General features: G+C 62.4%; 51 protein-coding genes. 28 read left to right on the top strand and 23 right to left on the bottom strand.

What is annotated here, in order from left to right; genetic code table 11:
- The first annotated feature begins 163 nt into the window (after positions 1 to 163).
- Entirely contained in the window at positions 164 to 361 is a 198-nt protein-coding gene (locus tag R2855_14330) for a hypothetical protein (protein MEZ4532181.1), read from the top strand.
- A gap of 118 nt (positions 362 to 479) precedes the next feature.
- Here R2855_14330 and R2855_14325 read toward each other — a convergent pair whose 3' ends face one another.
- On the bottom strand, positions 480 to 1319 hold the full coding sequence (locus R2855_14325; GenBank protein ID MEZ4532180.1) for a hypothetical protein: 840 nt from the start codon (positions 1317 to 1319) through the stop codon (positions 480 to 482).
- 198 nt (positions 1320 to 1517) lie between these two features.
- Here R2855_14325 and R2855_14320 point away from each other — a divergent pair, with 198 nt between their 5' ends.
- Complete coding sequence (locus R2855_14320; protein MEZ4532179.1) at positions 1518 to 2456, top strand: EamA family transporter; 939 nt, start codon at positions 1518 to 1520, stop codon at positions 2454 to 2456.
- 8 nt (positions 2457 to 2464) lie between these two features.
- Here R2855_14320 and R2855_14315 read toward each other — a convergent pair whose 3' ends face one another.
- The gene (locus R2855_14315) at positions 2465 to 3073 is read right to left on the bottom strand and encodes a GrpB family protein (protein ID MEZ4532178.1); all 609 of its coding nucleotides are present in this window, start codon (positions 3071 to 3073) and stop codon (positions 2465 to 2467) included.
- 176 nt (positions 3074 to 3249) lie between these two features.
- Here R2855_14315 and R2855_14310 point away from each other — a divergent pair, with 176 nt between their 5' ends.
- Positions 3250 to 3525 carry an AbrB/MazE/SpoVT family DNA-binding domain-containing protein gene (locus tag R2855_14310; GenBank protein ID MEZ4532177.1) on the top strand — a complete coding sequence of 92 codons (276 nt, stop codon included), beginning with the start codon at positions 3250 to 3252 and terminating at the stop codon, positions 3523 to 3525.
- A gap of 6 nt (positions 3526 to 3531) precedes the next feature.
- Complete coding sequence (locus tag R2855_14305) at positions 3532 to 3954, top strand: PIN domain-containing protein (GenBank protein MEZ4532176.1); 423 nt, start codon at positions 3532 to 3534, stop codon at positions 3952 to 3954.
- A gap of 4 nt (positions 3955 to 3958) precedes the next feature.
- Here R2855_14305 and R2855_14300 read toward each other — a convergent pair whose 3' ends face one another.
- Positions 3959 to 4681 (bottom strand): helix-turn-helix domain-containing protein, encoded by a 723-nt coding sequence (locus R2855_14300; protein ID MEZ4532175.1) that lies wholly within the window; start codon positions 4679 to 4681, stop codon positions 3959 to 3961.
- A gap of 259 nt (positions 4682 to 4940) precedes the next feature.
- On the opposite strand from R2855_14300, the gene R2855_14295 reads away from it, so the two are divergent.
- The 3 genes from R2855_14295 (at position 4941) to R2855_14285 (ending at position 7653) form a co-directional block, all read left to right on the top strand.
- Complete coding sequence (locus R2855_14295; protein MEZ4532174.1) at positions 4941 to 6353, top strand: FAD-binding oxidoreductase; 1413 nt, start codon at positions 4941 to 4943, stop codon at positions 6351 to 6353.
- Between the two features lie 106 nt (positions 6354 to 6459).
- Complete coding sequence (locus tag R2855_14290) at positions 6460 to 7050, top strand: helix-turn-helix transcriptional regulator (GenBank protein ID MEZ4532173.1); 591 nt, start codon at positions 6460 to 6462, stop codon at positions 7048 to 7050.
- Between the two features lie 75 nt (positions 7051 to 7125).
- Positions 7126 to 7653, top strand: a complete 528-nt coding sequence (locus R2855_14285; GenBank protein MEZ4532172.1) for a DinB family protein — start codon at positions 7126 to 7128, stop codon at positions 7651 to 7653.
- Between the two features lie 104 nt (positions 7654 to 7757).
- On the opposite strand, the gene R2855_14280 is transcribed toward R2855_14285, so the two are convergent.
- Entirely contained in the window at positions 7758 to 9698 is a 1941-nt protein-coding gene (locus tag R2855_14280) for a beta-galactosidase (protein ID MEZ4532171.1), read from the bottom strand.
- Positions 9699 to 9980: 282 nt separating this feature from the next.
- Here R2855_14280 and R2855_14275 point away from each other — a divergent pair, with 282 nt between their 5' ends.
- From R2855_14275 to R2855_14265, 3 genes are all read left to right on the top strand, one after another.
- On the top strand, positions 9981 to 11312 hold the full coding sequence (locus R2855_14275; GenBank protein MEZ4532170.1) for an ABC transporter substrate-binding protein: 1332 nt from the start codon (positions 9981 to 9983) through the stop codon (positions 11310 to 11312).
- Between the two features lie 74 nt (positions 11313 to 11386).
- Positions 11387 to 12403, top strand: coding sequence for a sugar ABC transporter permease (locus R2855_14270; protein MEZ4532169.1), 1017 nt, complete (start codon positions 11387 to 11389; stop codon positions 12401 to 12403).
- A complete protein-coding gene (locus R2855_14265; protein ID MEZ4532168.1) occupies positions 12400 to 13296 on the top strand; it encodes a carbohydrate ABC transporter permease in 897 nt (298 codons plus the stop codon). The genes R2855_14270 and R2855_14265 overlap by 4 nt, the downstream gene beginning before the upstream one ends.
- A 51-nt stretch (positions 13297 to 13347) precedes the next feature.
- On the opposite strand, the gene R2855_14260 is transcribed toward R2855_14265, so the two are convergent.
- A complete protein-coding gene (locus R2855_14260) occupies positions 13348 to 13905 on the bottom strand; it encodes a hypothetical protein (GenBank protein MEZ4532167.1) in 558 nt (185 codons plus the stop codon).
- Between the two features lie 442 nt (positions 13906 to 14347).
- Between R2855_14260 and R2855_14255 the strand changes: the two genes are divergently transcribed.
- Positions 14348 to 15982 (top strand): MFS transporter, encoded by a 1635-nt coding sequence (locus R2855_14255; GenBank protein ID MEZ4532166.1) that lies wholly within the window; start codon positions 14348 to 14350, stop codon positions 15980 to 15982.
- 107 nt (positions 15983 to 16089) lie between these two features.
- Here the strand turns inward: R2855_14255 and R2855_14250 are convergent, their stop codons facing one another.
- Positions 16090 to 16743: a pyridoxamine 5'-phosphate oxidase family protein gene (locus R2855_14250; protein ID MEZ4532165.1), complete on the bottom strand. Its 654-nt coding sequence runs from the start codon at positions 16741 to 16743 to the stop codon at positions 16090 to 16092.
- Positions 16744 to 17070: 327 nt separating this feature from the next.
- On the opposite strand from R2855_14250, the gene R2855_14245 reads away from it, so the two are divergent.
- The 5 genes from R2855_14245 to R2855_14225 all read left to right on the top strand — a co-directional run bounded on the left by R2855_14245 (position 17071) and on the right by R2855_14225 (position 21861).
- Positions 17071 to 18360 (top strand): extracellular solute-binding protein, encoded by a 1290-nt coding sequence (locus R2855_14245; protein ID MEZ4532164.1) that lies wholly within the window; start codon positions 17071 to 17073, stop codon positions 18358 to 18360.
- A 225-nt stretch (positions 18361 to 18585) separates the two neighbouring features.
- A complete protein-coding gene (locus R2855_14240) occupies positions 18586 to 19521 on the top strand; it encodes a sugar ABC transporter permease (GenBank protein ID MEZ4532163.1) in 936 nt (311 codons plus the stop codon).
- Positions 19521 to 20402, top strand: a complete 882-nt coding sequence (locus R2855_14235) for a carbohydrate ABC transporter permease (GenBank protein ID MEZ4532162.1) — start codon at positions 19521 to 19523, stop codon at positions 20400 to 20402. Before R2855_14240 ends, R2855_14235 begins: the two co-directional genes overlap by 1 nt.
- 5 nt (positions 20403 to 20407) lie before the next feature.
- On the top strand, positions 20408 to 21499 hold the full coding sequence (locus R2855_14230; GenBank protein ID MEZ4532161.1) for an ABC transporter ATP-binding protein: 1092 nt from the start codon (positions 20408 to 20410) through the stop codon (positions 21497 to 21499).
- Between the two features lie 104 nt (positions 21500 to 21603).
- Positions 21604 to 21861 (top strand): hypothetical protein, encoded by a 258-nt coding sequence (locus R2855_14225; GenBank protein ID MEZ4532160.1) that lies wholly within the window; start codon positions 21604 to 21606, stop codon positions 21859 to 21861.
- A 507-nt stretch (positions 21862 to 22368) separates the two neighbouring features.
- On the opposite strand, the gene R2855_14220 is transcribed toward R2855_14225, so the two are convergent.
- The 9 genes from R2855_14220 to R2855_14180 all read right to left on the bottom strand — a co-directional run bounded on the left by R2855_14220 (position 22369) and on the right by R2855_14180 (position 34042).
- Positions 22369 to 22647 carry a DUF1778 domain-containing protein gene (locus R2855_14220; protein ID MEZ4532159.1) on the bottom strand — a complete coding sequence of 93 codons (279 nt, stop codon included), beginning with the start codon at positions 22645 to 22647 and terminating at the stop codon, positions 22369 to 22371.
- 61 nt (positions 22648 to 22708) lie between these two features.
- Positions 22709 to 23803 (bottom strand): alanine racemase, encoded by a 1095-nt coding sequence (locus tag R2855_14215; protein ID MEZ4532158.1) that lies wholly within the window; start codon positions 23801 to 23803, stop codon positions 22709 to 22711.
- A gap of 118 nt (positions 23804 to 23921) precedes the next feature.
- Entirely contained in the window at positions 23922 to 25565 is a 1644-nt protein-coding gene (locus R2855_14210) for an FAD-dependent oxidoreductase (protein ID MEZ4532157.1), read from the bottom strand.
- A gap of 27 nt (positions 25566 to 25592) precedes the next feature.
- Complete coding sequence (locus R2855_14205; protein MEZ4532156.1) at positions 25593 to 27011, bottom strand: amidase; 1419 nt, start codon at positions 27009 to 27011, stop codon at positions 25593 to 25595.
- Between the two features lie 102 nt (positions 27012 to 27113).
- Positions 27114 to 28262 carry a radical SAM family heme chaperone HemW gene (gene hemW, locus R2855_14200; protein ID MEZ4532155.1) on the bottom strand — a complete coding sequence of 383 codons (1149 nt, stop codon included), beginning with the start codon at positions 28260 to 28262 and terminating at the stop codon, positions 27114 to 27116.
- A gap of 229 nt (positions 28263 to 28491) precedes the next feature.
- Positions 28492 to 29928, bottom strand: coding sequence for a DUF4129 domain-containing protein (locus R2855_14195; protein ID MEZ4532154.1), 1437 nt, complete (start codon positions 29926 to 29928; stop codon positions 28492 to 28494).
- On the bottom strand, positions 29925 to 31196 hold the full coding sequence (locus R2855_14190) for a DUF58 domain-containing protein (protein ID MEZ4532153.1): 1272 nt from the start codon (positions 31194 to 31196) through the stop codon (positions 29925 to 29927). The genes R2855_14195 and R2855_14190 overlap by 4 nt, the downstream gene beginning before the upstream one ends.
- Positions 31193 to 32185: an AAA family ATPase gene (locus R2855_14185; GenBank protein MEZ4532152.1), complete on the bottom strand. Its 993-nt coding sequence runs from the start codon at positions 32183 to 32185 to the stop codon at positions 31193 to 31195. The genes R2855_14190 and R2855_14185 overlap by 4 nt, the downstream gene beginning before the upstream one ends.
- A 177-nt stretch (positions 32186 to 32362) precedes the next feature.
- Complete coding sequence (locus R2855_14180) at positions 32363 to 34042, bottom strand: SH3 domain-containing protein (GenBank protein MEZ4532151.1); 1680 nt, start codon at positions 34040 to 34042, stop codon at positions 32363 to 32365.
- Positions 34043 to 34387: 345 nt separating this feature from the next.
- Here R2855_14180 and R2855_14175 point away from each other — a divergent pair, with 345 nt between their 5' ends.
- Positions 34388 to 34954 (top strand): hypothetical protein, encoded by a 567-nt coding sequence (locus R2855_14175; protein MEZ4532150.1) that lies wholly within the window; start codon positions 34388 to 34390, stop codon positions 34952 to 34954.
- 75 nt (positions 34955 to 35029) lie between these two features.
- Here R2855_14175 and R2855_14170 read toward each other — a convergent pair whose 3' ends face one another.
- From R2855_14170 to R2855_14160, 3 genes are read right to left on the bottom strand one after another with little or no spacing between them, the layout of a single operon-like run.
- Positions 35030 to 35848, bottom strand: coding sequence for an ATP-binding cassette domain-containing protein (locus tag R2855_14170; GenBank protein MEZ4532149.1), 819 nt, complete (start codon positions 35846 to 35848; stop codon positions 35030 to 35032).
- Positions 35849 to 35866: 18 nt separating this feature from the next.
- Entirely contained in the window at positions 35867 to 36532 is a 666-nt protein-coding gene (locus tag R2855_14165; GenBank protein ID MEZ4532148.1) for a hypothetical protein, read from the bottom strand.
- On the bottom strand, positions 36532 to 37662 hold the full coding sequence (locus tag R2855_14160) for a glycosyltransferase (GenBank protein MEZ4532147.1): 1131 nt from the start codon (positions 37660 to 37662) through the stop codon (positions 36532 to 36534). Before R2855_14160 ends, R2855_14165 begins: the two co-directional genes overlap by 1 nt.
- A gap of 332 nt (positions 37663 to 37994) precedes the next feature.
- Here R2855_14160 and R2855_14155 point away from each other — a divergent pair, with 332 nt between their 5' ends.
- The gene (locus R2855_14155; GenBank protein MEZ4532146.1) at positions 37995 to 39647 is read left to right on the top strand and encodes a polysaccharide biosynthesis tyrosine autokinase; all 1653 of its coding nucleotides are present in this window, start codon (positions 37995 to 37997) and stop codon (positions 39645 to 39647) included.
- Positions 39648 to 39710: 63 nt separating this feature from the next.
- On the opposite strand, the gene R2855_14150 is transcribed toward R2855_14155, so the two are convergent.
- Together R2855_14150 and R2855_14145 are read right to left on the bottom strand one after the other, a co-directional pair.
- Entirely contained in the window at positions 39711 to 40562 is an 852-nt protein-coding gene (locus R2855_14150) for a hypothetical protein (GenBank protein MEZ4532145.1), read from the bottom strand.
- Positions 40555 to 41559, bottom strand: coding sequence for a nucleotidyltransferase family protein (locus R2855_14145; protein MEZ4532144.1), 1005 nt, complete (start codon positions 41557 to 41559; stop codon positions 40555 to 40557). The genes R2855_14150 and R2855_14145 overlap by 8 nt, the downstream gene beginning before the upstream one ends.
- Positions 41560 to 41978: 419 nt before the next feature.
- On the opposite strand from R2855_14145, the gene R2855_14140 reads away from it, so the two are divergent.
- Both R2855_14140 and asd read left to right on the top strand, forming a co-directional pair.
- Positions 41979 to 43430, top strand: coding sequence for an aspartate kinase (locus R2855_14140; GenBank protein MEZ4532143.1), 1452 nt, complete (start codon positions 41979 to 41981; stop codon positions 43428 to 43430).
- Positions 43431 to 43491: 61 nt separating this feature from the next.
- Positions 43492 to 44547, top strand: coding sequence for an aspartate-semialdehyde dehydrogenase (gene asd / locus R2855_14135; GenBank protein ID MEZ4532142.1), 1056 nt, complete (start codon positions 43492 to 43494; stop codon positions 44545 to 44547).
- A 250-nt stretch (positions 44548 to 44797) separates the two neighbouring features.
- On the opposite strand, the gene R2855_14130 is transcribed toward asd, so the two are convergent.
- Entirely contained in the window at positions 44798 to 46681 is a 1884-nt protein-coding gene (locus R2855_14130) for an alpha/beta hydrolase (protein MEZ4532141.1), read from the bottom strand.
- Between the two features lie 24 nt (positions 46682 to 46705).
- Positions 46706 to 48037: an alpha/beta fold hydrolase gene (locus tag R2855_14125; protein ID MEZ4532140.1), complete on the bottom strand. Its 1332-nt coding sequence runs from the start codon at positions 48035 to 48037 to the stop codon at positions 46706 to 46708.
- Positions 48038 to 49064: 1027 nt separating this feature from the next.
- Here R2855_14125 and R2855_14120 point away from each other — a divergent pair.
- The 7 genes from R2855_14120 to R2855_14090 all read left to right on the top strand — a co-directional run bounded on the left by R2855_14120 (position 49065) and on the right by R2855_14090 (position 56195).
- Positions 49065 to 49706, top strand: coding sequence for an orotidine 5'-phosphate decarboxylase / HUMPS family protein (locus tag R2855_14120; GenBank protein MEZ4532139.1), 642 nt, complete (start codon positions 49065 to 49067; stop codon positions 49704 to 49706).
- Positions 49699 to 50262, top strand: a complete 564-nt coding sequence (gene hxlB / locus R2855_14115; GenBank protein ID MEZ4532138.1) for a 6-phospho-3-hexuloisomerase — start codon at positions 49699 to 49701, stop codon at positions 50260 to 50262. Before R2855_14120 ends, hxlB begins: the two co-directional genes overlap by 8 nt.
- Positions 50259 to 51062, top strand: coding sequence for a glucose-6-phosphate isomerase family protein (locus R2855_14110; GenBank protein MEZ4532137.1), 804 nt, complete (start codon positions 50259 to 50261; stop codon positions 51060 to 51062). Before hxlB ends, R2855_14110 begins: the two co-directional genes overlap by 4 nt.
- A gap of 122 nt (positions 51063 to 51184) precedes the next feature.
- Entirely contained in the window at positions 51185 to 51646 is a 462-nt protein-coding gene (locus tag R2855_14105) for a MarR family transcriptional regulator (protein MEZ4532136.1), read from the top strand.
- Between the two features lie 69 nt (positions 51647 to 51715).
- A complete protein-coding gene (locus R2855_14100; protein MEZ4532135.1) occupies positions 51716 to 53371 on the top strand; it encodes a DHA2 family efflux MFS transporter permease subunit in 1656 nt (551 codons plus the stop codon).
- A 42-nt stretch (positions 53372 to 53413) separates the two neighbouring features.
- Positions 53414 to 54265, top strand: a complete 852-nt coding sequence (locus R2855_14095) for a TIM barrel protein (GenBank protein ID MEZ4532134.1) — start codon at positions 53414 to 53416, stop codon at positions 54263 to 54265.
- 181 nt (positions 54266 to 54446) lie between these two features.
- Positions 54447 to 56195: an FAD-dependent thymidylate synthase gene (locus tag R2855_14090; protein ID MEZ4532133.1), complete on the top strand. Its 1749-nt coding sequence runs from the start codon at positions 54447 to 54449 to the stop codon at positions 56193 to 56195.
- A gap of 19 nt (positions 56196 to 56214) precedes the next feature.
- Here R2855_14090 and R2855_14085 read toward each other — a convergent pair whose 3' ends face one another.
- The gene (locus R2855_14085; GenBank protein MEZ4532132.1) at positions 56215 to 56952 is read right to left on the bottom strand and encodes a hypothetical protein; all 738 of its coding nucleotides are present in this window, start codon (positions 56950 to 56952) and stop codon (positions 56215 to 56217) included.
- A 245-nt stretch (positions 56953 to 57197) separates the two neighbouring features.
- Between R2855_14085 and R2855_14080 the strand changes: the two genes are divergently transcribed.
- A partial coding sequence (locus R2855_14080; GenBank protein MEZ4532131.1) for an AAA family ATPase occupies positions 57198 to 57671 on the top strand: 474 nt, incomplete at its 3' end.

Genomic DNA, 57671 nt, shown 5'->3' with positions numbered 1-57671 from the left:
TCGTTGGAGGCGCAGATTATTTCGTTCCTGCGCCCAAGCACCGTCGCTCCGCACTACGGGCATTGCGACGTTCGAGGGATACCCCAAACTCGCGCCGGGCGGGAAGATCGCCTCAGGACCAGTCGGCTGATTGACGGTCGTAGACAAACCTGGAGGGCGGACCATGGAGGGATGGAAACTGATCGTGGCCTGGATCGTGGCGGTGCTGCTCGGCGCGGCTGCGGGGTTCGCGATCGGGTGGATCATTTGGAAGCTCGGCTTCGAGCTGATCGGCAGCGCGATCGCGATGGTCGGAGCTGGAGTCGGCGGTATCGTGCTCTTCTTCTGGTTCATGAACTGGTCGGAAGACCGGAGACGGTAGGCGCCCGCGTACCCGATCGATCGAACGCGCATGTTGGAGCAAGCCTTCGCTGAAGCGCATGCAAACGGCTTGGGAAATGACCCAAGCCGTTTTTTCGTCGTGACAGCGGGACCGCCAGCTAGATGACCGTGATGTTCAGTGCCATGCCCTGCTCGTAGTCGGTGTTGGCATGGGAGGCGAGTTGGTAGTTGCCGGTGTCGGTAAAGGTCACGACCAGGGTGGCGGTCTCGCCTGGGGCAATGGTGACCACCTCGGCGGCGCCGGCATCGGATGAGATCGGCTCACCTTGCGAGCCGGCTGGCTCGATGACGAACTGGTGCTCGGCCGAGCCGAGATTGGTGATGTTGAAGGTGTATTCCGCGTCGGTGGAGAAGGTGACCGCGGCGGACTGGATATAGAACTCACGCATCGAGACCGTCACCGGGCCAGCAGCGCGCGGAGTGCCCATGTCGATTGCGGTCGGGGCCACCGGGGTGGCCGGGACACCGAGTTGATCGCCAGGAGCCGCAAGCCACCACGTTCCTCCAACGCCGTCGCCCAGCGTGTCGCCCGGGCCGGCATCGGCGTTGTAGGTGTAGAGCGGCATACCGTTGTAGGCGAGTTGCAGCTCGCCGTCCGCTCGCTCGAAGAGGGTGAGCTCGCCGGTTACGTCGGCAGGCAGCGCAAGCGGTTCGGTGGCGGAGAACGGTATCCAGGCGATTGCGCAGTCGTCCAGGCAACTGCTCTCATTCGCGACGGTATCCCCATCGGTGACGTAGAGCGAGCGGCCATCGGGCGTAGAGAAGTAGCGCCCCAGGGTGCCGCTTTCGCGCACGAAGATGGTGGCCTGGGCGCCACCGACAGCTTCAGGTGAGCCAACGGCTTCCGGACTGGCAACCGGGGTAGCGTCCTGGGCGGCGATGCCGATAGGAACCACGGCGAACAGGACGGTGAGCAGGAGCATAGCGAGGCGGTTCATGACGGGCCTTTCCTCGAAATTGGGCATTGCAATGCGGACTGTGCCAGCATCGTGACGAGCGGGCACATTGCCGTGCTGCAACTTTCCACCGACGACGGGGCTTTGTCAATTTCCCCTGCAGCATTGCCATGCTCGTCGACACGATCGCCAGGTATAGAATCACGCGCTTGCGTGAGAAGCCGCTGAGGAAGGGAACGGGTGGAATCGAGGAGCCGAACCAGCGGAGTGCCGTCCGGGATGTTGTTGCTGATCGGCACCGGCATTCTTTGGGGAACGATCGGCGTGGCGTCGAAAGGGGTCTTCGAGCATAGCGCGCTCGATGCCGTATCGGTGACCTGGATTCGCACGCTGCTGGCAAGTCCCATCTGCATTGTGGCGGTCTGGCTCGCTGGTGGGCGCACGTTGCTGAGCTTCACCCGGTCCGACTTGTTGCGCATGATCGGGCTTGGGATCGCGCTCATCCTCTACCAATGGCTCTACCTGGCGGCGATAGAACAGATCGGCGTGACGGCCACGACGCTCATTTCGCTCTGTGGCGCGCCGGTCATCGTGGCGGTTCTCTCGGTCCTGGTGCTGCACGAACCATTGAGCCAACCGCAGCTCATCGCGCTCGTCGGGGCGCTGATCGGAACCGGGATGCTCATTGGGCGGCCACCGGAGATGGAAGGTGGGAATGGACCGCTGGGTGTGATCTATGCGCTTGGCTGCGCGCTCGGCATCGCCATCCATGCCATGGGGAGTCGGAGTGTGGCCGGACGAATTCACCCGATGGTGGTGCTCGCCATCGGGTTCTCGGTTGGGGCGATCGCCCTGGCGCCGTTCGTCTTCGCACGCGGGTTCCACCCCGATGCTGATGCGACCGCGTGGGCGTTGCTGGTCTATTTGGCGACGGTGCCATCGTTCGTCGCCTACTTCTTCTATCAGCGGGGACTGCGCGACGTGCCGGCTTCGATGGCGACCATCGTCACGTTGATCGAGCCGCTCATTGCGGCGGTGCTGGCCTGGTTCTTCTTCCAGGAACGGCTCGGCTGGGTGGGCATCGCTGGTGGCGCGTTGCTGCTGGCGTCGATCTGGATCCTTTCCACCCGTGCGGTGAGGCGGAATCCGGTGCAACTGGTAGTCGAAGCCGAGGGATAGCCGCCGGGCTAGGATTGCAGTCCCTCGGGAAGGCCGGCGCGGGCGCGAATCTCTTCGACCACCTCGGTCTTGGCATCGGCGTAGTCCTGAACGAAGGCCCATTGCTGGGCGGCGAGCCGGCGCTTGGTGGTTTCGTAGAGCATCCGGTCATCGTCGTGGGCGCGCAGCCAATTGCGGAAACCGACCATGCGCTCGATTTCGACGCATCCAGGTGAGAAGACGTGCAGGTTCGCGTCCGGAGCGAAGCCTTTGAAGCAGCGATGCTCGTGCCAGTCGGTTTCCCTGATGTGCAGTTCGAATCCAGCAGCCTCCAGTTGAGGAACGTAGGCGGCTTCGTTCGACGAGTCTTCCACGATGAGCAGGATGTCGATGCGGGGTTTGGCCGCCAGACCCGGCACGGAGGTCGAGCCGACATGCTCCAGCATGACGATCCGGTCGCCGAGCGCATTGGCGATGGTCTGCCGGTGTTGTTCGTACTGGTTTGGCCAGTCGGGGTCGTAGTCGACCAGTTCGATCGTCGAGTGCAGGGGTGTCTGCCCTCGAATCCAGATATCGGCTTTCTGCTCGTCCGTGTAGCGGGCGCGCCCAGTTTCCCGCACGATCTGATCTTCTGGCACGTGAGGCTCCTCTCGAGTCGTACGAAACGCGAAGCCCGCCACTATACAACGGCAGTTCGCAAACGCAGGCAGAAACCATTCGGGACCGAGCGAGACCGTTTGGGGGCGTTCGGCAACAGTTGCCCCGCCTGATCGACACCGGTACACTCGCGATATGAGCGCGGCGGTGCCGCGGAATGCGCGGTGAAACCATGGTTGCAGAAATCACGAGAATCAACGCAGAAGGTCAATTGCCGATACCTGCCGATATTCGCCGGGAACTTGGGCTTGAAGAAGGCGATCTGATGGTGGTGGAAGAACGGGACGGTGTCATGATCGTTCGGAGAGCCACGCACGTCGAACAGACTGCTGGCGCCGGAGCGGCTTGGCGCGCGGATCCGCCGCTCACGCGAGAAGAAGAGGAAGACGCACTCGCGTGGGCGATTGGTCAAGCAGCTGCTCGGCATGAGTAGCTGGTAGTGGAGCCAATTGGTCTCCTCGATACGAACGTCATCCTTCGTTTCGTGATGCAGGATGTTCCCGAGCATATCGAACCTTCGGTGCAGTTCTTCGAAGCGCTCCAGCGAGGGGAGTTCACGGTGCGATTGCTCGACACCGTGGTTTTCGAATGCGTCTATGCGCTGGGAACGGTCTATGCGATGCCTCGTTCCGAAATCGCACGGATCTTGACGAGGATCCTTGCCGAGCCTGGAATCATCCTTCCTGGGAAAGAACGATACAGTGATGTTTTCGCATTCTGGGCGAAGACGAAACGTCTCTCCTTCGCCGATACATACCATCTGTTCGCCACGAAGGATCTCGGCCTCGACCAGATCATCTCGTTCGATCGAGGACTACGAGGCCTGGACGGTGTCACTCGCGTCGAGCCGCCGCTGAGGTGAGCGGCTACGCCGTTCTCTGGAGAGCTGGAACGGTTCCCTCGGCTTCGAGACGGACGAAGGGGTTGAGTCCGATCCAGTCGTAGAAGCTCATCCGCACCACCGGGTCTCCGTCCAGGGTGAGCTGCTGGTTGCGTACGGCGGACTCGGCTTCGATATCTCCCATCCAGACGCGCGTCAAGGTGGCCAGGCTGCTGGTGATCACCAGATCGACCGGGAACCCGGGATCGAAGAGGCACAGGTCGACGTTGTGCTCGCCGTCTTCTTTCACCATCCAATAGCGTCGTTTCTGCACGGGCGCGTCCGGGATGTCGAAGCGGATGACGACCCTGCCTGGCGGCATGAGATCGCCGCGAATCCAGCGGCGCATGTCCCACATCAGCAGACTCGGATCCAGATTCTCGGGTGAAAACTGGGTCCGCATGTACTTGGAACCCCAAAGCCCGATGCCGGTGATGATCGGACGCAGCGCTTCACCCGATTCTGTCAGATGATAGCTGTAGCCCTTGCCCGACGGGAGCGGCTGGCGCTCGATCAGACCGGCGCCTTCCAGATCGCGCAAACGCTGCGACAGGAGCGATGCGGACATGAGCGGCACCCCACGGTGCAGGTCGTTGAAGCGTGTGCTGCCGGCAAGCAACTCACGAAGCACCAACAAGGTCCAGCGTTCGGTGAGCACTTCGGCGGCGATCGAAATCGGACAGAACTGGCCATACCCCTTACTGCGCATCAGATGGAACTCCATTTCTCGTAGCAGAACGCTTGCTCGAATGTGACCGACGATACGAACCCATTACCGCTGATCCGGGTGTTTTGAGCATCGAGTGATGGCTGCAACCCGGGAAAAACCTCCTTGCGCCCGTCGATCTGGCTAGAGATACGCACTCCTGACTACTTCAGTTTTCGTAGTTGATTGGGTGCTTGACACCAGCATACTAGACCGAGGTTCGAACCTGATATCGGTAACAAACACTATTTGGAGGATACACGTGAGTGCTCTAGTCGAACGGATGGATGTGAATGTCGAATCAACGCTGTCTGATCTGCGTGGGCGCCTCTCGGGCGTCGTATTGACCCAGGACGATCCCGGCTACGCGGAAGCCCGCACGATCTGGAATGCCATGATCGAAGCGCGCCCTGCGCTGATTGCCCTGCCCGAGTCGGAGCAGGATGTCGTCGAACTCGTCGAATTCGCCGTGCGGACGGGCATGCCCTTCTCGGTGCGCGGCGGCGGTCACAACATCGCCGGAACCGCTCTTGCCCATGGCGGCTTGACCATCAACATGACCCGCATGCGGGATATCGCGGTCGATACCCGGCGCAACCGGGTGACCGTGCAGGCAGGCGCCAACTGGGCCGATGTCGATGCGGCACTCGAACCGTATGGAATGATCGTGCCGGGCGGCATCGTTTCCACGACGGGCGTCGCGGGATTCACGCTTGGCGGCGGGTTTGGCTGGCTCTCCCGGAGCAAGGGATACACAACCGACAGTTTGACCGGCGCGACCATCGTGACCGCAGACGGCGCCATCCGCAGGATCGACGCCGACCACGAACCCGACCTGTTCTGGGCAATTCGCGGAGGCGGTGGAAACTTCGGCGTTGTCACCAGCTTCGAGTTCGAGCCAATTACGCTCGGACCAGAGATTGCTGGCGGCCTGGTGCTCTGGCCGATGGAAATGGCGCCGGAGATCATGGATCTCTTCACGCGCGAATCGGCCAAGGCTCCAGACGAATTGATGCATGTATTGGTGATGCGGGTCGCGCCTCCGGCGCCATTCCTGCCAGCAGAGGTGCATGGCAAGCCGGTGGTTGGTATTGCCGCGATGTATGCCGGCCCGGTCGAGGACGGCCTGCAGGCGATGGCGCCGATCATGACCTATGGAACGCCACTGGCGAACACGATCAAGCCTAAGCCGTATCGCGAGCATCAGGCGTTTCTCGATTCCGGGCAGCCGTTCGGGCGGCGCTACTACTGGAAGTCGGTCTATTTCGACGATTTCAACGAGGGCGTCAAGCAAGCGTTGCTCGAGAACGGCACCAGCTTCCGCTCGCCCTTCTCGTCGATCCTGCTCCCCCATCTCGGGGGCGCGGCCAAACGCGGCGACACTGGCGCAACCGCCACCAGCCATCTCAGCCGCGAGTTTCTGGTGAACTACCAGGCGTCATGGGAAGACCCGGCGCAGGATGAAGCGATGATCGACTGGGCCAAGACGAATCATGCGTCGCTGTTGCCGTACGCGACGGGACACTATGTCAACTTCATGACCGAAGATGAAGTGCGCGATCCGGCGCGCCAGGCCTATGAGCCAGGTCTGCTCGATCGGCTGCGGCAGGTGAAGCGGCAGTTCGATCCGGACAACGTCTTCCGATTCAACAAGAACATCGCGCCGGCGTACTAGACGCCATTGCCCACGACGCGCGTCCTGTCGATGTGATGTGGCGGGACGCGCGTTTGTGCTCGTGGGTTTGCCTAAGGTGATGGAAGAGCTATTTGGGGGAATGACGATGACAGTTCTGCATGAGACGAATGGGATGAATACTGCCAGCGCCACGCGGGGCGATGTGGGCAGATACTGGGGAACGACGTTCGATACTCGCCCGGTTGGGATAACAACCACACAAGCCGCCGCTGGCGCAGGAGGGCGGGGCCGCTTTGCCCGCGCACTGGAGCCGTCCAGGGACGGGCGGCCACCGAAGCTCATTCTGTCCGGGCCGCGTCCGGCCTGGACCATACGTCCCGTTCCGACGGCGGAGATCGAGCAATTGCTGGGGCACGACTGCGACATGCATGCAGCCGAATGGCCCATGAGCGCGGTTCCGACGGTAAACCCGGCAGAGCCTGCCACCGCCGGTGCTCGAGGCTCGAAGCAACGGGTCGAACAATCGCCGAAGGGCACACCGGTCCTCACCCGACGCGAGCGGGAGATTGCGACGCTGGTTGCATCCGGGTATTCGAATCGCTCGATTGCGGACCAGCTTTTCATCGCGCGGTCGACGGTGGAGCGGCATATTGCCAATATCCTGAGCAAGTTCGGGTTTAGCTCGCGCACCCAGATTGCGACCTGGGTGGTGACGTCCCGCCTATCGGGAGCGTGACGCGCGGCCGTGAGCGGATTGCTCCGGTCTCATGGGGAGATACGGTACGCTGGTGTCGACATGAGGGAAGGACCAATGACTGACACCGTGCATCTCCCAACCAACAAGATCGAGCTGCTCGCGTTCATGACCGATCAATGGAACGCGTTGGTCTCCGCGAGTGACCGGTTCTCCGACGATGTCTGGTTGGGACCGACGAATGCCGCCGGTTGGAACATCCGGGATCACGTTGGTCATGTGGCGACCTGGTTACGCGTAGAAAAGCCTCTGCTGGCCGCGGGCACGCCGATCTGGCAAACCGCGGGTATGCCGCAGGAGCTTTGGGACGCCGGGGATACCGATGCGATCAACGAGTGGTATCGGAAATCGATCGTGACGAAGTCGCCCGCGGAGGTACGGGTCGAGCGCGATCGTGTGTTCCCGGCGCTCTTCGAGGTCGTCGCGGCGATGCCGGAAGCCGATCTGGCCAACCCGGCCCGGGTCATTGGGCTGGAAGCAAGCGACCGGCCGCTGCTCACCGTCATGACGGAGAACTATGGGCTCCATTTCGACGATCACCGGGCGCAGATCGAGGCGCTCGGCGCAATGGCCGAGCGCTCCTGACGCCCGAATCCCGGTCTTGGCAGCCACGGAGGGCTGTCACTACGCGGGGGGACCGTGCTGCCCGGAGGGCTGCCGCTACCGGGAAGCGGAGCCTTGGGACTGTCTCAACCCCGGAACTGGAACGAGACCGGGCCGATTTCGGACCCGTCGGGCAAGACCTGGGGAGAGTGTGTCCAGTTCATCCAGATCTCGGTGCTCCCATTGTGGGAGCGCCGCACGCCCTCCGGGAGCCGGACGGTGGGCACGCCGGCTTCGGACATGACCTGTTCCAGCACCGTGGTGACCAGCTCGCTGCTCCAGGCGCCAATGGAGGTCGCGTTGCCGTTGCGCGTGACGGCGGCCTGACCGGCCAACGGTCCGTCGTCGTAGCTCACTATCAGTTCGGCGTCGATCGGTTCGTATGACTCGGCCCAGGTTTCGACCTCGAATCCGCCGGCATGGACGAACAACCCGGGGCGCAGACCATCGAAGTTCAGCAACCGCTGACCGACCAGTGAGCGCAACGGTCCAGGTTGGCCGTCTTCCTGCACGCGTCCGGTGGGGGTGCGATAGGCGGTGCGCGGACCAAAGACCAACCTGGCGCCGGCGGCATAGCTCGCCAGGTGCGCGGCGCGTTCTGGACCCATGAGTTGCAGCGCCGGCGCGACGATGACCGCGTAGCCGCTCAGATCGTGGTCGGGATGGCGGATATCGACATCGAGTCCGAGCGAGCGCAACGCGCTGTAGAAGAGCATCGTCTGGCGGACATAGCTCGCGCGGGCGCTGTGCGGCTGGACGTCGTAGGCCCATTGCGACTCGTAGTCGTGCAGCAGGGCAACACGCGCCGGTACGCCGCCATTGGCGCGGCCGGCCATTTCCATGCGGGCGATTTCCTGGCCGCCCCGGTCGAGTGTTTCGTCGTGACGCAGCAAGCCGGAGTGCATGAGTTCCTGAGCGATCGTTGCCGCGCGCCAGCGGAAATAGCTCACGCAGCTTGCCCCATGAGCGTACGCCTGGGCGGTCCAGAGCTGCACCGCCCCGTCTGCCTGGATGCAGTTGGACGGCGCCCAGTTCACCTGACCGGCTCCCTGCTCCATCACCCAGAAGGCGCGGCGTCCCTTGAGTCCGCGATAGACATCGTGGTTCCAGGAGACATAGTCCGGATGTCCGGTGCGGGCCCATTTGACGCGCTCTTCATCGGAAAGGGGCGCGCGTTCCACCTGGCCGAGGGGATAGCTGTCCCAGGAGGCGAAGTCGAGCAACTCCACGTTCTTGTAGTGGTCGAACTCGTTGAAGTGCATCATGTAGTTGTGGGTGATCCAGCGCCCGGGCGACAGCTCGCGGATGATGGCTACTTGCTGAGCCTGGAATTCGGTGACCGCATCGCTGGCGAAGCGATAGAAATCGAGCACGTGGCTCGGATTCATATCCGTGACCATGTTGAACGGCGGATCGATCTGCGACCAGGCCGTGTATTCCTGGCTCCAGAAGATGTTGCCCCACGCTTCGTTCAATGCCGTCAGCGTGCCGTACTTCGCTTCCAGCCACTCCCGAAAGGCGACCGCGCTGGCCCCGCCGTAGGAGCGAATGGTGCTGTGGCACCCCCATTCGTTGTCGGTTTGCCACCCCGCGACGGCGGGATGCTGGCCGTAGCGTTCCGCGACCGCTCGCGTGATACGGCGTGAGTGTTCGCGATAGATCGGGCTGGCGTGGTCGTAGTGCTTGCGCGAACCGAAATTGCGCACCATGCCATTCGAACCGATCGGAAGAATCTCCGGATGCTTGCGGATCAACCAGGCGGGAGGCGTGGCAGTCGGCGTGCACATGACGACCTGGAGTCCGGCATCGGCCAACGCTTCGACCGCATCGTCCAGCCATTGCCAATCGAAAACGCCCTCCTGCGGTTCCATTTTCGACCAGGCGAATTCCGCCACACGCACATAGGTGATGCCGAGTTGTTTTTGCCGTTCCGGATAGTGCTTCCACTGCTCCCAGGGGACATGTTCGGGATAATCGCAAACGCCCAGCGCGAAGTTCGATGGAATGGGAGGAAGAGTTTCGATCACGAGCGGGGTCTCCTGTTCAATTGGCGAACACGCCGCATCGGGAGAGCCGACGCGCGCAGCGGACAGCGTCAGATTCTACTCGCGCATTTGGCGGCGATCATCGTTTTCCACCCGAATTGCCTCCTGGGCAAAATCGATTGCATCGCTCATTGCTTTTTCTGAAGGCGAACTGAGCGGCGTTGACACCGGCAAAATGCGGGCCTACTCTTTGGACCGTCTGAACAATCAGAGCGCGGCTGTTTGCATTCGTGCCGCCGCGAACGCGACGATAGTGAGGTGTTTATGTCGACTCGACGCAGTGAGTTCTCACCCCGTGCCTCGGTGGCCGGCTATCAGCTTGGACGCCGTGGGTTGTTGAAGGCCGGAGCCGGCATGGCAGGAGCGGCAGCGCTCGGAATGAAGCTCGATCCCCGCTTCGCCAGCGCCGCGCAACTCGATCTCGGATCGGCCACTGGCGAAGTCTCGTTCGGCTCGAACTATTCGAACGAGGTGGATTCGCAAGCGATCAAGGCCGCCGTCGAATCAATTCCGAACCCGAACGTCACCGTCAAGATCAACACGACGGACCACAACACCTATCAGGAGAACATCACCACCTACCTGCAGAACCCGGACGATGTCCTCTGCTGGTTCGCCGGTTACCGCATGCGCTACTTCGCCGATCAGGGGCTGCTCGGCCCGATCGACGATGTTTGGGGGCAGGGTCTGAACGAAACGATGACCGAGGCCTTCAAGCTCGCGTCCACTGGCGACGACGGACTCCTCTACTTTGTGCCGTTCTATTACTACGCCTGGGGCATCTACTATCGGCCGAGCGTGTTCGAGGCGAATGGCTGGACTCCTCCGACCAACCTGGACGAGCTCAAGGCGCTGGCCGAAGCGATGCAAACCGCGGGCATTACCCCATTCGCCTTTGGCAATGACGGCCGCTGGCCGGCGATGGGCACCTTCGACCAGCTCAACTTCCGCCTCAACGGGTACCAGTTCCACGTGGACCTGATGGCCGGCAAGGAAAGCTGGACCGACGACCGCGTCAAGAATGTCTTCCAGATGTGGACCGAGTTCCTCCCGTGGCACCAGGAAAACCCGAATGGCCGCACATGGGAAGAGGCCGCCGCGACGCTTGTCGACGGTACGTCCGGCATGATGACCATCGGCACCTTTGTGGGATCGCAGTTCCCGGATGCCGACACCTCCGATCTCGACTTCTTCGTCTGGCCGGAGCTCAATCCGGAGTTTGGCATTGGCACGGTCGAGGCCCCGATCGACGGGTTCCTGATGGCCAAAGATCCCAAGAACCCGGAAGGGGCCAAGGAACTGCTGTATCACCTGGGTACCGCCGCTGGGCAAGAGGCGTACATCGCCGTGAATCCGAGCGTGGTGGCAACCGCCGCCGATGTCGATCCGAGCGGGTATACCCCCTTGCAGCTCAAGGTGCTGGAGGCAGTGTCGAGCGCGACGGGTGTGACCCAGTTCCTGGACCGCGACACCAGCCCAGAATTCGCCTCGAACGTGGCGGGTCAGGCGTTTGCCGACTTCATTGCCGATCCGAGCAGCATCGACGGCATTCTCGAGGACATGCAGGCTCAGGCCGAGGTCATCTTCGAGCAATAGCATCGCAAGGGAGCCCGCCGGCCATGGCCGGCGGGCGTCTCGCCATCTCCTGAACCAAAGGCCGAGGACACGCCGTGGACATCTCCAACGCCGCAAACACCGAACTTCAGGAATCCCTGCGCCCCTACCCGGCTGTAGCGACCAGGAAGAAGTCGCGTTGGTTCAGCCAGTTCGACGGGCGGGACAAATGGATCGCGTTGGCGATGATCGGCATCCCAACGCTGCTGCATGTGGCGCTGGTCTGGTTTCCGACGATTAGCTCGATCTTCCTCTCTTTCACCAACTGGAAGGGGATCCGCTTCAGCGATATCGAGTGGGTCGGGCTAAAGAACTATGAACAGATTTTCGGGGCGTTCCAGAAGGCCACCTACCAGGCAATGCTCAACAACCTGGTGTTGTTGATCTTCCTCTTTATCGGACCGACCGCGTTTGGCATTCTGCTGGCGTATTTGCTCGACAAGAACATCCGAGGCACCCGCATCTATCAGGGTGTCTTCTTTACGCCGGTGGTGCTCTCGCTCGCAGTCGTCGGCTTCATTTGGAAGAGCGTCATCTACTCGACCGAAAACGGTCTCGCGACCCAGCTCTTCGGTGACGGAAAGTCGGTCGACTGGTTGGGCAATCAGTCGTTCCTGATCCCGATTGGGGACACCTACGGAGTCTCGCGCAACTTCGTCGCCATCTTGATCGCGATCGCCTGGCGGCATTCGGGGTACATCATGGTGCTCTATCTTGCCGGTCTGAAATCGGTCGATCCGACGCTGCGGGAAGCAGCGCTGCTGGACGGCAGCAACGAATGGCAGACCTTCCGCCATGTCATCTTCCCATCGCTCAAGCCGGTCAATGTGGTCGTGCTGGTCATCACGGTCATCGAAGCGTTGCGCGCCTTCGACATCATCTTCGTGCTCAACACGCCGCGCAAGACCGAAGTGCTCTCCATTCTGACGACAAACAACCTGCTGGGTGAAGGCGGCGGCAATGTGGGCCGCGGATCGGCGTACGCCACCATCCTCTTCGTCCTCTGCTTCGGTTTCGTGATCTGGTATGTCACCAATCACTATCGCAACACGCAGGAAGGAGCCGATTCATGAGCGCTACGGCTCCGGCATACAGCCACAAGAAGAAGGGCCACTTCAGCCTTGGGCGGATTCTCCTGTATGGGTTCGTCACGCTCACCGCGCTCGTCTGGATGGTGCCGCTGCTCGGCGCGCTCTATGCGTCGCTCCGGCCCTTCGCCGAGACCGTGCAGAACGGATTCTTCTCGAAACCGGACACCCTGACGCTCGACAACTACCGCAATGCCTGGGCGCAGGGCGATATCGCGCGCAAGTACTGGAACACTGCGCTCATCCTGGTGCCGGCGCTGGTCTGCACGCTCTTCTTTTCCAGCATGGTGGCGTTCATCTGCAGCCGGTTTACCTGGCGCTTCAATATCTTCATGCTCTGCCTGTTCACGGCGGGCAACCTGCTGCCGCAGCAGATCATCATCCAGCCCCTCTTTCAGATGTACAACCGAATCCCCCTGCCGGACTGGATGTCCAACTCCGGCAAACTGAACGGCAGCACCTGGGGGATCATTCTGATCCATATTGCCTTCCAGAGCGGTTTCTGCACCTTCGTGCTGAGTAACTACATGAAGCTGTTGCCGAAATCGCTGAACGAAGCGGCGCGCATCGATGGCGCCGGGGTTTGGAAGCAGTATTGGCAGATCATCATGCCGCTCACGCTACCAGCACTTGCGGCGCTGGCGACGCTGGAATTCACCTGGATCTATAACGACTTCTTCTGGGCGGTGGTGCTGGAGCAGCAAGGCGCTGACCGGCCGATCACCTCATCGCTGGCCAACCTGGGCGGCGAATTTTTCACCGACGACAACCTGATCGCAGCGGCGTCGGTCTTCGTAGCGCTGCCGACTCTGGTCGTCTACTTCGCTCTGCAGCGGTATTTCATCTCAGGTCTGACCATCGGGGCCGAGAAGGGGTAGATGGAGCTGAGCAGCGGCCTGGGTGGCATTCCAGGCCGCTGAGTTCACATGTTAGCTCGCGGGTGTCGCTTCCGGGGTTCCCTCGCCGAACGAGGCAAAGAGCTCGTCTAGTGTCATCACCGGGGTGCCCGGCGCTTCGGCCATCACACGGGTTCCGGTGACCGTTCCCGGGCCGGCTTGCCCAGTAGTTGCGCCATCGGGACTTAGCAACTCGATGGTGTATTCGCCGGTGAAGCTGTTTCCATCGGCGCTGACCTCCAACGATGCCCGCACCGTATAGCCGCCGTCGTACACGCCGGAGTCATCTCCGAAGTATTGGCTGAAGGTGATGGTGGCAGTTGTCGGTCCAGTAGGCTGCCAGACTCCAAGCGTCGTATCGCTTCCTTGCACATCGATAAGCGTGCCATCTGATGTGAAGGTGATGTTCTCTGGCACGTTGTTATCCATGCTTTGATCGTTGTCCACCAACCAGGTACCCACCAGCGGATGATCCTGGGTTGTGACGTCCTGGGCGCTGAGTTCTGCATGGGCTGGGCCGATCGCCACAATTCCGACGAAGAGCAGGAGGGCGGCAATCGCGGTGGCCGTGAGCACATTGGAACGGTTCATGATGCCTCCTAACGCCAACCGTTGTTCGGTCCGGTCGCATGGCGCGACCGGGAATTTGATGGATTGGCGTTTCTCCCTACAACATAGGATCGAGCTTGCATTCTGTCTACTCCCTTCGACGGTCCATTGGGTCAAGGGACATGCTGACGCGGCATGCGTGGGACGATCACCGTTGCGTGTTGAAGGGAGGAACACCCATGCTCAGTCGTGGGAAGTTCAGATCCCAAACGAGCGCCGAGTCCCAGGAACGAACGAGTTGATGGAGAGCATGCTGCCTCAGCAGGTACTTTCGCGCGAGATGATGGGATTTCCGCTGTAGTCTGCGCGCCAATGTGAGATGGCTTGCATCGAACGTGCTATTGCCCCGGCATCTGCTCCTGACTACACTGCGAGTCTCCAGGAACCTGATTGCCTCGTGGGTCGTGTCAAGTGGGAGTGCGTAATGGCTTCATCCTCGCCGAGGGCGCATGTCGGCTCCACCGTTATCTTGCTGACCCTGGCGGCTGGGCAGTTCGTGATGACGCTCGATAGCTCGGTCATGAACGTGTCCATCGCAACGGTAGCAGCCGACGTGGGCACGACCGTTACCGGGATCCAGACCGCAATCACGCTGTACACGCTGGTCATGGCGTCGCTGATGATCATCGGCGGGAAGATCGGGGCCAAGATTGGCTACCGAAGAGCGTTCATGATTGGGTGTCTTGTCTACGGCGCCGGCTCGCTCGTAACGGCCGTTTCGCAAAGCCTGCCTGTGCTGCTCGCCGGATGGTCGATTCTCGAAGGCGTTGGCGCCACGCTCATTTTGCCGTCGATTGTTGCGTTGGTTGCAGTCAACTTCGATGCGAGTGAACGCCCCAAGGCGTTCGGCATCGTTTCGGCAGCCGGCGCCATGGCCGTGGCCGCGGGCCCACTGATCGGTGGCTTCATGACGACCTATTTCTCATGGCGCTGGGTGTTCGTCGGTGAGGTTGTCGGCATCGCCGTCATCTTCTTCATCGCGCGTAGATTGAGCGATCCAGAGCGGGAGACTGAGTCGCCACTTGACCTGACCGGCGCCGTGCTGACGGCCACCGGCCTGGCGATTTCGGTCTTTGGAGTTTTGCGCTCCTCGTCCTGGGGTTGGGTTCGATCCAAACCGGGTGCGCTAGAACTCTTCGGGATTTCAGCCACCTTTTGGTTCATTGTCGTTGGTTTGCTGATCCTCTGGTTGTTGCTGCAATGGGAGAACCGGCTGGAACGGGACGGAAGAACGCCGCTGATTCGGCCGTCGATGTTCAGGAACGAGCGACTGACCAGCGGCATGACCATGTTCTTCTTCCAGTACCTGATTCAGTCCGGTGTGTTCTTCGTTATTCCGCTTTTCCTTTCGATCGTGTTGGGGCTCTCGGCACTCGATACTGGCGTTCGCTTGTTGCCGCTTTCGCTGTCCCTCCTGGTTGCGGCGCTGGGGGTGCCGAAGTTCTTCCCGAATGTCTCGCCGCGACTGGCCGTTCGGGTGGGCGTGCTCTGCATGCTGGGCGGCGTGCTGTTGCTGCTGTCGGGTATCGATCTGGATGCCGGCGTCGAGATCGTTGCCGTTCCGCTGTTGTTGCTCGGCGCGGGAATCGGCACGCTGGCCTCCCAGTTGGGAAGTGTCACGGTTTCATCCGTCCCGGACAGCCAAAGCTCGGAGGTGGGCGGCTTGCAGAATACCGCTACGAATCTGGGCGCGTCGCTCGGTACCGCACTGGCGGGATCGGTATTGATCGCGGTGCTGACATCCTCATTGCTGGGCGGACTGCAGACCAATGGCGACGTTCCCCCGAGTGTCACCTTGTCGGCAACGACGCAGCTCGCGAGCGGTGCTCCTTTCGTCTCGGACGCCGCCCTGCAGCAGGCATTGGATAAGGCCGGCATCACCGGTGTGGAACAGAACGCGATTGTGGACGCCAACCGTCGCGCCCGTATCGATGCGCTCGATGCCTCGCTCGCGCTGATTGCAGTCGCCGCAGTACTCGCGCTGTTTGCTGCCCAGCGAATTCAGACCACACAGCCCGGCGACCCAGACAGCGGCGCCGGCCTTCCAGCCGCTGGTTGAGGTGGGCAGCCGCTCGCTTCACCGTTGCTGAGTTTGGATGAACTGCGGCTTCCGGTCAGGCTGATGGGGAGCATGGTTTTCGGCGCGAGGCGTTCTCGGCAGGATCCCTAATACAAGACCTTCCGATACTCCTCTTGCCGTTTGCCCTGGGATTCGTCTGGCGGTTCCCAGCCCTTTTGTTCGGCCATCATGGCGCCGATGGTGGGGATGGTGTCCGGGTCGGGCCAGGTCTCGGTTTTCCACAGCCCGGCGCGCAAGAACGAGCGCGAGCAGTGGACATAGACCTCGTCGATCTCCACGACCGTGGCCAATTTCGGAACCTTTCCCTGCACCTGCATCGATTCCAGCATCGCGGGATCGTCGGTCAGGAATGCCCGTCCGTTGACGCGCACGGTTTCTTCCACCGCGGGTACGACGAAAATCAGGCCGATATGCGGGTTTTGCAGAATATTGCGATGCCCATCGACGCGGCGGTTCCCCAACCGGTCGGGAATGACCATGGTGCGTGCGTCGAGAATCTTCACCGAGCTCTTGGGGTCGCCCTTCGGCGAGACATCGACATTTCCCTCAGCGTCCGAGGTGGCGATCATGAAGAAAGGCGCCGCCGCGATGAATTGTTCGAGCAGCGGCGTCAGATAGGACGTGTGCTTCTGGAGGATCAGGTCGTTCGGCTCACCGTTGATCGCGTAGACCTCTTCGATCGTGGTGAGCTGACGGCTACGCAATCGCTCGATGACGCTGACTTCCTCGACAATCGACATCCGTTTCGCTCCCATTCCTGATCTGAAACCCGTAGAGATCGCACATCGAACGTGCGTGGTGGGCTGCCGAACACCGGGAATCCTACAGAACTTTGCGGGATCGGGGACGGCAGCGTTCACGGCAGGGGAAGCTGGGCCTGCGGCACGCTTTGGTTCCCACTACCTGACGATTCCCTCGAATTCCTGGACGACCAAGGTAGCGCCTTACAGCAGCGTGTGAGTCCTTGACATTCCCTTTCGGTCGCGCCATATTGTTGCCGTCCAATCAGGGCGCGCGACGGCGCCAAATCGGTCGAATGTCAAACGACTTCAAAGGGGGACTCGTCTATGTCGCTCAATCGTCGTTCGCTTCTGAAGGGCACCGGCGCTGCCGGAGCCGCGGTGGCCGCTAGCGCTATGGCGCCGAAGGTCTTCCGCTCCTCGACCGCATCCGCGCAGGATACGGTCAAACTCAGCGTCTGGAAGGCGCCGCACACCCCAGACGATCAAAAGTTCTTCGATGAAAAGCTGGCCGCCTATGCGGAAGCCAATCCTGGCATCGAAGTCGAATATCGCGTCACCCCATGGGAGACCTGGCAGGAAACCTATACCGCTGCCTTCGCGGGCAGCGATCCGCCCGATGTCTCGTACATGGTCAACAGCTTTTTCCCCAAGTTCGCTGACGCGGGCGCCCTAGTGCCGCTGAGCGCCATCGAGGGCGCGAATATTGCCGAAGACTGGGAGCCGCTCTACGATCCGGCGATCTGGGGGCTTGGCGCGCGCAATGGCGAGGCGTATGGCATCCCGTTCTTGCAGTCGGGTATTTCGCTGGTGTGGAACAAGGCGCTTTTCGAGGAGGCCGGACTCGACCCGGAGACGCCGCCGGCCACCTGGGATGAGCTGATCGAGTTCGCGAAGCAGCTCACCAAGGAAGACGGTTCCCAGTGGGGCTACTCCATCATGGATAACACCACCGGCGAGATGCTGAACTTCGTGCCGGTGCCGATCGTGAACTACGGCGGTCCGTTGGCCACCGACGATGACACCGAATGGCTGGCGACCGGTCCTGAGTACGAGAAGGGCCTGCAGCTCCAGATCGACATGATCCAGACGGACAAGACCGCGCCGCCGCTGGGCACTTATGTCGGCCACGATGTCGACAAGGCGTTCCTCGACGGCAAGATCGCCATGCAACTCAGCTACGCCAGCTTCCTGCAACCGCTCATGAAGGACTATCCCGACTTCCAGATGGGTGTCGCGATGCCGCCTGCCGGGCCGATGAACGACCTCTCGTTGGGTGGTGTTGGGTATTGGATGATGGCGAATGCCAGTGAGGCCAAACCGGAAGCCTGGGCACTGATGGAATATCTCTCGAGCGCGGAGCTCGTCACCGAGTACGCGCAACTTTCGAGCCTCTTCGCGTCGCGCACGGATGTCAATCCGTTCGAGGGAAATGCGCTTTCCGAAGCGTTCGCGGCAACGCAGAAGAATTACATGCGCCTGCCGGCGCTGCCGTTCGACTACTGGACGATTCTGATGCCAGAGGTCGAGGGCGCGCTCAATGGGCAAACCTCGGCAGCAGACGCGCTGTCGGTTTCGGCCGAGCGCATCAACGAACGGATCGCCGAAGGAAGTTAGCCTGCCCGAACGAGTGGTCAACGAACCGGGTCGGAAGCGATTCCGATCCGGTTCGCTTGATCCGCGAACGAACAAGATCACCCTGTAGTCATCCTGAACGTAGCGAAGGATCTCACCCTGTCGCTCCGGATTCGGCAAGACGCGTGAGACTCTTCCTCCGCTCAGAGTGACTGGTGCGTGCGGTGCGGCTCGGCGCGCACGCTCGACGAAACGAACGAGGTCATCGTGGCGCAAGCAACGAGCGCGCTAAGCCAACCGGCCCCCGCTCCGACAACACTCACCGCTCCCCGGAGCGTCCGGCTCAGAAAGATCATCGGTCCCTACGCCTTCATTCTTCCGAAGCTGCTCATCTTTGCGGTGTTCATGCTCTATCCGCTCATCCGGGCGGGAGCGCTTACCTTTCAGGGGGGCGCGATTCTATCCGGTCTCAAATGGGTCGGATTTCGTAACTACGAAAAGATCATCCATGATGAGCTCTTCTGGACCAGCCTGAAGAACACGGTTTATTACACCGTGCTGGTCATCCCCACGGTTTTGATCGTTGGTATTGGATTGGCCGCCCTACTCAACCGGCCGATCCGCTTTCGCCCGCTCTGGATCGTGCTGCTGATCGTTCCGAACGTCGCGTCCACCGTGGCGGCATCGGTGATCTGGACCTACTTGCTGCAAACCGATGGCGGGGTGATCAACCGCATCATCGGCGTTTTCGGCATTGGCCCGATCAACTTTCTTGGCACACCCGAGTATGTGATTCCGGTCTTCGTTGCGCTCGAAGTCTGGCGCGGGGCCGGGTTCTACATGATCCTCTTCCTGGCTGCCATGCAGAGTATCCCGAAGCATCTCTATGACGCGGCCGCCATCGATGGCGCCACGGGGTTTCAGGCGTTCCGGTTGGTGACTCTCCCGCTCATGCGCCCAACCATTCTGTTTGCTACGGTGATGGCGACTATCTGGAACCTGCAACTCTTCGATTCACCGTATGTCATGACCAAAGGCGGCCCCGGACACGCTTCGACCACGGTGGTCATGTACATCTATCAGCAGGCGTTCCGTTACGACTCTATGGGGCTGGCAGCAACGATGTCGGTCATCCTCCTGCTGATCATCATGACCCTGGCGCTTCTGCAGCTCGTCATCTTCCGCAAGGAGGTTCAATTCTGATGAGCGCGGTCACTGCCCCCACGACTCCGCCAAAGGTCATCGCGCGCGATCCCAAGGTCGTGCGCAACGAGCGGCTGAAAGATGCTGCCACGTACCTGCTGCTCATCATCGCCTGCACACTCACCACCGGGCCGATCATCTTCCTGGTGGCTACTTCCCTGAAAGAGACCTACACCAAGACGGTCGATCTTTCGGTCTTTCTGAATCCCACCTTCGTGAACTACTCGAAGATCTGGAACGAACACCCCTTCAAGGACTGGATGCGCAATAGCCTGCTGGTGGCGACCGCGGTCACCATCGGCATTCTGATTCTCGATTCGTTGGCCGGCTATGCTTTCGCACGCAAGAAGTTCCGCGGAAAAGATACGATCTTCTTCCTGATCCTGGCGACGCTCATGGTGCCGCTGCCGGTGACGTTGTTGCCGATCTTCTTGTTGGCGAACGACCTCGGCTGGATCGACACCTATCGCGCGCTCATTTTCCCTGCGCTCGCCTATCCGGTCGGGGTCTTCATGATGCGCCAGTTCATCGAGACGATTCCCGGAGAGTTGGAGGATGCCGCTCGCATCGATGGTATGAGCGATCTCGGTATTTATCTGCGGGTGATCCTGCCGCTCTGCATTCCGGGATTGGCTGTGCTCGGCCTCTACACCTTCACCACGAGCTGGGGCGCGTTTCTCTGGCCGCTGATCGTTGCCACCAGCGACGCAACCCGCACGATCCCACCTGGTTTGGCAACGATTCCCGGCCAGTACAACACCGATTGGGGTCTGGCGACGGCGGCTACCGTCGCGAGCATGATTCCCATGCTCTTCATCTTCCTCATCTTCCAGCGCTATCTGCGGCAGGGCTTCAGCGGCGGCCGCTCGACCAAGGGGTAATCGCCATGGCTGAAGTTCGCATCGAACGCATCGTCAAGGAGTTCGGCGCGGTCCGGGCGGTGAATGATGTCTCGTTGACAATTCGCGACCGGGAATTTCTGGTGCTGCTGGGCCCATCCGGCTGTGGCAAGACCACTCTGCTGCGCATGATCGCGGGGTTGGAGGAACCGACCGCGGGCGAGATCTTCATCGACGATACATTGGTGAATTTCACGGCGCCCAAGGACCGCGATATCGCAATGGTTTTCCAGAACTATGCGCTCTATCCGCACATGGATGTGACCAGCAATATTGCGCTCGGACTGAAACTGCACAACACGCCGAAGCAGATCATCACCGCCCGGCTGAACGAGGCGGCCGATTGGCTCCAGCTCACGCCTTTGCTCAAGCGATACCCGCGGCAGCTTTCCGGTGGGCAGCAGCAACGGGTGGCGCTGGGACGCTCGGTGGTCCGTGAACCGAAGGTCTTCCTGATGGACGAGCCGCTTTCGAATCTCGATGCTCGATTGCGTGTGAACATGCGCACCGAGCTGATCAAGATGCATCGCCAGCTGGGAGCGACCATTGTCTACGTCACACACGATCAAAGCGAAGCGATGACGATGGCGACCCGCGTTGCGATCATGCGCAACGGCGTGATCCAGCAACTTGCGCCACCGCTGGAGGTCTACCGGCACCCGGCGAACAAGTACGTCGCCACCTTCATGGGCAACCCGGAAATGAACTTCATCGAAGTTACTGCCGAGCAACATGGCAATCACTGGAGGCTGGTTGGAAACTCTGTTGAGTTGCCGGTCTCCGCAGAGCATGGCGCGCTTCTGGCCGCGCATCCCGGGAATCACTTCTGGCTCGGTCTCCGGCCGGAGGCGCTGTCGATCGCAGCCCCGTCCGCGCACGGGCATGGGATTGCGGGCATGGTCGACGTCGTCTCGCCGATGGGGCCGAACACGCTGGTCTATGTGTTGGTGGACGGGTCGAGCATCGTGGCCGATGTCTCGTCAGACATCGAACCGGCTGAGGGTGAGAGCGTCAAGCTGACGTTCGAAGAAGCCCGGACGCATGTGTTCGATTTCGACACCGAAGCCGCGCTCTGGTAGCTGTTTCCAGATCGTAGCAGAGGGCTTCTCTCCCCTCACGGTTGGCGGTCATTCAGACGGCGAACGAGGAGTTGATCCCGTGTCTCCACGAGATGGACGATTTCGTGCCCAACGGCTGGATCCGCATTCCGGACGGACACATCTCCTTCACCATCTGGGAAGCCGCCGAACAACTCGCGGCCTGCGATGCGTTCATCGCTGATTTCATGGCCGCGCACCCGGTCATCACCCAGAACGGCACCACCGAGGTTTACGCCGGCGCCATCGGGTATGCGGACGTGCTTGGGAGGCGACTAGACGCTAACCTGGCTGCGCAAGAGATGTTTGCGCGGAGAATTACTGGCTCCCGCCCGATCGCCTAGTTTCCGTACCGGCGACAAGCGTCGCCATAGGAATGACCAGGGTGAGCGGGCGGTCGGCGAGCGCCACGGCACCAAAATTGGCGTACCAGGCCGCAGCTCTCTCATTCTTTGCGTCAATAACGAAGAGCGAGCCCCCAACCTCATTTGAGGCTCGTATGCATCTCGTGGCTGCGGCCGTGAGGAGCTGGCTCCCAAGTCCGTGTCCAGTAACTCGAACATCGGTTGCGATTCGCGCGAGCTTGAATCCCCCAACGTCGTGACGGGCAAATCCGCGAATCATGAATGGTGGAACGCGTTCGTATTCGATCGACGTTGGAACAATCGTGTAAAAGCCGAGCACTCTGCCAGGATCTGAGTCATCTATAGCGCAGAACGTCTTCGTGGCACTTTGGTCGTGACTCTGACGCGCATATCGATGCAAGAAGTGATTCATTTCATCGTCGCCGCAATCGAACTCATTCCTGCGGTGCGATTTGCTGATCGGCTCCTCGTGCCACGACGGCAGCGTCACAGACTATCTGGCAATGCAGCAAATGCGGCTTTGAGCTTTTCATTTGGCTCTGGAGGATTCTCCAGAAGTTCCATGATGAGTGCAAAATCACGCTCCGAGACGGTGATTCTTTCTTCCTTCTCGATGACCGCGTTTGCTTCTCGCAGCGCAGATTGTGTGACGAACTGTGTCAGGTCCATTCCCTGAATCGCTGCGGCTCGAGATATCCGTGCCTTGTGGTCCGGAGAAACGCGGATCTGCAATCGCTTGTTTGTCTCGACGGTGGTTCTTGCCATATGATCTCCGATCGATGATGTACTCCTTCAAAGAGTACGCCATCGAGCCAGTGGAATCGAACTACTGAATTCGACCCCTCGCCAGGACCGGCCAGATGGCTTCGATGATTCCGTTGCGGACGCCGTAGAAGTTCTCGTGCAGGTGGTTGCACTGGTCCGAGTAGCCGACGCGGTAGAAGATGCGATCACCGACGCCGGGGGTATCGGACGGTTCGGCGAGGATGATCTTGCCGTGCTCGGCAGAGAATGCCTGTTCCACATACGCGGGGACATTCTGCGGAATCGGGGCGAGGTTCGAGGGATCGACGGTCTTGCGGCCGGCGTCGGTGAGGATGCGGTCCGGCTGGGGGCGGCTGACCACTTGCGCCATGATCGACAGCGCCGGTTCCACGTTCGCGCCGAGATCGAGATACATCTGGTCGCCCCAGATGCCGCCGCCCGCTTGCACTTCGGTGACACCTTCGATGCTGGCGGTCGTCAGATAGGTGCCGGTGCCACCGGCAGAGACGATTTCGACGGGAATGCCGCGAGCGCGCACCTGCTCGGCCATATCGACCAACTTACCGACCGACTCCCGGATGGCGGCGTCGCGCGCGGCCGGGTCGGTAATCTTCATGCAATGCCCTTCCCAGGTCATCAACCCTGCGAGCTTCAGGCCGTCCATGTTGGCGATGAGCTCGGCGAGGCGCAACACCTGATCGCCGGGCAACTGACCGCCGCGGTTCATACCGGTATCGAGCTCGATGACCGCTTCCGGATGCGTGCCGAGGGCGGCCGCGGCGTCGTCGAGTTGCCGCGCCTGGATCTCGCTATCGACCGCCAGAATCAGGCGGGTCTGGGCGGCGAGGGCGGCCGCGCGGCGCGCCTTGATCGGACCGACGACCTGGTTCGGCACCATGATGTTGCCGATTCCGCTGGCTGCCATGACCTCGGCTTCGCCCAGTTTCGCGCAGGCGATACCGATCGCTCCCGCGCCCAGCTCCAGATGCGCGATCGCGGGGGACTTGTTTGCCTTGCTATGCGGACGCCATTCCGAACCGCGTGACTTGATGTCGGTCGCCATGGCCGTGATATTGCGTTCGAGCGCATCGAGGTCGACCAGCAGCGCGGGTGTGTCGAGCTGCTCGATTGGGAGACCGACGAGCGTGGTGAGCATGTGCAGCGTGTCCTTCTCTGCGTGGGAGCCGATGAGCGTTGGCCGCTCCGGCAGTCCAATTTGTCATGGCGTGATTGTCGCCGGAACCTTGCAGACGCGCTGACCGGCATGCGCAACGCTATTGGGTGACTGGCGTGGTCTCCAGATAGCGATGGACGGCGGATATGACCACCGATCCCTCGCCGACCGCGCTGGCGACCCGTTTGATCGAACCGGAGCGGACATCGCCCACCGCGAACACCCCTGGCATGCTCGTTTCGAACGCGCTGCGCGGCTTGGCGGGATCGGCAATCGGCAGATCGGGACCAGTCAAAACGAACCCGGCCTCGTCGAGCGCTATCGCTCCCCGCAGCCATTCCGAACATGGGTCCGCGCCGATCATGACGAACAACGCGCTCGCGGACAAGACGCGTTCTGAGCCCGCGCTCTCTTGCACCACGACCTCGGCGATCCGTTGCTCGCCGTGCAAGGCAGTTACCTCGCTCCCCAGGAGGATCTCGACATTCATGGCTTTGCGCAGGCGAGAGATCAGGTATTGCGACATGCTCGATTCCAGGTCGTCTCCCCGATGGACCAGGTGGACCGTCGCGCACCGCTCCGCGAGAAACATCGCAGCCTGTCCGGCAGAGTTGCCTCCCCCGACGACGACAACCGGTTCGTCGCTGCAGAAGCGCGCTTCCAATTCGGTGGCGGCGTAGAAGACGCCCGAAAGCGACCCTTCTCCCGGGAGCCCAAGCGTGCGGTAGCGAGCGCCGGTGGCGATGACCACGCTTCGCCCACGGAGCGACTGGCCGTATTCCATTTCGATTTCGAAGAGATCGTCCGCGCGGCGAAGCGCTATCGCGTTGTTCGGCACGGTCACACGCGCGCCGAACTTGAGCGCCTGCACTTCGGCGAGAAACGCGAGATCGGTGCCAGAAATCCCGGTCGGGAAGCCAAGATAGTTCTCGATCCGGGAGGAGGCGCCCGTTTGCCCTCCGATGGCGATGCTGTCGGCCACGATCGTGTTCAGGCCTTCCGACGCCGCGTACACCGCCGCGGAGAGCCCCGCGGGGCCAGCGCCGACCACCAGCAGATCGGCCGGTGCTGTCTGGTCGATGGCCAGATCGAGCCCCAGTGCCCTGGCGACTCGCCACGGACTCGGGTCGGCCAGCGCGGTTTGGTTGCGGACGATGGCCCAGACACGCCCGCTTGCGGCTACCCCAGTCCGCTCGAGCAGGTCGAGCGCGACCGGATCGTCCGGGGAGAGCCAGCGAAAGGGAATCTGGTTGCGATCCACGAATTCCGCGACGCGCAACAGGGATTGCGAAGTCGGCGGACCGATGAGGGTCAGGGTGTTATCGGCCAGATAGATCAATGCCTTGCGGCGCAAGGAGAGGGTGGAAACGAGCAAGTCCCCGAGCGCGGGCACCGTCGCGATCACCGTCCGGAGCCGGTCGGGTGGCACGATCAGCACCTCGCCGGCATCTTTGACCTCACAGGTGGCCCAGGCGGTTTGCCCGGTGAGCAGGCTCAACTCGCCGATGAACTGCCCCGGTTCGGCGATCAGGATGTTGCGGTCGTACCCATCGGAGCGGTCGATCGCGCATACGCGTCCGGAGAGAACGACGATCAGCGCCGGGCGTTGCGCGCCCGCGGACCAGAGCACTTCTGCAGCCACGGTCGACCTGGTCTCGCCAAAGCGGCGCAGCACGTCGATCTGATCCGGTGACAAGACCGGATCCAGTTCGGCCGGATCGATTCCTGATGCGTCGAACGACATGCGCTGTGCTCCGCTTACGTGGACGATCTACCCTGCGATCGCGGGACGGACTTTCCAGAACTCGGTTGCCGTTTCGAAGGCCCTGGAGAGCTGCAGGACGCCGAGATCGTCGCGGAACCGTCCGACGATCTGGATGCCGACCGGCAACCCGTCGTCGGTGAATCCGGCTGGAACCGAGATCGCCGGCGAGCGGGTGATGGTGATGAAGTAGGCAGTCTGCATCCAGGAGATATAGGTCTCCATCGTCACCCCGTCGACCTCATGTGGCCAGTCCCATTCGATTGGGAAGGGGGGCACCTGGTTGACGGCGCAGAGGACGAACTCGTACTCCTGCATGAAGACTCGCAACCGTTCGAAGATCTGTTGCTGCATCGACATGCCGCGGTCGAAATCGGCGGCGGAGAGGCGCTTGCCGTATTCGATGTTCCAGATCGCTTCCGGTTTCACCATGCCCGCTGGCTGACCGAGCAGATTGCGCTCGTCCTCGGCCATGTTCGCCGCGCGCAGAATCTGGAAACACTCTTCCGCGCCCGAGAGATCGGGCACGGCATCCTCGACGATGCAACCGAGCGCTTCGAAGGTGGCGCGTTGCGCGTCGAGCGTGGCGCGCACCCGGGGATCGAGCGGCAAGCCGCCGAGATCGGGACACCAGGCGACCTTGACGCCCGTGAAGTCCCGTTCCAGCGGCTGGCGAAAGATGCCCGGATCGACCGGATAGGCAAGCTGGTCACGCGGGTCGGGACCGGCCATGACCGAGAGGAGAAAGGCGCAGTCTTCAACCGTTCGCGCCATCGGGCCCTTCACGCCCAGGCCGAGCCACGGTTTGGAATTCGGCCAGGTGGGCACCAATCCCGGACTGACGCGGAAACCGACCACATTGTTGAAGTTGCCGGGATTGCGCAGCGAACCGCCGGTGTCGCTGCCATCGGCGATGGGGAGCATGCGGCTCGCAAGCGCGGCGGCCGCGCCGCCGCTGCTGCCACCAGCGCTCATCCCCAGGTTGTACGGATTGTGGCAGGGTCCGAAGACCCGGTTGTAGGTGTGCGAGCCGAGCCCGAATTCCGGCACATTCGTTTTCCCGATGACGATCGCGCCCGCTCCGCGAATGCGTTCCACGATGAGGGCATCGCGTTCCGCCATGTGGTCTGCGAAGAGGGGTGAGCCGTTGGTGGTGGGAAATCCGGCCGCGTCGCAGAGGTCTTTCACCCCATGTGGCAGCCCAAACAGCGGTCCGGGTGTGGCGCCAGCGGCGAATTCGCGGTCCTTCTCGACCGCGAGCGCGATGGCCTGCTGGGGGTCGAGCATGTTGACGATGGCATTGACCTGAGGATTCACCCGTTCGATCTGCGCCAAGTGAGCCTCCATCACCTCGCGCGCGGAGAGTTCCTTCTTGTGCAACCGCTCGCTCAGCTCGATGGCGGTCGAATTCACAATTTCGTTGGACATGCTGACTCCCCTTCCTGGCCGCGTCGGTCTCGTGGCGGCATTGTAGAGGGGAACGCCAGGGGTATTGGCGGTCTCGCCGCAGATTCGTGTGGGATTCCGGTCCTACAAGAAGCGGGCGCAGACGTCGTTCGCCAGGAGCGTGCCTCGGGCGGTGAGGCGCAGGTTGCCTCCTGCCCATTCCACCATGCCGAGATGCGCGAGCTCGTCGATCTGCGCGCCGAAATGGTCGAGCAATGTCACACCATGGCGTGCCTCGAACGCCGACGCCGAGACACCTTCGAGCAAGAGGCGCAACCCGAGCATCATGGTCTCGCCCATTTGGAGATCGGGCGAGAGATCCTCGATGTTCGAGTGGGGAGACTCGCCGGTTTCGATTGCCTCGATGTAGGTCAATGGTTTGAGGTGGTTCATGAACCGTTCGGAGCCAATCCGGCCATGCGCTCCGGCACCGAACGCGGCATAGGCGCCGTTGCGCCAATAGACGAGGTTGTGGCGTGAGGCGAACTCCGGACGTCGCGCCCAGTTCGCGATTTCATAGTGAGCCCATCCGTCTCCACCGAGGGCGTCCATGGAGATTTCGTAAAGGTCCGCGGTCGTGTCGTCGTCCAGCACGGTCAGCACACCGCGTGTGACGGCATCGGCCATCGGCGTGCCCGGTTCGACGATTAGCGAATAGAGCGAGCAATGCTCGATCGGAAGTGACGCTATCGTCTCCAGATCGTTGCGCCACTGATCGATCGTCTGTCCCGGCCAGCCGAAGATGAGATCGAGTGAGAGATTGTCGAATCCGGCACGACGGGCGGCGTCGACGGCGGCAAATACGTCGCTGGCCTCGTGTTGCCGGCCCAGCACGCGCAGTCCTTTGCGGTCGAAGGTTTGCGCGCCGATGCTCAGACGGTTCACACCGCACAGGCGAACCCGTTCGAACCAAACGTCATCGAGACCGTTCGGATTGGCCTCCAGAGTGATCTCGGCTGCGGGATCGAGATCGAATGCGTTGCGGCATGCATCCACGATGCGCTCGATCTGGGTCGGGTCGAGCAGCGAGGGGGTTCCTCCACCGAGATAGACCGTTTGCGCCGGCATGCGCGGATGCCGTGCGATGTCCTGCACCAGCGCATCGACATACCTGGGAATCAGCGAGTCGAGACCGCGATAGGTGTTGAAATCGCAATACGGGCAGATGTGGCGGCAGAACGGAACGTGGATGTAGATGCCGACCGGGGCGTCGGTGGGGAGAGGCGCGGTCAACTCGATACTCCAACTGGAGGCGTCGTCCACCCGTCATCCCGACCGGAGCGAAGCGGAGTGGAGGGATCTCTTGGTCTCCGGGCCGCAGGGCGTTGTGCCGGTGGCTGAGCTTCGGGGAGCGGAGAGGTTCCTCGACAAGCTCGGAACGACGGAGGGAGTGTGGGGAACAGAGAGGTTCCTCGACAAGCTCGGAACGACGGAGGGTGTGAGGTGTGGCTAGCTGGGTGAATCATTGGGGTTGGAGCGAAGCGGTTTCGGCGGATTTCAGTCGATTCCAGGCGTGTTGGGCACGGGCGGCTTGCTCGGCCGTTGCGGGAACCGATGCATAGCGTACGTCGTCATAGATCGCAGTGAGATCATCGAGCGCCGTCGTGGCAAGGGGCGAAAGCAGGTTCGGGCCAGCGCGGCGGTCGAGTTCGTCGGCGGTTTCTTCTGCGGAGCGACCGAGTTTGCGCGCTTCGGCGTAGCGGAGCCAATCGGCATATGTCTCCCGGATCGCCACGGTGTGCGCCCATGCCGGATCGCCGCGGAGCGCGACCAGCGGATCGCGGACGATGGGTCGGCCAAAACGACCGCGAAACCGGTCGAGCCAAGCGCCAAAGCCTCTGCCCCGGCCGTATTCGCGTTCGCCGGTTTCCAGGGGATCGAAATCCCGCCGGGTGAGCGCGAGCCCAAAGCGGGTCAAGCCATAAAAGATCGCCAGCAAGACCAGGAACGCCAACAGGTAGCGCACTGGGTCGGGGGGTTGCCAGTCGAGCATCGAACGTGCCGGATCGTTCTGCGCATTGGCAGGGAATCTGTCGAAACGCGGCAACCCCTGATAGTTCCCCAAGGAGAGGAACCAGACGATTGGCAGCGAAATGATCATGACCAGCAGCGTCAGCAGCAGGACCAGCAACTGGAAAAATGGCTCTAGCACCGTGTCGAGGAACGACAGCGTGGCCGATGAGCTGCGAAACGCATCAAAGGTGAGCAGTCCGGCCAGCGCGACCGCAATGGCCACGATTGCCAGCGTGGGCAGCAGAACTGTCGTCAAGAGGCGGCGACGGGAGTGCGTGGCCTCGTGTCCTTGCCGCGCGATGGCGAGCGCGATGAGCGTGGCAGCAAAGACAACGACTGCTCCAACCGCGATCGTCCGGTCGGTCGGCCCGGTCGTGACTCCTGCAGAACCGATCGAGACCAGCGCGGTCACCAGCGTAGCTGCCATGAGCATCGAACGGCATCGTTCCAGCCCCGGCGCGCTGTTGAAACGCGCCAGCCACCAGACCGCCGCGCTCAGGCCGATTGGCGCCCACACGGCGATGTCGGCGGTCGATTGCTCGAAGACGAGCGAGCGCCCGGCCTGTTCGATCCAGTCCGAATCGAGCCAGGGATACCCTGGAAACGAGACGATCTTGATCGTGGCCAGTGTCGAGAGCGCGATCGCCAGGGCCATGGCGAACCCAAACCCGGCATGCCAAATGCCGTGATCGTGCAGCAGCCGCGGCAGACCGCCTGCCAGCATGACCAATGCGACGGGTAGCCAGACCGGAAGCGGATCGTGCTGGCTGGAGAATGGGGCGAAGAACAGGTCGGCCACCATCCAGATCAACACCCCTTGCGCCAGGAGCAGAAGGAGCTCGACGACCCATTCGCGGCGACCGTAGGTGAGCGTGGCCTGGCTCATGCCGCCTCCCTGGTGAGTGGCGGGTCGATCTCCCAGCGTTGCACCCCGGGAAGCGGGTCGCTCACCGCCTCGCCGACTGGCACGAAGAGCGGGTCGATTCCGGCCAGGGTGTAGAGCCGCAGTTCGTTGGCGATGGCCGGAGAGGTCATGGGTGAGACGAGCACGAAGGTTGTCTCGCGGCTGCATCGTACCCGCTCTTGCCGGAGCACGTTCGCCACTGGCACGGTCGAAAACGCCCAGAGACGAGCCAACCCGTTCATGATGTGCGCTTGCTGTTGCGCGCCGCGCCCGGGCGGGATGCGCAGCGGGGTATCGAACCCGGCGATCAACCCGTTGGTGGAGACCCCGACGCTGATTTGCTGCTCGATGCCCCAACGGGCAATCGATGCGGCAATCTCGATCGCCCGCTCGCTCTGCTCGATCGCCAACCCTTCCCAGTAGTGAGTAAAGGTGTCGAGGTTGAGCACGACCATCATGACGGTCGAGATCACCGGGTCGTTGACATTCACTTTCAGGGCGCTGGTGCGGGCGGTGGCTTTCCAGTTGATGATGCGAAACGGATCGTCCGGGAGATAGTCACGCACTCCTGCTCGGCGCATCGGGTCCGTCACCAGACGCCTTCGGGCGGTGAGCGGACCGAGCAGCCGTTCGTTGCGAGCGGGTGGTTCATGTATCGGGAACGAGGCCGGATAGACGACCAGCTCCCGCTTGCCGCCAGCGACGCGCCGGCTGGAGAAAAACCCGAACGGGTCGCTCGAGCGAAGCGTAGCCGGACCGACGCTCCACGGTCCGCGACGGGTGCAATCGAGCGGAATGGTCCAGGTGCGTCGTTCGAATGGCCGCAAACTGGCGCGTAGATCGAGTGATCGGTTGACGGACGAACCCTCCACCGTGCTCTCGCGATCGACTGGCAACAGTGCTTCTGACAATGTCAGATCGACGGTGATCTCTGGCAGCGGCAACGGTTTTTCGTTGGAGAGTGTGACCGTCAGCATCACACGATCGCCCGGAAACGCGCGCTGGGCGGAGAGGCTGGTCTCGAACTGGACATCGTCGAGCGCGTACCGGTTCCAGAGACTTGCTCCCGCTGCGGTGCACAGCACGAAGAGCCCCACCAACGTCACCGAGTAGCGGTCGAGACCGATGCCGATCAGCAGCAGGAGCAGCGCGCCATACACCCAGAAGCGGCCAAAGTAGAGACTCCGGTCGCCCTCTTCCGCGTGAAACGGGGAACGCAGCCGGTTGAATTGGGTTGGCCAGGGAATCATGACCCGCCGTCGAGTCCGATGCTCCCCTCGACCGGCACCGGGATGGCGCGCAGAAGATCGGCCACGAGCCCGGCGGGGGATTGCTCGCGCAGTCGAGCTTCCACCGTCATGACGATCCGGTGTTCCAGCACCACGGGGGCGAGCCGTTTGATGTCGTCTGGGGTGACCGAAGCGCGACCCTGAATCGCGGCGAGCGCTCGCGCACCCGCGGCCATGGCCAGCGAGGAGCGCGGACTTGCTCCCAACTCGACACCCGGCGCGGTGCGTGTGGCGCGGACCAATGCGGTGAGGTAGGAGGCCACCTCGGGCGAGAGATAGACGTGACTGGTGGCGCGACGGGCGGCTTCGACGTCGCCCGGAGTGCCCACGGTGTTCACCGGTCCCCCGCCACTGAATGCTCCGGAGACCATGGCCACCTCGTCGTTCTCCTCGGGATAGCCCATGCTCAAGCGCATCATGAAGCGATCGATCTGCGCTTCCGGCAAGGGGAAGGTCCCCTCCAGCTCGATCGGGTTCTGGGTGGCGACCACCAGAAAAGGAGCCGGGAGGGCGTGGGTTTCGCCCTCGATCGAAACCGTGCCTTCCTGCATCGCTTCCAGGAGCGCGGATTGGGTGCGTGGCGTGGCGCGGTTGATCTCGTCCGCCACGACGACATTGGAGAAGATGGGGCCGGGGCGAAAGCGGAACTCGGCGGCCTTCTGATCGAAATAGGTGATGCCCGTGACATCGCTGGGGAGCAAGTCTGGTGTGAACTGAATGCGACGTGTCGTGCCACCGAACGCTTGCGACATGGCGCGCGCCAACGTCGTTTTTCCAACGCCTGGCACGTCCTCGATCAAAACATGGCCACCCGCCAGCATAGCGGCCAACAGCAGTTCCGCGGTCTCGTCCTTCCCGATGACCGAGGTGCGAATCTCGTCCAGGATGCGTGCGGCCAGATCGGCCACGAACGCAACGCTCGTTTCCGGATTCGCGGTAGAGACGGTCATTCGCGTGAGTGCTCCTTCTCGGGAGATTGTAGATGAGTCGCGAAGCGACCAGGACTCGGGTCCAGAGTCCAGGGCGCCTTGCCAGATCCGCAAGAAATGGTGATGGCCAGGAGTGCGGACTCCTGACCATCACCTTGCGGGGGTTGGTAATGCGGGCAGTGGGAAGAGGTGGGTCGGCTAGGGTGTGAACTCGAAGCCGGACCATTGATAGGCGGTCCCGTTCGACGGGAAGTCATAGCCGCTGATGGTGTAGGCGCCGGTGAACGGGGTCGCTACGCGGTTCCAGTTGCCACCGTCGTTGGTCTGCCAGAGTGTGAGATGGATATGCGGCACCTGGACGAACCCTTCGCCACCGACGTCTGAGATCGTGCCGATGAAGTCGCCTTGTGTGATCGTGTCGCCCGGTTCCCACCCGCGGTCGACCGTCAGGTGGAACATGGCGAAGGCATAGCCATTGCCCATATCGATGGTGATGCCGCCGGACGAGCGCTCGTACCAGCGCACCGTGCCGGAGACCGGCGCATAGACGTTGATGCCGGCGGTTGCGCCATCGGTGCGAGCGATATCGAAGGCATAGAGGTATTGCCAGGTGGAGCTGGTGTTCTGGTGGCTCGATCCGTTGTAGCCCTGGATGACCTCCCAGGTTCCACCGGAAATCGGCCAGACAATCGCTCCGCCTACTGGAGGCGTCGTCGGTGTTGGCGAGGGCGTGGTTCCTGAGAACGTGATGTAGGCCGACGACGCGAAACCATTGGTGGATCCGTAGCGGACCGGATAGAACCCATTGGTCAGATTGCCGGTCACCGTGATCTGCGATCCGTTCGGCATGACCAGAATCACGCTTGCGGTAGACGACGCCCCGGAACGGAGATTGAGATTGGCGGTGGTCCAGGCGGTACGGCTGATCGGGGTGGGCGTGGGAGTGGGCCCCGTGCCGCTGATCCGCAAATACGTGGAGGAGGCGTACCCGCTGGTTCCGTTGTAGGTCAGCGGATAGAACCCGTTCTGGGCGGAACCCGTGATGGTGACCGTGGCGCCATTGGGAATGACCAACAGCACCGCATAGGTCGTGCCCGGGCCCGAGCGGAGATTGAGCCGCGCGGTGGTCGTGGCGGTTTGAGTGGAGAGAACCTGGATGAACTCGGCGGCGGCGTATCCGGCCGTGCCGTTGTAGGTCACCGGGTAGTAGCCATTGCTCAACGCGCCGGTGATGGTCAAGCTGGCGCCGGTTGGCATCAACGCCAGCACCGAGTAGTTCACACCCGGACCGGAACGCAGGTTGAGCGGACCGTCGGCCACGATGGCCGGGGTCGATGCGCCCGTGACAGAGATGTACTGGCTGGCGGACCATCCGGTGGTTCCGTTGTAGACCAGTTGGGTGAAGCCGTTTTGCACCTGGCCGGTGGTGCTGACCGAAGAACCGTTGGGGATGACCAGCAGGATCGCGAAGCTGGTTCCCGGCCCGGACCGGAGGTTGACCGATGCCGTTGTGGTTGCAGCGGCAGCAGGCGCAACCGCTCCGTCCGCGTTGACCAGGTAGTCGGAGATCATGTACCCCGGTTGGCCGGCGGAATTGACGAGATACCAAACGGTCTCATCTGCATCATCGACAAAGGGACCGTCGAGCACATCGACGATCGATCCTTCCGGCACACTGGTCAGCACTACGCCGGAGTACGACGGCGTGTCCCGCAGGTTGACATTGTCCCCTTGCGCGTCGCTGACCTGCGCCTGGCCGCCGACGATCAGATCGGTCGCGGCTTTGGCGTCGAATTCGGTTGCAATTGGAATTGCCAGCACGAACAGGAGCGTGAGCACGCCCACGATCCGGCTTCGCCGATACGGCAGCGCCGTCATCCGCCTTCCCTCCGTCTCGACAACCCGCCGATCTGCAATGTCGGCCCAGCAGAAGCTGTCGAGCGTTGTTCGGTTCTCGATACGCCCAGCCAGGAAAAACCGTCGAACCGGATAACCCTGGCGTGGCGGCTCCACCGTCGGATGACGGGCGGGGAAGAGCCAGCGTGCGGGGACACGTTCTCAGCGTATTGCGTAAAACCCTAGCGGACACCGCAAACAGCTGTCCACCTGAACGAACGGCCAATTTCGGCTGGTGTCTCTCGATGCCAGGTGGCTGTGCGGCGAGCGCTACACTCTTTGCTGCATTACCGTGCGGGTTTGCCCCCGCTGCCAAAGGACACTTGAATGAGCAAATCCAACGCAGACTTGCGTATCACCGACGTTTCGATGGACCTGGAAAAGGGCACCGAGAAGGTGCCACTGGCGCCATTGGTCTATACGCTGACCGCGAACCTGAACGACGTGGCGCTGACCAAGAGCGTGCTGGCCGTTCTCGAGCTTGGGAAGAACAAGATGCCGATGGAAGTCGACCTGGAGGGCGCAAAGTTCGTTCCCGGTGGCGCAGAGGTGACCGTGAATGCCGGGAGCGGGAGGTTTTTGCGTGCCAAGGCAACCGCGGTGATCGGCATCAGCGCCAGCAACGATCAGCAGGTGACCGTCGAGATCAAGGAGATCAAGGCGCTTGGCAAGTTGCCGATCGAATCGATCGTCGGACCGATCCTGGACAAGGGGCTGGACAAGGCGACCGCCTATCCCGGGGTCGAAAGGGACGTCACTCGTGGGCGCACGTTGCGGGTCGATCCGAATGTGCTGCTCAAGAGCCAGGGTGTCCCGCTGCGCTTCGCCCAACCGGGTGGATGGACCGTCAACACGGGAGCCGATGTGCTGACAGCCGTCTTTACCGCGGAATAGCAGGCGCCCGGTCGCCACTCGGGCATTGTCTTCGCCAAATGCTGTGAGCAGGAGCGGTTTTCGCTCCTGCATCCCCTACCCGTCTTCGCGGCGCGTGTGCCAGTTTGCCGAACCGCGGGCAGACCAGCGGCCGTTGTGCCGCGTGACGTCGATGGGATATCCGAACGCGGCAGAAACGTGCTCGCTGGTCAGCACGTCGTCTGCGGGGCCGATGGCGACGATCTCGCCTGCGCGCAGCAGCATCGCGTGCGTGGTGGAAGACGGAAGTTCTTCCAGATGATGCGACACAAAGACAGTAGCCAGTGCGGGCCGCGCGCTTGGCATGGTGGCAAGTGTCGAAAGCAGCGCCTCTCGGGACGGAAGATCGAGCCCGGTCGCCGGCTCGTCGAGTAGCAGCAGCGGCGGATCGGCCATCAATGCCCGGGCGATGCGCACGCGCTGTTTCTCCCCCTGGGAGAGTGTGGCGAACTCCCGCTCCTTCAGGTCGATCGCGCCCACGAGTTCCAGTTGTTCCGCCGCGCGGTCATGGTCGGCCGGACCAATGCGATCGTGGAGCACCCAGGCGGTGCTGGTGGCGCCGGTGAGCACCACCTCTTCGACCGATTGCCAGTCATGAACGGTCTGCGAAGGGCTGATGTGTCCGATTCGCTCGCGCAAGTCCCAGAGGCTGACAGTTCCCAACTGCTTGCCGAGCACCTGCGCCGTCCCGGTGCTCGGGAAACGCGCCGCCCCGGCGATCGAGATCAGGGTCGATTTGCCGGAGCCATTGGGTCCGAGCAGGGCCCATTGCTCGCCGGGGAGCACCTCCCAGTCGATATGGCGCAGTACTTCGAGTCCCTCGGGCAGGAAGAGCGAAACGTCGTCCAGCACGAGCACGGGCGCGCAATCGGTCATGCGTGAATTGGTTGTCCTTTACGTATCGACACGGCGAAAGATCAAGCGGGCTTCCGGCTGGCCGGTTTCGTCGAGAATCAACTCCCAGCCCTGACGTTTCATACGCTCGATGGTGGCCGGTTTGTCGCCAGGTCCCACCGAATCGAGATAGATCACATATTGATCGGGCGCTGCAGCAGGCCGTTCGGCGCCGCCGAATTGGCTCGTTTCCATCCAGGCGGTGATGAATGCGCGCGCCAGCGCAACGACCGGTCGTTCCAACCCGGTATGCACCTGCGGCTCACCCTTGTTGTTGCGAGTGGTGACGGTGGCGTCCGCTGGAGTGACGGGCGTCGCCCCCAGGGGAATGCTCACGTGCGCGCCCCAGCCACGCTCAGCACACGCCGCCATGATGGCCCCAAGATCGAACCCGTCGTCGGTCACCAAGGGCGTCACCCCGGCGGTTGCCAACGTGCGTCCCATATCCGAATCGAGGTCGATGATCGGGCGCTGATCGACCGCGCCGAGCGGCTCGGGATTGAGCGCGGACTGCAACCGCAACCGCAGTTCCCCGGCCGCCCAGGGTTCCACCGGTGAACCGTCCCACCCAACCGCGGGACGCGGGCCGGTTGTGAGCGCATGCAGCAGCAACCAGATCTCGTTGCGCGAGAGGACCAAACCGACCGGCTCATCGCCCCATTGCATCAGACGCGCTCCTTCCGGACGGGAGATGGCATCGCTTGTTTCTGGAGCAGCACGGCACGTACCTCTTCCATGATCTCGCGTTGGAAACGGTCTTTGGAGAACCGCTCCGCGTTGGCGCGCGCCTTGACTGGTTCCCACGCGATGGTGTCGAAGGTCTGCATGGCATCCCGCAGCGATTCGGCGGTGCGCTCGTGAAAGAAGACTCCGGTCTCGCCGGGAATGATCGACTCCAATGCGCCTCCAGCCCCGAACGCGATCACAGGCCGGCCCGCCGCTTGCGCTTCCACCGCCGAGATGCCGAAGTCTTCCGAGCCGGCAAGAATGAATCCCTTGCACCGCGCCATCAGTTTCTGCACCTCGTCGTCATCGAGCCGTCCGAGAAACTCGACGGTTGGTCCTGCCATCGACCGAAGCTCGGTTTCCGAGCGCCCCGAGCCGACAACCTTGAGTGGTATGCCATGCCGGGTGCAGGCACGCACCGCCAGATCGACCCGCTTGTGCGGCACCAGTCGGGAGACGACCAAAAACCAGTCTTCCGGCCGCGCGGCGGGGTCGAAGGGAGGGAGATCGACTGGGGGGTAGATGACCGTGGCATGGCGGCGATAGGTGCGCTCGATGCGCGCCGCAACGTTTCGCGAATTCGCGATGAACCGGTCGACCCGCTCGGCCGCGCGGCGATCGGAACGGCGCAAGCCGCTGAAGACGGCGTGCATGGCATGGCGCACGCCGGGAGGAAGCGCGGCGGGCTCCAAATAGTCGCGGTCACCGTAGAGAAAGCGCGCCGGACTATGGCAATAGCAGAGGAGCCCAGTGGTCGGCTCGACCGGCACATGATGCGCCCAGGCGCTGGAGTCGACGATGACGAAGTCGAGGTCGCGCAGATCGGCCTCGAAACGTCGAAAGATGGCGGGATAGACCGGGATCATCGCGCGATGATATGTCGCCGCGCCGGGTAGTTTGGCGATGGCGCTTTCGCGCACATCCCAGGTTTGGGTCACGTCTGGCAGTGCCGCAGGATCGGCGATCGAGCAAAAGATCGGCGCGGCTGGAAAGAGCTCGTGCAGGGCCACCAGCACTCGCTCAGCACCACCAAATTGCGTCAGGTAGTCATGCACGAGTCCGACGCGCAACGGCTCCCCGCTGTCTAGCCGCGGTCTGACCGGTGGCGCTACCGCGGTCTGCATGGTTTCGAACGTGGGGAGGATGGCGCGTCGTTCATTGCGGCAAGTATCGCACCCAACGGACTCGGGTCCGGACTGACATTGCAACCACGGTCGCGCACGTACGGGCAGATAACATGGAATGAGTGTGGGAACGGGGGGAGATTGGGGCTGTCACGGACAATAATCCCACGGTATGATTGAACTCATACACGTCGTAGATTACGATGAAGCCACACAGCCCACTCCCAGAACGTTTCTTGGCATTATTGTCCGGTCATGACAGACCGGGAGGTTGATTCGTGGACCTAACGCTACACAATCTTGCGGCCATGGCTCGCCGCTGGTGGTGGCTGCTGGTGCTTGCTCCGTTGGTGGCCGGCACGGTGGCATTCGTTCAGGTTTCGCGCCAGCAAGATCTGTATAGCGCATCGTCCACGGTCGAGATCAACCCGCCCTCCATGGGCACCGATCAATTCACCTATTACGACAGCAGCATCGTCGCCACGTATCAGGCATTGATCACCACGTCGGCCGTGCTCGATCCAGTGATCGAGAGTCTCGGACTGCCAATGACCGAGGATCAATTGCGCGCCAAGATCACGACTTCGCCTGTCGCGAACACGCGGTTGATGCGTATTTCAGTTTCCGATCCAAACCCGGAGACCGCCGCGGTCCTGGCAGATGCGATTGCCGAGCAGTTTCAGTCGTTCGCCAAAGCGCGCACCCAGGAATTGACCGGTCCATACCGGGAAGCGCTCAACGTTCAGATCTCCGAAACCCAAGCCGATATCCGCACGACCCAGCAGATGATCGACGACCTGGTCAAGACCAAGGACGTGACCTCGCCAGAAGTCGCTGCTCAGATCGAAACGCTGCGCACCCAATTAGCAGACTATCAGAGCACGTACCGCGAGTTGCTGATCTCCGCCAATCGGATGGACCTGCAGGAGGCCGGCGCGCAGACCGGCGTGGTTGTGGTGCAGGAAGCCTCGCCCCCGAGCGCGCCCTATGCGCCGAATGTGCGCCTCTACACCCTGTTGGCGCTGATGGCCGGACTGTGCATTGGCATCGGCGCGGTCTTCCTGCTCGAATACCTGGACAACACCACCAAGGTCGATACGCCGTACAACGAGCTGATCGGCGCGCCGCTGATGACAACGATCCCGATCGTTCCTACGATGGCGAATCTGCCGCATCAGCTTTTCATCCTCGACCAACCGATGTCACCGGAATCGGAAGCGGTGCGTCTCTTGCGGGCCAATGTCGAGTTCGCGCTTGCAAACACAGATGAAAAGTCGATCGCTGTCACCAGTGCCGGCCCCGGAGAGGGCAAGAGCACCGTCGTCGCCAACCTCGCTGTTGCCATGGCGCAGGCTGGGTATAGCGTGGTCGTGGTCGATGCCGACATGCGCCGCCCGGCGCAGCAGGAAGCGTTCAATCTCTCGAACGAGCGCGGGCTTTCCACTCTGCTGGCGCGGCCGGATGTCGATTGGAAATCGGTGGCGCGCGCGAATGCCGAGCTCAAGTTGCAGGTCATCACGTCCGGGCCGATTCCACCGAACCCCGGCGATCTCCTGAAGAGTCCGCGCTTCACCGCATTGCTCGAGACCTTGAGCAACGAGGTCGACATGGTGATCGTCGACACACCGCCTGCGCTCGCGGTTTCGGACGCGCTGGTGGTTGCTGACGTCGCCAAAGACGTGCTGCTGGTCTGCCGCGCCAATGAGACGCGGGTCGATCGCCTGCAGGCGGCAGTGGAAGCGCTGCCAGAGTCCGCGCGGGTTGTTGGTGTGGCGCTCAACTACCAGAAGCGCGGCAAGGCCGAAAGCTATTACTACTACTACAGCAGCGACGATTCCGCTGGTGGAAGCAAGCCGCCGTCGCAGAACGGCGCCTCACGCGGTTTCGGCCAGAAGGTCCGCGAGCTCGTCCCGGGCGGCGCAAGCAAGTAGTAGTCGAGCAGCGGCTTTGCCGAATGGGCCATCGCCGGCATTGCCATTACATGAGGATGCGGTTTACCGATTGTCACGCTCCGACACCACCGAACGCGATGCTGGTCCGTCGAGCAATTCGTTAACCATGGCGATAAGGCGTTTGGCGGTGGAATCCGCGTCGTCACGCGTGCCGTGGATGGCAATCGCTCCTTCGATGGCCCGGCTCATGAGCGTCAGCGAATCGACGGGGCGCTCGCGTGCCGCCACGGTGTTGTCCAGCAAGGAGAGCGCGCCCGCGCCCCCGTTGATGCGCGTCACGTTCCATCCGGCTTTAGCGTCGTAGCGGAGTTCTGCCACCACCCCTGCTCGGATCGGTTCGTGCCCGATTGGCCAGTTGCTTTGCAATGGGTCGACACGGGTGCTGCGGCCAGCGTTTCCCGGTCGAACGCGGAGCCAGCGGGGAAACGGGTGGATCGCTCCGGTGGGGTCGATGATGGCGTAGTCGTCGGAGTAGTAGGTCGCGCCGTGCCGGAGGAGGGCTTCGGTGAGCGTCGTCTTGCCGGCGAAGGATCGGCCGGGTAGCACGATCGCGCGGTCGCGCCAACTCACGCATCCGGCATGCACGAAGAGGAAACCCAGGGTATGGGTGGCAATCCAGTGGTGCACATCGCCCTCGATGTGCTCCGACACCGCGATGGCGTCCGCGAGCGTGAAGGGCGGATCGTCGTCGGTGATTGTCGTCCAGCGGCCATCGACGGTGCGTGTGACGGAATAGCGCCGGTCGGCAGCATCTGAGGACGTAGCTGGGCGCCAATCGACGGGCAGGAACGGGAGATCGAAACTGTCGTCGTCCCGCTCGATCGTGATCGTGCGGCCGTAGGCCTCGACGGCAAGCGTTTGACGGGGCGCAACCGCGGCGCCGTTGCTATCCATACTTGTGTTGACTCGCCGGGCGCATCGACCGGCGAGCGGCCAGCGCGATGCGCCGCATCTTCTGCCGCCGGCTTTGCCAGGAGTGCACCGTAAAACTGAAGCGCACATCGTGGGTGACGGTCTCGATCTGCTCGGGCAAGGTTGGCGCGGCCAGCCCACGACCCCAACTGGCCAGGAACATCTCCATCAGGGTTCGTTCGCGGGTGTCGTCCAGATGCCGGGCCCACCAACGATGCACGGAACCTGGGGTGGTCCCTTCCTGGTAGATGTACCAGTCGTTCATTGCGCAGATGCTGCGCCAGACCTTCTCGATCCCCCAGCGGCGGGCGAGCGCGTGCAGCTCCACAGGATCGGTTTGTTGGCGCAGGAGCTCGATATCCACCATGTGAATCAGAGAGGTGTATGGACCATGCCGCCAGGCGTGACTGGCAAGATAGAGCGCCAGTTGTTCGGGTGGCAGGGCAAAGGCGTTGGCAACCCCGGTGACGCTGGGAACCGCCATGCCGAAAAGCTCACGGTCGGACGGCGGGGTGAGCCACCGCAGCCAGCCCGGATCTCGATGCAGTTCGACGTTCAACGCCAGCAAGCCGAACCCGAGCGGGCTGTCATGGTGATGCCCGTCGACCTTTTTCCCCGGCAGGAGCTCGGCGAATCCCGACGCGATGAGTTTCTGCTCGGCGGAGGGCAGATCGGCAACCAGAATGTCGAGATCGCCATAGGTGCGCAACGCGCGTTCGGGATAGAGATGCGCGACCTCCGGCCCCTTCAGCACGATCACCGGTTCCTGCAGGATATCGACGACTTTCTGCAGCAATGGCGCGGCGGTCACCGAGGCATAGGCGGCGCCCAACGCCAGGCGCTCGATATCGGGCGGAACGGGTTCGCCCCGCTGCCGCATACGCCACGCGGCAATTTGCCCCAGCCCATGAATGCGGAGCGCGCTCGCATCCGGAGCAGTGGCGATGATGCGGTCGAGCGCGGTCCAAAGGTCGTTCATGGCGCCTAATGGTACCCGCCGCGGCGTACGTTCGGCATCCAACGATGGACAAGCGCGACTGAGATTCGACACTCGGGCGAACCGCTGCAAGAAGCCGAAGAACGGTCCTGCGATCACGGCGGACAGCATCGAAGGAGATCGCGACTGCGTCGGGCAACGGTCATCGGCCGACGAGAATGGCGCTCATCACCCGTTGCATCCGACGGGAAGCACCGTTATAGTGAACCCATGAGAAGTCGAACGCTCACTACCACTACCGGCGCGCCCCTGGGGATCACCATGATTACCATGATGATTACCAAGCGCATGCCTGCCGGGAGATGGGGGAACGTCTGAGCGAGCGACGGAAACCAGAACATCACCGGCAGGCGGGAGCGGAAAACGCTCCCGCCTCTTTTTTTGACTCAGGATCGACGCGCATGATCGTACTCAAGTTCGGAGGCACCTCTGTCGGCTCGCTGGAACGCGTGCGGGAAGCGGCTGCCATTGCCGCGGCCCAACCTGCCCCGCGCGCCGTCGTCGTCTCTGCCGCATCTGGTGTGACCAATCTCTTGCTGGAGGCCGGTAAGCAAGCCGCCAGTGGCGACCGTGGCGGGATGGCCGCCACCGTGCAGGCGATCGTCGACAAGCATGCGTCGATTCTCGAAGGGTTGCCCGAGGGCGCCGACCGCAAAGACACTGAGATCCGGGTCGGAGATCTGCACACCGCATTGGAACTGACCCTGGCCGATGTGGCCCTGGCCGGAGAGCTCAGCGCCAGAAACTCGGACCGCATTGTCTCCACTGGCGAAAAGGCGATGAGCCTGATGATGGCGGCAATGCTTCGTTCGAAGGGATATGCGGCCGAGGCAGTTTTCGCCGATCGTGTCATTGCCACCGACGCCCGCTATGGATCGGCCCGGCCCGATCGCGATCGCACGCGGGAACTTGCCGATGCGGTGGTGCGGCCGTTGCTCGAAGAAGGCAAAACCGTCGTCATGACCGGGTTCATCGGCGGCGCGCCGGACGGCTCCACCACCACGCTCGGGCGGGGCGGTTCCGACTACAGCGCGACCCTGCTCGGCGCGGCGCTGCATGCCGACGAAGTGCAGATTTGGACCGATGTGCCGGGGGTGCTCTCGGCCGATCCCCGGCTGGTGCGGGATGCGCGCGAGGTGCCGCAGCTCGGATTCGATGAAGCGCAGGAACTTGCCCACTTCGGGGCGAAGGTGCTGCATCCGCGCACGATTCGACCGGCGGTGGCGCTCGATATTCCGGTGCGCATCCTTTCGACCTTCGCCCCATATGAGCCGGGCACACTGGTGACCCGGGAATCGAGCAGCGACGACCTCAAGGCCGTCACGGTCATGAAGAATCTCATCCTGTTGACCGTCGATGTTCCCGAACTGGAGGACCTTTCCGGCGCGGCGTCGGCCGTGTTCGGCGCGTTGTACGAAGACCGCACCGAGGTGGTGTTGGCCGCGCAGGCTTCCAGCCGGCGGCGCATGACCTACCTCATCGAAGCTGGCCACTACGGCGGTTGCAACCGCGTGTGCGCCCGGTTGGAGGATGTGCTGCGCGAGCGGGAATACGAGGTCGAAATCGGATGCACGGAGGAAGTTGCTGTGCTGGCGGCAGTGGGCCAGGGCGCGGCCGGTCAATCGCGCGCGCTCTCCCGCATGCTGGCCGTGTTGCAGCGTGAAGGCGTGCCGGTACTGGCCTCGAATCAGCAGGTTTCGAATGTGGCTATGGTGGCCGCGATTCCCCAGAAGTTCGCCGATCGCGCGTTGCTGGCGATTCATGACGAGTTCATCGGCTCGCGCCCGAGCGGCGCGAAGCTGCGCCGCCAGCGCCGCTCGCGGTTGATGGCGGAACCAGTGCAAGTTGGATAGTCGAGGCGGTGGATGGGTCCACCGCCTTCTTGTTTGAAGAATCTCGAGGAAGGACAGGAAGATGCCGTCGAAGAAGATTCCAGTCGCTGTGCTCGGAGCCACGGGGAGCGTGGGGCAGCGATTCGTGCAGTTATTGCAGGATCACCCCTGGTTCGAAGTGGCCGAACTGGTTGCGTCGGAGCGCTCGGTCGGGCGCCCGTATCGTGAGGCGACCGATTGGCGGCTCGATTCCACGGTCCCCGCAGGGGTAGCCGATCTGGTGGTGAAGGACTATTCGGACCAGATCGACAGCCCGATCGCCTTTTCCGCTCTTCCTGGTGAAGTAGCGGAGGAGATCGAGCAGCGGCTGGCAAAGGACGGCCACGCGGTGCTTTCCAATACATCGTTTCACCGCATGGGCGACGACATTCCCCTGATGATTCCGGAAGTGAATCCGGACCATGCCCGCGCGATCGAGGCGCAGAAGAAGAACCGCGGTTGGTCTGGGTACATCGTCACCAACCCGAACTGCTCGGCGATTCACATGGTGCTCACGCTCAAGCCATTGCAAGAGGCGTTCGGGCTGGAGCAGGTGGTGGTCACGACGCTGCAAGCGGTCTCCGGCGCGGGGTACCCCGGCGTGCCGTCGCTCGATATGATCGACAACGTGGTGCCGTTCATCCGCACCGAAGAAGAGAAGATGGCCGAGGAAACGCAGAAGCTGCTCGGCAAGTGGCACGACGGATTCCAGTACGATCCCGTCGTGGTGAGCGCCACCTGCACACGGGTTCCGGTGCGAGACGGCCATACGGAGGCGGTTTCGGTCAAGCTCGGTCAGAGCGCCACGCCGGACGAAGTGGCTGAAGTCTTTCGGGCATTCAGGGGACGTCCGCAAATCCTCGATCTGCCAAGCGCGCCAAAGCGCCCGATCGTCGTGCGCGAGGAGCCGAACCGCCCGCAGCCGAATCTGGACCGCGATGCCGAGAAGGGAATGGCTTCGGTGGTGGGCCGCTTGCGGGAGTGCCCGATCATGGGAGTGAAATACGTGCTTCTCGGGCACAACACCATCCGGGGCGCGGCCGGCGCGAGCATTTTGAATGCTGAGCTCTTCAAGGTCGAAGGGTTGCTGCCGGTCTAGTTCCCGGTCGACAAGCCCATAGTGATCACGGCGCAGGCTGTCACCAGCCTCGCCTGTCGCCGGTCTGTCTCGAGCGACTCATTGTCTTGGTTGATTCATCGAGGGTTGCCGAGTATCCAGTTCCGCGGAGCGGCAGCCCTCGAAGCGCTTCATGAATCATCCAGGCAAGAGCGTGCCCGGCTCACTGGTCGAAGGAGCCGGGAGAGTTGGTGCTGCGAAGCCGCTTCCTGATGTGTGCAGGAAGTTCACGCTACGCCGGCAGCGCCCAGTCGGGCGTGAGCTCCTCGAAACAGGTCGCATCGAGCGGTTCGAATGGATCGGTGACGAAGGCGGTCGCCACGTCCTGGGCGCAGGACGAGAACGTGATCACCCCATGGCCCGCCATCGGGGCCAGCACGAAGACGCCGTTTGGCAGTGTCGTGAATGCCGACTTGTTCCAGGAGACCGGGGTCAGATTGTCATACGCGCCCGCCAGGACCAGGGTCGCCACGCTGCTCCAGATCCGCTGCTGCGTCTCATCCGATGCCCGCCCGGAGGGCCACGACTCGCAGATGGCGAACACCTTCGCAAACGTTTCGGGCACCCCCAGCGCCAGTTCCGGAATAGCAAGATCTTGCGCGAACGTCACCATGTCCGCGAGCGACTGAAACGGAATCCGCTCGTTGCATTCGATCGAATAGAACTGCGGTACTGAAACACCCACCGTGCGCACATCCGCGAGCGTGATCTCCTGCTCGATCACCGAGAAGACCTGCTCCACGTCTGTATCGCTCAGCGCATCGGCCGCCGCAAGCAGTTCGGGCTGCTCCATGCGCCCGATGACATCCAGCAACGATTGGCGCGTATGCGGCAGCGAGTCCAGCTCCCGCAACACCTGGTGAACGTTTCCGTCCGGTTGGGCCAGGATCGCCGACTCCATTCCGAGCACGAGCTGCCGGGATGGGGAGAAGGACGCGATTGGGTCCTCAGTTGGAGTTGCCTCGTCAGCTTCCGGGGAGGCTTCCGCGTCCGGCACGTCAAAGAGCGATCCGCTGGCAATTCCTTCGAAGGTCGCGGTTTCACCCCGTTCCAGTTCGGCGATCATCGCTGGCACATAGGGAACGGCTTGAATGTTCCCCCCAAGGGTCTGCATGACCGCGATCAGCTCTCGGTCGGAAACGGACCTGCCATCGGCCGCGCCGATCGGTTGCTCGCGCAACTGCGCCAGGAGGGCGACGAACCGGTTCTGCAGGTCGGGATGCGCCGCCGCGCAATTGGCGTCGCGCTGGCAGTCGGCAAAGAGCTGGATCACGACTTCGTGCGGCTCCAGGGGAAATTGCTCGTAGCTCGGGATTTCGGGCGGATAGGTGGAATCGAGCACGACGCTGCGCAACCCGCTCTCGGGATGCGAGCGCATTACTTCCAGCGCCAGCCGGGTGCCGTACGAAATGCTGTAGAGGTTGTACGCGTCGTAGCCCAATGCCTTTACCAGCGCGACCACATCGTTGGCATTGGAGATCGAGTTGTACTGGCTCAGATCGGCGCCCTTGGCGGTTGCCTCAGCCACGCATGCTTGTGCCGCCGGACCGAACTGCTCGCGCGCGGCCTGCAGCAGCGCCTCGGCATCCAGGTCGGCCGCATCGCTCGGTGGGCCTGCCGGGGGAACGCCGGCCGCTTCCGTCACCTCAGGCGGCAGGTCCACCCCCAGCACCGCGCTGTAATCCTCACAACGCAACGGCGATGAAAGCCGGGCGCCACGCTGATCGAAGATCACAATATCCCGCGTTTCGCGCAGCGGGGCGAAGATGCTGGCGTAGGCTTCGATGCTCGTCAGCGGGCTGGTGCCGGGCCCACCGGCCAGGAAGACGATTGGGTCAGCCTCGGGTGCTTCACCGGTGGCCTCCAGCACGGCATATCCGATCTGGATGCGGCGGCCCTCCGGCTCATTCCAGTTTTCCGGAACGTCGAGTGTGCCGCAGGAGATGTCGCCCAACCGGGGCCGAGGGTCTTCCGCCCCCTGGACCAGAAATTCACAATCGTTTGGTTCGAGCTCGACCGCCGAGAGATCCTGCGCGCCGGCAGTTCCCTGGACTGGCCCGACGATGCCAACGAGGAGAACGAGACAAAGCAAGAAAAGCGTGCGGCGCGACGACATGGTCGTATCTCCTTCGAGCGCGGTTCAGGCTGGACAGAGGGTTGTCGACGAAAGCGACGTTGGGTCGTCGATAAAGCTCGCCATGGTCTCATAGGCGCATTGCGAAAGGAGCAGGCTTTGATGGCCGTCGACATCGGCCAGCAGCAGACGTGCCTGCGGGATCTGCCCCCAGACCGAGAGCGCATTGGCCAACGCCGTGGCCGGGTCGTGGGTGGGATTTGCCACGAGGACCTTCGAATTCGGCGCGATCTGCAGGGGATGGGGTGGGTTCGATGCTGCCAGTGGCCAACCGGCGCAATCTCCGGTGCCGGCTGTGCCGTGCGCCAGCGGAGTGCCGTCCCAGAACTTCCAGGCGAACCGCGGCGCCAATTGCGCAACCGCTTCCCACGCAGCCAGCAGCGACGCATAGTCCTCTTGCGGACCGAAACTCGAACACAGTACCCCGGAGAAGAGACCGTTCTTCCCGGCCACGACCCACGGATCGGCCGATGAGCTCGCCAGCCCCACAACGCCCGTCAGGGCTTCCAGCGTCGTGCGGTCGCCTTGCTGCACTTCGGCCAGCATTTGAGCGATGAGCGCCCAACCCGCATTCGGATCGGCGCCACCCGCCAGCATCTGCGGCACGATCGTTTTGGTCACTGGCTCCAGCGAGACGACTTCATCGAAAACCGCTCCAACGTCTTGCCCGTGAAGCGCGCACGCGTCATCTGCGGCGCACCAGGCGCTGAACCGATCGAATGCATCTTGCACCGCCAGCACATTGCGCGTCATGAAGGTCGCCATATCGATGCTGTGGTCTACCACCCCATCGAGCACCATTGCCCGCGCATGGTCGCCAAATTGCTCCAGATACGCGGCGGCATAGGCGCTGCCATAGGAGCCCGCATAGGCGATCAATCCCTGATCTTCGCCCAACGCCTGGCGGATCAGTTCGATATCCCCGGCGGTGTCCTGCGCCGACAGATGTGCCATCAGGTTGCCGGTCGCCTCGAAGCAGCTTGCGTAGAACTCCCCATTTGTCGCGGCCAGCGCGACCCAATCCGCTTCAGAAGGAGCTTCATCGGTCGGTTGCGAGACAGGCGGAACGAGATCGGGATCGCAGCGAATGGGGTTGCTCTGGCCGATGCCGCGCGGATCGAAGGTGACCACGTCGTAGCGTTCGCGAAACTCGTCGACATGATGGGCGGAGCGCATACCCCAGGCGCCGGCCAGCATCTCGTTGATGCCCGCGCCCGGTCCCCCCGGAATCAGGAGCAGGGCCCCTTCTCGCGTGTTGGGGTCGAGCGCCGGCACGCGTCCGAGGCGCAGGCTGATCTGCTCGCCGTCCGGCTGACTGTGATCAACGGGAACTTGCAACCAGGCGCATTCGGTGTCCGGCACATCTTCACAGGGTGCCCAATCCAATAGGCTTGTGGCAGCGGCTTGGGGGGAAGCCTCTGAAACCGGCGTTGCACCGGTGTCCTGTGCTGCCACTGGGCTTTGCAGCACGAGTGGCCCGCACACGAGCGATAGCACCAACAATGCGACCAGGCTACGTGCGGCCATGCAGGATCCTCCTTGTTGCGATGTTGCTCGAGCGTCGTGGCGGAAACGCGCCAAGTGCACTTCGGTTATCTGTTGTTTCAGGAGTGGAATCGATGCGATTTGCAGGGCGCGCACGGTCGCGCAAACCAGGGTACCGTCGGCTGCCTCGAAGCCGTGTGGGGTTCTTGGCCGTTCGGCGATCGGCGGTCTCACCCCACGCGGCACATGCCGCACGCGGACCCGTTCCATTCGAATATGGAGGCGCCATCTCCGGCAAGACCTTCAGCCGCGAGGGCGCTCTGCGGGCCAACCGACTTCGTGGAAATCGCAGTCCTGATGGCCGCCAGCGCGTCTCCCAAAGGGACGGACTGCCCGGAACCGCAGGTGGCGAACGCTTACACAAGCAAATCGAACACGCGATGGTCCACAGACATGCCCCCTGTGTGTGACGATGATTCGATTGCTCGAGAGGTTATTACCAGTAACAGAGTATCAAGCTCATGAATCGAGCGCAATCGGACCAGGTCGCCCTCGGCGTCACGGAAGTAGTGTCGCAGTCTCCTTTCCGGCGCCATTGATCGGCCATGCTCAAAACGGGGTTCCAGGTTCCGATCCAATGCCTTGAGAAGTCAGAATGGTTTGGGATTGGGTGTCGACGCCGTGGAATTGGCGGACAGCTTGGGCCATGTTCGAGAAGGTGGATACACTCCTCTCGACGGGGCCCTTCGGCCGTGACGGATTGTCTCGTCACAGCCCTGCGGTTCGATTGCATCGATTCTGCCGGGATGATGGCGTTGGCATCTTCGCAAGGTCGATCGAACGGCTCAGCAGTTCACTTGAACGGATCCAGGACGCGCACTTGACAGCTCGACGACCAAAACTCCAAGTCGCCATCGATACGTTGACCGTCGATGAGGCGATCGCGCTGGCGGCGTCGCTGCGTGGCGTGGTCGATCTGATCGAGGCGGGCACACCGTTTATCAAACGTTACGGTGTTGGAGTGATTCCGCAGTTGAGCGCTGCTTCCGGACTTCCGGTCGTGGCCGATCTCAAGATCGTCGATGGCGGTCCGTTCGAGGCGCAGCTGGCGGTCGATGCCGGGGCGGCATTGGTGACGGTGCTGGCCACGGCTGCCGATGCCACGGTGTCCGGAGTCGTCGAGGTAGCGCATGCGGGCGGGCTCGAAGTCGTTGCCGATCTGCTCGGGGTCCATGATGTCGCGCAGCGGGTCGGGCAGCTGGAGCGGCTGGGCGTCGACTATATGGGCGTGCATGCTGGCACTGACGCGCGGTTGGCGGGCGGAACCGATCTGATGTCCGAGATCGGACTGGTGACTGCTATCTCCACGATGAAACTCGTCGTGGCCGGTGGGTTGAACGCGAATTCGCTGCCTGGTGTGCTCGAGTATCACCCGGCCATCGTGGTGGTCGGGTCGTCTATCGCTGGAGCGGACGATCCGGTCGCGGCCGCGTCCCGGATTCAGAGCGTGATCGATGGCTGACCGGTTGGCGTTTCACGACGAGGCTGCCGAGATTTTGGCCGAACAGGTCGAAGCGATCGCCCGCGTGGACGATGCCGCTGTGCGCGGACTGCTGGAGGCGATCGATCGCGCGCAGCGTGTGTTCCTGCTGGGTGAAGGGCGCTCCGGATTGGTGGGGCGGATGTTCGCCATGCGCCTGATGCATCTTGGGAACCAGGCGTTCGTGGTTGGAGAGACCACGACACCGTCTATCGCAGAAGGCGACTTGCTCATCGCCATTTCCGGTTCGGGAGAGACGGGCGCGGTGGTCATGATGGCCGAGAGCGCGAGAACAACGGGCGCGCAGGTCGCCGCGGTGACGGCGAATGCGGAAAGCCGTCTCGCTGGATTGGCCGATCCGATCGTGCTGCTGCCAACCCAACACAAACTCCAGGGCTCCAGTTCACGCCAGTATGGCGGGAGCCTTTTCGAGCAGACGACGCTTCTCCTCTTCGAAACCATGGTCTCGATGCTGGCCGCCGGCGAGGCCGCGACCGGCTACGCATCGCTCGCGAAACGGCATGCCAACCTCGAATGACAACGCTCGATCTCACAGCTCTAAGCGGCCTTCCGATCGCCATCGACCTGGAGACAGGTCATCTCGCTGATTTGACGGGAGAGATGTTCTGGGAGGGTCCCGGGCAGCGCCGTTTCGGCGATCTGCGCGCGGTGGTCGCCACGCCGGAGGCGGTCGCCGCGAGTGCGGACACGGTGGCCTATTTCACCTATCGTGATGTGCGATTGGCGGACGAATCGGGCCTGGGGCAAGACGGGTTGCGCTATGACGTGACAGTGACGTTGCCAGGCGAGGTCGGTGGTGAGTTCGTGAAGACGGCCGGGCACTATCACGCGCTGGATAGCAATGGGGTGAGCTGGCCGGAGATCTATGACGTGCTGGCTGGCGAGGCGGCCTTCGTCCTGCAACGCGCGGCGGGCGACCCGGCAGGCGATCCGGCGGTGGATCGCGCGATCGTGATCGTCGCCGAGCCGGGCGATCGGGTCGTCATACCGCCTGATTATGGTCATGTCACGGTCAATATCGGCACGACGCCATTGGTGGTCGCCGACCTGGTGGCCGCCGCATCCACGAATCACTATCAGGGGTATGCCGCGCGCCGGGGTGGCGCGATACGCATCATGGCTGTGCCCGGTGAGGACGATGCCTTCGAAGCGGAGTGGAACCACGCGTATCCCGAGGTAGACGACGGGATCGAGGTCGTTGCAGCCGCTGATCTGGATCCTTTCCATCCGGGCACCCCGCTCTACACGCTCGGCGTCGAACATCCGGAACTGGTCGCGTTTCTCACCAACCCCACCATGAGTCGAATCTCGCTCTAGTCAGGCGGACCGATAGCCCGGAGCGCGGCTCGTGGGCGCATCGTTATACTTCGGCCGTCCTTCGAATCCTTCGGACTCCGTAGCACTCGCAGGGTCGGCGAGGATCCATGCAGGAGACGTCGATGCAGAACGTCGCGATGGTCGAGGAAATCGTCGAGCTCATGCCGGTCATCGGGCGCGGTCTCTACGCCACGTTGATGAACGATCGGGGCATCAGCGGACTGACGCTTCCGCAAGTCAAAGCGCTGATCTATCTCTACAACAACGGTGAGCGATCGATGGGGGAACTGGCTAGTGGTTTGGCGGTATCGTTGCCGTCGGCCTCGGAACTGGTCGACCGCCTGATCGAGCGGGGATTGGTCGAGAAGTCAGTCGATCCGTCCGATCGTCGCCGGGTGCTCGTCGCGTTGACCGAACCGGCGATTGGATACGGTCGCCGGATTCACGATCTGCGCCGGGAGCAGGCACAGGCGGCGTTGGCGTCTATACCGCCGGATGAGCGGGAGTGCTTTCTACGGTCGATTCGCGCGCTGGCCGCTGTTTTCGATCCAGGGATCGTAACCAATTCGCCAACGCCCACGTAGGTTCTTGCCGGCGCTCCTGCTTCGTTCAGCATTGTGAAATCCAGAACATTGGGAAGGGAACGATCGACCATGAGCTCACCAGCTGCCGCGCACGACGGAGGCGCCATTCACGACGACCGCCGCGCCTGGCAGATTCTCATCGTGCTTTGTCTCGCGGTCTTCATGCTCCTGTTGGACACCACGGTCGTGAATGTCGCGCAGGTCAAGATCAAAGACTCGCTTGGGGCCAGCCTGACGCAAATCCAGTGGATTCTGGACTCATATATCCTCGCCTACGCGGTGCTGCTCCTTTCGTTTGGGCGGTTAGGCGACATCTACGGCCGCAAGAAGTTCTTCATGATCGGCATGGCCATCTTCACGGCCGCGTCGGTGCTCTGTGGCGCTTCCGAGTGGATCGGCGACCGCACCGGGCTGTCCGGCGTCTATCTCCTCATCTTCTTCCGGGTGCTCCAGGGCGTGGGTGGCGCGTTCATGATGCCCCAGTCGCTCTCGCTCCTTACCGTCAATTTCCCCGCTGAGAAACGGGGCGCCGCGCTTGGCATCTGGGGAAGCGTGGTGGCGATCGGCGCGATTCTGGGACCCATCATCGGCGGTCTGATCGTTACCAACTACGACTGGCCGTGGATCTTCCTCATCAATCTGCCGGTTGGACTCGTCTCGCTCTACCTCGTGCATCGCATCGTACCGGAATCGACCGACCCGCTCGCGAGCCGCAAGATCGATTGGACCGGCGTGGTCATTTCCGGGGTGGGCATTTTCTGTCTCGTTTTCGCCTGTATCGAGGGGAACCGGCTCGGCTGGACCAGCCCGAAGATCATCGGCCTGTTCATCGCCAGCGCGGCGCTGCTCGGGTTCTTTGTCTGGTGGGAGCGCCGGGTAGCCGATCCGATCGTCAAGATCGAGCTCTTCCAGCACCGGAACTTCACCGTGGCCAATGTGATCGCCATGGTCGTCTCGTTTGGCATGCTCGGCATCTTTTTCCCAATGACCCTCTTCCTGCAGGAGGTGCTCGGCTTCTCGCCCATCAAGGCGGGGTTGGCCATGACCCCGATGTCGCTCATGATCCTCGTGGGCGCGCCGATTGCTGGCCGTTTGTCCGATCGCATTGGCGCGCGCTGGCTGCTGTGCGCCGGAACGGCCATCATGGCGCTCGGCATCCTCTTCATCATTCGCCAAACCTCCACTTCCACCACCGCGCTCTCGCTGGCGCCCGCGCTGATCGTGACCGGTATCGGCATGGGGATGACCTTCTCACCGATGACCGCGGCCGCTATGCGGGACGTGCCGCCCCGGGTGGCTGGCAGCGCCTCGGGCGTGCTCAACACCACGCGCAATATCGGCCAGGTGCTCGGTATCGCGATCCTGGGGTCGGTGTTGCAAACCCGCATGGGCGCGCACACCGAAGATGGCCTGGCATTGCTCGGGCTGCCGGCCGATGTCGTCCCGCAGATCACGGAATTGGCGGAGCAGAACCAGTTCGCGCAGATCTTCGGCCTGATTCCGACGGAACAGATCGGCGCTGTCACCGAAGTGCTGCGCGAGTCGTTCGTTCTGGCAGTGCACAACACGTTCCTGGTTGGGGCGATCGCGTGCGGGATCGCGTCGTTGCTGGCGCTGCTGCTGCGCAATCCGCGTCCGGCAGAGGTCATCCAGGTCGTTTCGAGCGCCTCCAGGATCGAGCGCGCGGAAGCGTCGCTCGCGGATGAAACAGCGTATCCAGCGTAGCGCGCAAGCGGGAGACGAGTGGCAACACGCAGCATGAACACGATGTCTGGTACGGAGCATGAAACCGGCGCGGCGCCGAGTGCGCGCATCGAGCGAGGAGTCTCCACCTGGTCGCTCCATCGCACCCTCGGCGAGTTCGCGGGCGCAGAATCCGCCGCTCACGGCGGACCCTTCCTGCCGCAAGTTGGCGCCGCTCCCAAGCAGACACTGATCGACCTGCTCCCAGAGCTTGCCGCGCGCGGGTACACCACGCTCCATATCTGCCATTTTCATCTCGAGTCGCGCGACCCGGCGTATCTCCGCGCAGTGCGGAATTCGTTGGAGCGGCAGGGCATTTCGCTGGATACCCTCTTGATCGATGACGGCGATCTGACCGCGCCGGACAGAGACGTGCAGCTTGCCTGGTATGACGGTTGGCTCGAGGCGGCCGCGGCGCTTGGAGCGCGGCGTGCCCGCATCGGCGCCGGGCGAAGCGCTCCGACCGAGGAGTTGCTGCGTTCCAGCGGGCAGAGTCTCGCAGCGTTGGCCGCCAGGCATCCCACGGTGCGGGTCGTGACAGAGAACTGGTTGGGAATGACGCCCGATGCCGAATCCATCTTCGCGGTGCTGGAGGCTGCCGGCGACCAGATCGGTCTATTGATCGATCTCGGCAACTGGCATGGCCCCCGGAAACACGCGGAGTTGGCAAAGATCGCGGCGAAGGCGGAGACGTGCCACGCAAAGTGCGCCGTTTCGGCTGCCGGGCCCGACGAAGCGGACTTCGGCGCCGCGCTCACCGTTCTCAGAGACGCCGGTTTCGCCGGTCCGCTGGCGTTGATCTATGACGGACCTGATCCCGATGAGTGGTACTGGCTCGATCGTGAATGGGAGATCGTTCAGCGGGTCTTTGCCTAGCTGATTTACTCTTTGAGAAGAGCAGCGGACGTGCCCTGGCCGCGTGTTGCGCTAAAGGGGCGGTCGACCGAAGCATGCGATTGCGTTCCGGCTGATTGTGTACGTACACTTGGGCGCTGCTTGGATACGGGAAGTAGCCCGCTTACCCGCTTTTCCCGACACTCGATGATGGAGCGCGGTTGTGAGCCTGCCAAATCGCCGTCCAAACGAACCTGTACCGATCCGCGCCGACGTCGATCTCCCTCCGGCAACGCCGTTGAATCCAGTTTCTCCGTTCGTGGGCGCTGCTCCCAAGGTCACGCTGCTGCGCGAAGAATCGACCGCGCATCCTTTTTCGGTGGCGATTGCGGCGGCCTGGAGCTGCTACGGCGGCAAACCCGCCAAGGCCGAAAACGTTCGCAAGCTGATCGGACCGGCTCCCGACGGGATGGATCCGGAGAAAGCGGCGGACCGCGAGAACCGGCAAGCGCGCGCGCTCCGGCTCTATAGCGATCTCTTCGCCGCCGGGCATCACACGACCATGCAGCACGCCAGCTTTACCTTCGTGCTGGACAACGTCTCCCGCCTGGCGATCTGGTCGTTCTTCCATTCGCATCCCTATTACAACTCGGAGCAGGTTTCCCAACGCTATCGCGAAGTCACCGGTGAAACCGTCCTCATCCCCGATCTGCCCTCACGCGAGCAGCAGATCTATGCCGATGCGATCGAGCGGGCCCTGCTGGGCTATCGGCGTCTGGTCGAGATCCTGACGCCCGATTTCGCCCGTGATTACGCGAGGGTTTTTCCAGCGCGATCCAAGGGCACGACTCCGGCAGCCGTCGCGCGCTTCGATGCGGCCGTGCAGAAACGCGCCCAGGAAGTGGCGCGCTATGTGCTGCCGCTGGCGACACCGAGTCATCTCTATCACACCGTCAATGGCCTCACCCTGCTGCGCTACCACGTGCTGGCCAACCAGCCGGACGCTCCGGCAGAAGTGCGCTACATCGTCGACAAGATGGTCGATGAGGTGCTGGCGGTCGATCCGTATTTCCTCGGCGCGCCAGATGCGCCGCTCGATCTGCGGCAGCTTGCGCATGGCGATGCGATCGAGACGAGAGCCTTCGAATCGTGGAAGGAATCGTTATCAGACGTTCCGAACGAGGCGTTCTTCCTGGAATATGACGCCGCGCTTGGGGATTGGCAGCAGAGCCGGTTGGCGGGATTCGATCCCAACGCGGAAGCCACGATGGCAAACGCAATTCGCGCCGTGCTGGCGCGTGCCGCGTCCGAGCTGAGCGATGCCGATGCCATCGCGCAGGTGCTCGATCCGCAACTGAATCCGAATCTTGGGCACCCGCTCTTCCTCGGCATGAACTCCAAGCTCATGCAGACGATGAATCACATTCCATTCACATTCCAGAAACGCATCAGCGGCGCAGAGGACGCGCAGAACCAGCGGCATCGCGGCACGCTTTCGTCGAGTCCGCTGTTGCTTGCGCATCAGCGCCGTGAACCGGATGTGATGGTTCCCTGGGCGATCCAACGGAACCCGGATGCGTTGCGCGAGTACCACGAAACGGTCACCGCGCTCTGGTCCGCCAAGAACGCGCTGCTCGATGCGGGAGTCGATCCGCAGTGGAGTCTCTATCTCCTGCCGAACAGCCATCGGGTGCGCTTCTACGAAACTGGCACACTGCTCAACTACTACTGGAAATGGGTCAAGCGGCTCTGCTTCGACGCCCAGCGGGAGATCTTCTCGACCGCGGTCGAGGAAGTCGCCCAGGTGCGCGAACGCTTCCCCATCGTCGGGCAGTATGTGGACGGTCCGCCCTGTGTCCAGCGTTCCCGCGCCGGTTCGATGCCGACCTGCCCTGAGGGAGAGCGCTTCTGCGGCATCCCTGTCTGGCGTGGGCATGCCTTCGAGCGTCTGGTCGACCGCCGGGTGATGTGATCGGGGCACTTGCTGCTGCCTAGAGTGTCCCGTATTTCGCCTGGATCTTCTCTTTCAGGTTGTCCTCGATTTCGCGCCTTCCGTTGGTAAACACATGGTCGAAACGGTCGACGGTCTCGAGGTTCAGGACGAGATCGGGATGAATCCATGTCAGGAGGTCGACAATGTATTGGTGAATGGTCGGCAGCGGCAGGATTGGCATGTTGAGTCGAACCAAGCCGGTGAATATCGGTTCGTGATGCATCAACCGATTGCGCAGTTTTTGGCACGCTTCGACTCGTTGGTAAACATCCTTGCGAACAATGGCCAAGTGTGGTGGTACGCCAGTGGGTATGAAGGGAAACGCAGCCTTGAACAGTGCGGCGCTGTTGTCCCACCAAAGATCTTGATAGGTCGAGTCGAACAGAGGCGGCCAGAAACCGAACGTCAACTCGGCAATGATCTTTCCGGGACGTGGAGGCAATTTATGCCGTCGACTCAGCAAGGTCCACTTTTCGTGAACTTCGTTCATCTGCGCTTCCTTGAGCACACTCTGGAACCAGTATTCTGTTCCGCAATACATGGTCATAGCGTTGTGAACGGTGTTTCGAAGCCCCACTTCGACTGCCGCTATGCCTTGCAACAATGCTTCGGAGAGCGCCACGTTCCATAAGTAGTTGACCGCCGTTTCGAGATCTTCGCCATCCTGTGGACGATAGCGGTCGAGCCTTGGCTTCGAGACCAGACGCTCCAGATTCGCTACATACGGGGCCACCACTCAGACGCACTCCTGGTCAGACGACACTCTTGACTGACACGTTTGGTATACTTTCTAGGTCAACCCTAGGGTATCCATCACTCGCGATGGGTAACCGTTCTTCGGAACGGAACAGCCAGCGCGAAGTCGAAGACCCTGGGGTTCTGATTTTATCCCCCTTCGCTCCTCGAGCACCCCGTGCCTCTGTCGATCCCGTGAGATAATTCCCGCTGGACTGGTCCGGACCACGAAAGTACAATTCCGTTATGTCATTACAGGAAACGAAGGGGTGGGACGCCGAGGTCGACTGGGGCGAACCTGTCTATCTCCGTTCTTCCTTCTTCGGGCGACAGAACGATCTGGCCGCGTTGTCGGCCATGCTCGCCGATCCCGCCGTTCGGTTGGTCACCATCACTGGGCCGAGCGGGGTTGGGAAGTCGCGTCTTGCCGCCCAGCTCTATGTCGATTCGCGCGAGCTTTTTCCTGACAGTGTCGTTTTCGTTTCGCTCTCATCTGTGCGTGATCCGGAACTGGTGCTCGGCTTGCTGGCCAAGTCGCTGGAGTTGCGCGAAGATCGCGATACCCCCGTGCTCGACCGGTTGCACGAACGGCTCGACGACAAGCGAATCCTGATCATCCTCGACGGGTTCGAGCACGTGCTCGGAGCGTCGCGCGCGATTACGGAGTTGCTCACACGGGTGACTGGGCCGGTTGTGGTTGCCACCAGCCGCGCTCCATTG

This window comes from Thermomicrobiales bacterium, from assembly GCA_041390825.1.
Taxonomy (GTDB): domain Bacteria; phylum Chloroflexota; class Chloroflexia; order Thermomicrobiales; family UBA6265; genus JAMLHN01.
Note: the sequence above shows the minus strand (reverse complement) of the source record. Positions and strands in the feature narration are given on the sequence as shown.

Excerpts from the sequence above, each read along its gene's own strand:
- R2855_14330 (MEZ4532181.1), top strand. The coding sequence starts at position 164 with ATGGAGGGATGGAAACTGATCGTGGCCTGGATCGTGGCGGTGCTGCTC.
- R2855_14325 (MEZ4532180.1), bottom strand. The coding sequence starts at position 1,319 with ATGAACCGCCTCGCTATGCTCCTGCTCACCGTCCTGTTCGCCGTGGTT.
- R2855_14310 (MEZ4532177.1), top strand. The coding sequence starts at position 3,250 with ATGCGCGGTGAAACCATGGTTGCAGAAATCACGAGAATCAACGCAGAA.
- R2855_14300 (MEZ4532175.1), bottom strand. The coding sequence starts at position 4,681 with ATGCGCAGTAAGGGGTATGGCCAGTTCTGTCCGATTTCGATCGCCGCC.
- R2855_14290 (MEZ4532173.1), top strand. The coding sequence starts at position 6,460 with ATGACAGTTCTGCATGAGACGAATGGGATGAATACTGCCAGCGCCACG.
- R2855_14285 (MEZ4532172.1), top strand. The coding sequence starts at position 7,126 with ATGACTGACACCGTGCATCTCCCAACCAACAAGATCGAGCTGCTCGCG.
- R2855_14275 (MEZ4532170.1), top strand. The coding sequence starts at position 9,981 with ATGTCGACTCGACGCAGTGAGTTCTCACCCCGTGCCTCGGTGGCCGGC.
- R2855_14265 (MEZ4532168.1), top strand. The coding sequence starts at position 12,400 with ATGAGCGCTACGGCTCCGGCATACAGCCACAAGAAGAAGGGCCACTTC.
- R2855_14260 (MEZ4532167.1), bottom strand. The coding sequence starts at position 13,905 with ATGAACCGTTCCAATGTGCTCACGGCCACCGCGATTGCCGCCCTCCTG.
- R2855_14255 (MEZ4532166.1), top strand. The coding sequence starts at position 14,348 with ATGGCTTCATCCTCGCCGAGGGCGCATGTCGGCTCCACCGTTATCTTG.
- R2855_14250 (MEZ4532165.1), bottom strand. The coding sequence starts at position 16,743 with ATGTCGATTGTCGAGGAAGTCAGCGTCATCGAGCGATTGCGTAGCCGT.
- R2855_14245 (MEZ4532164.1), top strand. The coding sequence starts at position 17,071 with ATGTCGCTCAATCGTCGTTCGCTTCTGAAGGGCACCGGCGCTGCCGGA.
- R2855_14235 (MEZ4532162.1), top strand. The coding sequence starts at position 19,521 with ATGAGCGCGGTCACTGCCCCCACGACTCCGCCAAAGGTCATCGCGCGC.
- R2855_14230 (MEZ4532161.1), top strand. The coding sequence starts at position 20,408 with ATGGCTGAAGTTCGCATCGAACGCATCGTCAAGGAGTTCGGCGCGGTC.
- R2855_14220 (MEZ4532159.1), bottom strand. The coding sequence starts at position 22,647 with ATGGCAAGAACCACCGTCGAGACAAACAAGCGATTGCAGATCCGCGTT.
- R2855_14215 (MEZ4532158.1), bottom strand. The coding sequence starts at position 23,803 with ATGCTCACCACGCTCGTCGGTCTCCCAATCGAGCAGCTCGACACACCC.
- R2855_14210 (MEZ4532157.1), bottom strand. The coding sequence starts at position 25,565 with ATGTCGTTCGACGCATCAGGAATCGATCCGGCCGAACTGGATCCGGTC.
- R2855_14205 (MEZ4532156.1), bottom strand. The coding sequence starts at position 27,011 with ATGTCCAACGAAATTGTGAATTCGACCGCCATCGAGCTGAGCGAGCGG.
- R2855_14195 (MEZ4532154.1), bottom strand. The coding sequence starts at position 29,928 with ATGAGCCAGGCCACGCTCACCTACGGTCGCCGCGAATGGGTCGTCGAG.
- R2855_14190 (MEZ4532153.1), bottom strand. The coding sequence starts at position 31,196 with ATGATTCCCTGGCCAACCCAATTCAACCGGCTGCGTTCCCCGTTTCAC.
- R2855_14185 (MEZ4532152.1), bottom strand. The coding sequence starts at position 32,185 with ATGACCGTCTCTACCGCGAATCCGGAAACGAGCGTTGCGTTCGTGGCC.
- R2855_14180 (MEZ4532151.1), bottom strand. The coding sequence starts at position 34,042 with ATGACGGCGCTGCCGTATCGGCGAAGCCGGATCGTGGGCGTGCTCACG.
- R2855_14175 (MEZ4532150.1), top strand. The coding sequence starts at position 34,388 with ATGAGCAAATCCAACGCAGACTTGCGTATCACCGACGTTTCGATGGAC.
- R2855_14170 (MEZ4532149.1), bottom strand. The coding sequence starts at position 35,848 with ATGACCGATTGCGCGCCCGTGCTCGTGCTGGACGACGTTTCGCTCTTC.
- R2855_14165 (MEZ4532148.1), bottom strand. The coding sequence starts at position 36,532 with ATGCAATGGGGCGATGAGCCGGTCGGTTTGGTCCTCTCGCGCAACGAG.
- R2855_14150 (MEZ4532145.1), bottom strand. The coding sequence starts at position 40,562 with ATGGATAGCAACGGCGCCGCGGTTGCGCCCCGTCAAACGCTTGCCGTC.
- R2855_14145 (MEZ4532144.1), bottom strand. The coding sequence starts at position 41,559 with ATGAACGACCTTTGGACCGCGCTCGACCGCATCATCGCCACTGCTCCG.
- R2855_14140 (MEZ4532143.1), top strand. The coding sequence starts at position 41,979 with ATGATCGTACTCAAGTTCGGAGGCACCTCTGTCGGCTCGCTGGAACGC.
- asd (MEZ4532142.1), top strand. The coding sequence starts at position 43,492 with ATGCCGTCGAAGAAGATTCCAGTCGCTGTGCTCGGAGCCACGGGGAGC.
- R2855_14130 (MEZ4532141.1), bottom strand. The coding sequence starts at position 46,681 with ATGTCGTCGCGCCGCACGCTTTTCTTGCTTTGTCTCGTTCTCCTCGTT.
- hxlB (MEZ4532138.1), top strand. The coding sequence starts at position 49,699 with ATGGCTGACCGGTTGGCGTTTCACGACGAGGCTGCCGAGATTTTGGCC.
- R2855_14110 (MEZ4532137.1), top strand. The coding sequence starts at position 50,259 with ATGACAACGCTCGATCTCACAGCTCTAAGCGGCCTTCCGATCGCCATC.
- R2855_14105 (MEZ4532136.1), top strand. The coding sequence starts at position 51,185 with ATGCAGAACGTCGCGATGGTCGAGGAAATCGTCGAGCTCATGCCGGTC.
- R2855_14100 (MEZ4532135.1), top strand. The coding sequence starts at position 51,716 with ATGAGCTCACCAGCTGCCGCGCACGACGGAGGCGCCATTCACGACGAC.
- R2855_14095 (MEZ4532134.1), top strand. The coding sequence starts at position 53,414 with ATGTCTGGTACGGAGCATGAAACCGGCGCGGCGCCGAGTGCGCGCATC.